This is a genomic window from Sphingobacteriales bacterium, assembly GCA_012517435.1.
Classification (GTDB): domain Bacteria; phylum Bacteroidota; class Bacteroidia; order CAILMK01; family JAAYUY01; genus JAAYUY01.
In genome coordinates this window covers 1-56600 of record JAAYUY010000163.1, presented here as the reverse complement: position 1 = coordinate 56600, position 56600 = coordinate 1, and the positions used below count along the sequence as shown (strand labels likewise).

General features: G+C 39.1%; 39 protein-coding genes and 1 tRNA gene. 26 read left to right on the top strand and 14 right to left on the bottom strand.

All coding sequences use genetic code 11. The features are described 5' to 3' along the window. From GX437_09525 to GX437_09515, 3 genes are all read right to left on the bottom strand, one after another. Positions 1 to 878 (bottom strand): D-glycero-beta-D-manno-heptose-7-phosphate kinase (locus tag GX437_09525; protein NLJ07895.1); only part of this gene is annotated, 878 nt, incomplete at its 3' end. Positions 879 to 893: 15 nt separating this feature from the next. Beyond that, entirely contained in the window at positions 894 to 2033 is a 1140-nt protein-coding gene (locus GX437_09520; GenBank protein NLJ07894.1) for a pyridoxal phosphate-dependent aminotransferase, read from the bottom strand. Between the two features lie 132 nt (positions 2034 to 2165). After that, on the bottom strand, positions 2166 to 2708 hold the full coding sequence (locus GX437_09515) for a carboxymuconolactone decarboxylase family protein (protein ID NLJ07893.1): 543 nt from the start codon (positions 2706 to 2708) through the stop codon (positions 2166 to 2168). 205 nt (positions 2709 to 2913) lie between these two features. Between GX437_09515 and mfd the strand changes: the two genes are divergently transcribed. The 5 genes from mfd to GX437_09490 all read left to right on the top strand — a co-directional run bounded on the left by mfd (position 2914) and on the right by GX437_09490 (position 11473). After that, the gene (gene mfd / locus GX437_09510; protein NLJ07892.1) at positions 2914 to 6234 is read left to right on the top strand and encodes a transcription-repair coupling factor; all 3321 of its coding nucleotides are present in this window, start codon (positions 2914 to 2916) and stop codon (positions 6232 to 6234) included. Between the two features lie 62 nt (positions 6235 to 6296). Further along, positions 6297 to 7094, top strand: a complete 798-nt coding sequence (locus GX437_09505; GenBank protein ID NLJ07891.1) for a rhomboid family intramembrane serine protease — start codon at positions 6297 to 6299, stop codon at positions 7092 to 7094. A gap of 308 nt (positions 7095 to 7402) precedes the next feature. Further along, the gene (locus tag GX437_09500; GenBank protein ID NLJ07890.1) at positions 7403 to 10147 is read left to right on the top strand and encodes a flagellar basal body rod modification protein; all 2745 of its coding nucleotides are present in this window, start codon (positions 7403 to 7405) and stop codon (positions 10145 to 10147) included. A 23-nt stretch (positions 10148 to 10170) separates the two neighbouring features. Next, entirely contained in the window at positions 10171 to 10701 is a 531-nt protein-coding gene (locus GX437_09495; GenBank protein NLJ07889.1) for a 5-formyltetrahydrofolate cyclo-ligase, read from the top strand. Next, on the top strand, positions 10694 to 11473 hold the full coding sequence (locus GX437_09490; GenBank protein ID NLJ07888.1) for a patatin-like phospholipase family protein: 780 nt from the start codon (positions 10694 to 10696) through the stop codon (positions 11471 to 11473). The genes GX437_09495 and GX437_09490 overlap by 8 nt, the downstream gene beginning before the upstream one ends. Positions 11474 to 11494: 21 nt before the next feature. Here the strand turns inward: GX437_09490 and GX437_09485 are convergent, their stop codons facing one another. The 4 genes from GX437_09485 to GX437_09470 all read right to left on the bottom strand — a co-directional run bounded on the left by GX437_09485 (position 11495) and on the right by GX437_09470 (position 19218). Further along, positions 11495 to 12079, bottom strand: a complete 585-nt coding sequence (locus GX437_09485) for a hypothetical protein (GenBank protein ID NLJ07887.1) — start codon at positions 12077 to 12079, stop codon at positions 11495 to 11497. A 7-nt stretch (positions 12080 to 12086) separates the two neighbouring features. Next, the gene (locus GX437_09480) at positions 12087 to 18119 is read right to left on the bottom strand and encodes a hypothetical protein (GenBank protein ID NLJ07886.1); all 6033 of its coding nucleotides are present in this window, start codon (positions 18117 to 18119) and stop codon (positions 12087 to 12089) included. Between the two features lie 66 nt (positions 18120 to 18185). Next, positions 18186 to 19010 (bottom strand): alpha/beta hydrolase, encoded by an 825-nt coding sequence (locus GX437_09475; GenBank protein NLJ07885.1) that lies wholly within the window; start codon positions 19008 to 19010, stop codon positions 18186 to 18188. 132 nt (positions 19011 to 19142) lie between these two features. Further along, positions 19143 to 19218, bottom strand: a tRNA-Met gene (locus GX437_09470). Positions 19219 to 19541: 323 nt separating this feature from the next. Here GX437_09470 and GX437_09465 point away from each other — a divergent pair. From GX437_09465 to GX437_09445, 5 genes are all read left to right on the top strand, one after another. Further along, a complete protein-coding gene (locus GX437_09465) occupies positions 19542 to 20396 on the top strand; it encodes a bifunctional methionine sulfoxide reductase B/A protein (GenBank protein ID NLJ07884.1) in 855 nt (284 codons plus the stop codon). A 90-nt stretch (positions 20397 to 20486) separates the two neighbouring features. Next, positions 20487 to 21929, top strand: a complete 1443-nt coding sequence (sufB, locus tag GX437_09460) for a Fe-S cluster assembly protein SufB (GenBank protein ID NLJ07883.1) — start codon at positions 20487 to 20489, stop codon at positions 21927 to 21929. A gap of 12 nt (positions 21930 to 21941) precedes the next feature. Further along, positions 21942 to 22682, top strand: a complete 741-nt coding sequence (gene sufC / locus GX437_09455) for a Fe-S cluster assembly ATPase SufC (protein NLJ07882.1) — start codon at positions 21942 to 21944, stop codon at positions 22680 to 22682. Positions 22683 to 22691: 9 nt separating this feature from the next. Then, positions 22692 to 24071: a Fe-S cluster assembly protein SufD gene (gene sufD / locus GX437_09450; GenBank protein NLJ07881.1), complete on the top strand. Its 1380-nt coding sequence runs from the start codon at positions 22692 to 22694 to the stop codon at positions 24069 to 24071. A gap of 976 nt (positions 24072 to 25047) precedes the next feature. Then, complete coding sequence (locus GX437_09445) at positions 25048 to 26250, top strand: T9SS type A sorting domain-containing protein (protein ID NLJ07880.1); 1203 nt, start codon at positions 25048 to 25050, stop codon at positions 26248 to 26250. Between the two features lie 31 nt (positions 26251 to 26281). Here the strand turns inward: GX437_09445 and GX437_09440 are convergent, their stop codons facing one another. Both GX437_09440 and GX437_09435 read right to left on the bottom strand, forming a co-directional pair. Continuing rightward, on the bottom strand, positions 26282 to 27295 hold the full coding sequence (locus GX437_09440) for a hypothetical protein (GenBank protein ID NLJ07879.1): 1014 nt from the start codon (positions 27293 to 27295) through the stop codon (positions 26282 to 26284). Positions 27296 to 27323: 28 nt separating this feature from the next. Then, complete coding sequence (locus tag GX437_09435; GenBank protein ID NLJ07878.1) at positions 27324 to 31205, bottom strand: PKD domain-containing protein; 3882 nt, start codon at positions 31203 to 31205, stop codon at positions 27324 to 27326. Positions 31206 to 31218: 13 nt separating this feature from the next. On the opposite strand from GX437_09435, the gene GX437_09430 reads away from it, so the two are divergent. From GX437_09430 to GX437_09420, 3 genes are all read left to right on the top strand, one after another. Continuing rightward, positions 31219 to 32241, top strand: a complete 1023-nt coding sequence (locus tag GX437_09430) for a PorP/SprF family type IX secretion system membrane protein (GenBank protein ID NLJ07877.1) — start codon at positions 31219 to 31221, stop codon at positions 32239 to 32241. Next, on the top strand, positions 32242 to 34347 hold the full coding sequence (locus tag GX437_09425; protein ID NLJ07876.1) for an OmpA family protein: 2106 nt from the start codon (positions 32242 to 32244) through the stop codon (positions 34345 to 34347). 91 nt (positions 34348 to 34438) lie between these two features. Beyond that, positions 34439 to 36610, top strand: a complete 2172-nt coding sequence (locus GX437_09420; protein NLJ07875.1) for a T9SS type B sorting domain-containing protein — start codon at positions 34439 to 34441, stop codon at positions 36608 to 36610. A gap of 54 nt (positions 36611 to 36664) precedes the next feature. Here GX437_09420 and GX437_09415 read toward each other — a convergent pair whose 3' ends face one another. Further along, positions 36665 to 37447 (bottom strand): hypothetical protein, encoded by a 783-nt coding sequence (locus tag GX437_09415; GenBank protein ID NLJ07874.1) that lies wholly within the window; start codon positions 37445 to 37447, stop codon positions 36665 to 36667. Between the two features lie 105 nt (positions 37448 to 37552). Continuing rightward, the gene (locus GX437_09410) at positions 37553 to 37897 is read right to left on the bottom strand and encodes a DoxX family membrane protein (GenBank protein NLJ07873.1); all 345 of its coding nucleotides are present in this window, start codon (positions 37895 to 37897) and stop codon (positions 37553 to 37555) included. A 194-nt stretch (positions 37898 to 38091) separates the two neighbouring features. On the opposite strand from GX437_09410, the gene GX437_09405 reads away from it, so the two are divergent. The 13 genes from GX437_09405 (at position 38092) to gldN (ending at position 52556) form a co-directional block, all read left to right on the top strand. Next, complete coding sequence (locus GX437_09405; GenBank protein ID NLJ07872.1) at positions 38092 to 40065, top strand: N-6 DNA methylase; 1974 nt, start codon at positions 38092 to 38094, stop codon at positions 40063 to 40065. Between the two features lie 75 nt (positions 40066 to 40140). Then, complete coding sequence (locus tag GX437_09400) at positions 40141 to 42252, top strand: hypothetical protein (GenBank protein ID NLJ07871.1); 2112 nt, start codon at positions 40141 to 40143, stop codon at positions 42250 to 42252. 71 nt (positions 42253 to 42323) lie between these two features. Further along, positions 42324 to 42551 carry a hypothetical protein gene (locus GX437_09395; protein NLJ07870.1) on the top strand — a complete coding sequence of 76 codons (228 nt, stop codon included), beginning with the start codon at positions 42324 to 42326 and terminating at the stop codon, positions 42549 to 42551. Positions 42552 to 42592: 41 nt separating this feature from the next. Next, a complete protein-coding gene (locus tag GX437_09390; GenBank protein ID NLJ07869.1) occupies positions 42593 to 43177 on the top strand; it encodes a TIGR00725 family protein in 585 nt (194 codons plus the stop codon). Beyond that, positions 43177 to 43662, top strand: a complete 486-nt coding sequence (locus tag GX437_09385; GenBank protein NLJ07868.1) for a ribonuclease HI — start codon at positions 43177 to 43179, stop codon at positions 43660 to 43662. The genes GX437_09390 and GX437_09385 overlap by 1 nt, the downstream gene beginning before the upstream one ends. Positions 43663 to 43674: 12 nt before the next feature. Next, on the top strand, positions 43675 to 45030 hold the full coding sequence (gene radA, locus GX437_09380; GenBank protein ID NLJ07867.1) for a DNA repair protein RadA: 1356 nt from the start codon (positions 43675 to 43677) through the stop codon (positions 45028 to 45030). After that, complete coding sequence (locus tag GX437_09375; GenBank protein ID NLJ07866.1) at positions 45030 to 45881, top strand: DUF4271 domain-containing protein; 852 nt, start codon at positions 45030 to 45032, stop codon at positions 45879 to 45881. The genes radA and GX437_09375 overlap by 1 nt, the downstream gene beginning before the upstream one ends. Positions 45882 to 45892: 11 nt before the next feature. Further along, entirely contained in the window at positions 45893 to 46636 is a 744-nt protein-coding gene (locus tag GX437_09370) for a uroporphyrinogen-III synthase (GenBank protein NLJ07865.1), read from the top strand. 106 nt (positions 46637 to 46742) lie between these two features. Then, entirely contained in the window at positions 46743 to 47744 is a 1002-nt protein-coding gene (locus GX437_09365; protein ID NLJ07864.1) for a type IX secretion system membrane protein PorP/SprF, read from the top strand. A gap of 128 nt (positions 47745 to 47872) precedes the next feature. After that, positions 47873 to 49189: an SUMF1/EgtB/PvdO family nonheme iron enzyme gene (locus GX437_09360; GenBank protein ID NLJ07863.1), complete on the top strand. Its 1317-nt coding sequence runs from the start codon at positions 47873 to 47875 to the stop codon at positions 49187 to 49189. 41 nt (positions 49190 to 49230) lie between these two features. Continuing rightward, positions 49231 to 50052 carry a gliding motility protein GldL gene (gene gldL / locus GX437_09355; GenBank protein NLJ07862.1) on the top strand — a complete coding sequence of 274 codons (822 nt, stop codon included), beginning with the start codon at positions 49231 to 49233 and terminating at the stop codon, positions 50050 to 50052. Positions 50053 to 50090: 38 nt separating this feature from the next. Beyond that, a complete protein-coding gene (gldM, locus tag GX437_09350) occupies positions 50091 to 51686 on the top strand; it encodes a gliding motility protein GldM (GenBank protein ID NLJ07861.1) in 1596 nt (531 codons plus the stop codon). 9 nt (positions 51687 to 51695) lie between these two features. After that, positions 51696 to 52556, top strand: a complete 861-nt coding sequence (gene gldN, locus GX437_09345) for a gliding motility protein GldN (protein ID NLJ07860.1) — start codon at positions 51696 to 51698, stop codon at positions 52554 to 52556. A gap of 50 nt (positions 52557 to 52606) precedes the next feature. Here gldN and GX437_09340 read toward each other — a convergent pair whose 3' ends face one another. From GX437_09340 to GX437_09330, 3 genes are all read right to left on the bottom strand, one after another. Next, a complete protein-coding gene (locus GX437_09340; GenBank protein NLJ07859.1) occupies positions 52607 to 53869 on the bottom strand; it encodes an adenylosuccinate synthase in 1263 nt (420 codons plus the stop codon). 37 nt (positions 53870 to 53906) lie between these two features. Further along, positions 53907 to 54353 (bottom strand): transcriptional repressor, encoded by a 447-nt coding sequence (locus tag GX437_09335; GenBank protein ID NLJ07858.1) that lies wholly within the window; start codon positions 54351 to 54353, stop codon positions 53907 to 53909. A gap of 61 nt (positions 54354 to 54414) precedes the next feature. Continuing rightward, the gene (locus GX437_09330) at positions 54415 to 56598 is read right to left on the bottom strand and encodes a bifunctional (p)ppGpp synthetase/guanosine-3',5'-bis(diphosphate) 3'-pyrophosphohydrolase (GenBank protein NLJ07857.1); all 2184 of its coding nucleotides are present in this window, start codon (positions 56596 to 56598) and stop codon (positions 54415 to 54417) included. Positions 56599 to 56600: the final 2 nt, after the last annotated feature.

Genomic DNA, 56600 nt, shown 5'->3' with positions numbered 1-56600 from the left:
TCGAGGCCACAGGCCATCGAAAGGGCAGCTACTGCCGACACCGTGTCTCCTGCACCGGAAACGTCATAAATATTTCGTTTATGAGATGGAATAATTTTTCCTGACTCCCTGTTATTCACATAAATGCCTTCATCAGACAAGGTGATGAATGCAATATCAATATTCATCTTTTCAAAAAGCTTGTTTGCTGCGGCATTCAATTCTTCCATAACCACAGGTCTTCTGAAAGTCATCTGAAGTCCTTCCTGAAGCTCTTTCAAATTAGGTTTAAACAGAGTAGCCTGCTGATAACTGAAAAAGTTATCTTTTTTGGGGTCTGCAATGGTGGGAATATGCAAACGCCTGGCTTCACTGATAACAAGCTGAATAATCTTTTGATTCAGAACACCCTTGTCGTAATCGGAAAAAACAACTGCATCGGCAAGGGGTAAAATTTCCATGACTTTATCTGTCAGTAAATTCTGGTCAAACTCGTTTAATGGGCGGCTGTCTTCGTTGTCTATCCTGATCAGCTGTTGCTGATGATTGGCAATAATACGTGTTTTGGTAGTGGTTTTACGCATGGAGGATTTCAGCAAAAATTCCGGGGCTATTTTTTTCTCATTTAGCAAATTAAAGAGAAAGGATGCTTCCTCGTCATCTCCGGTCATGGAAACCAGCAATGGGGCTGCACCAAGGCTTTTAATGTTCAGGGCCACATTCCCGGCACCACCCAGTCGGTATTCCTTTTGATTGACCAGCACAACCGGCACCGGAGCTTCAGGAGAAATGCGGCTGACATTTCCCCAGATATAGGCATCGAGCATGATATCGCCTATTACCAGAATTTTCTTTTTCGAAAACTCAGATAAAATGTCTGTTGGAGTTTGTTTATTCAATGTGAGACAGTTTGATTATGATAAACGTGAAAAAGCTGTTTTCATTTTGTCAATAGCTTTTACGATGTTTTCTTCAGAGGTGGCAAATGAAATACGGATACATTCAGGCACACCGAAAGCGTCACCCGAAACGGTTGAAACATAGGCTTCTTCCAGCAGGTACATTGCCATGTCGTTGCTGTTGAGAATGGTTCTTTTGCCGTCTGATTTTCCGAAAAACCCTGATACATCAATCAGACTGTAAAAGGCACCTTCAGGGTTGTTTGCTTTAATGCCGGGAATTTCTGAAAGTTTCTGACTGACGATTTTTCCCCGCTTTAAAAATTCATTTTTCATCTGAAGAGTCGGGTATATGTCCTGGGTATATGCTGCGAGGGCAGCCATTTGTGATATGGTACAAGCTCCTGATGTCAGTTGTCCCTGAAGTTTATTACATGCCCTGGCAAGTGGCAGGGGAGCAATCATATAGCCGATACGCCAGCCGGTCATGGCAAAACCCTTCGATACTCCGTTGATAATGACCATTCTGTCGAGCAGGTCAGTAATCTGGGCAAATGTACAGCGATTACCGGAAAAATTGATATAATCATAGATTTCATCAGCTATAATGACAATATCAGGATATTTTCTGAAAACCTTTGCCAGATTTTCCAGCTCTTCCAGGCAATAGACACTTCCGGAAGGATTTGAAGGTGAGCTGAATAAAAACATTCTTGTTTTGGGAGTAATGGCACTTTCAAGCTCTTCAGGAGTGATTTTAAAATTATTCTCCATCCTTGCTTTGATGACAACCATTTCAGCACCTGCCAGTTTAATCATTTCGGGATAACTGACCCAGTAAGGAGACGGGACAATGGCTTCATCACCTTCATCGAGCAGGCTGAGGATGGCATTGCTGAGAGATTGTTTGGCTCCGTTGCTGACAATGACCTGGTTGAAGTCGAATTCGATACCGAAATCTTTTTTGTACAATGCAGCTATTGCTTTTCGCAGCTCGGGAAAGCCAGGTACCGGGGGATAATGAGTTATATTTTTATTAATAGCTTCAATAGCAGCTGATTTGATATGATCCGGGGTATTGAAATCAGGTTCTCCAATGCTCAGGTTGATAACATCTTTTCCTTCTGAAATGAGCTGACGGGAAAGCTGGGCCATTTTAAGGGTTTCCGATTCGTTGAGTTTTTCTACTCTTTTTGATATTTTTAACGTCATAGTTGTTTTTTTTATAACAGCGAAAATAGACTATTCAATGAAATTAGATTTTCTGCGAAATTTTTCAGAAAAAAATTATTGCCTTTGCCCGGTGCCGGCATATCCTTTTGAAATGAGCCTGTCGGCAATCATCAGGTAAAATGCTTCATCTGTCGGAACGGGTGCCTGCATCATATCAATGTACCGGTTGAACAGACAGGCCACGGAAGCGGTCAGCACCGCATCATGATAGCCTTGTTCGCTTATTCCTGCTTCTTTTGCTTCTTTTACCAAACGGGCTGATTCTTCAGCATTGATTACCCTTACGGCTTCAGCTATTCTGAGTAATACCGAAATCCTGTTTCCTGACTTTTCCGGAGAACTGAAGATGTTTAAAACATCGTCATATTGAAGATTCATCAGTTTGGCCGCTACCCAGCCATGAGAGCGAAGGCAATATTGACAATTGTTTTTAAATGAAACAAAAGCGGAAATGAGTTCTCTCTCCGCACGGCTCAGATCAGAATTCCCGTTTAAAACTGCCTCAACAAATTGGGCAAGGGGATAACCTGTTTCATTTCGGTAAGCAATCAGAGACCCCATACCGGGAAGATTATTTTTTAAGTCTATGACTGGCATAAAACATCATTTTAGGTTTAAAATCAGGTTTATTTTCTCTTCCAAAGGTAAAATTTTAATTGAATACGGTTTTTGAATTCCTCAGGACATTTTACTTTTGTAGCCAGAAATTTTATTGAATTTCAGCGAAAAAAAATATATTTTTCAGCAGTTGTTTCTTTTGCGTCAGGGGAATAACTGCTGATATTTATTTTTAAATAACATATTGAGCAAGAAAGATTTATTAGCTGCATTTCAGAAACATCCCGGAATTTCGGAGCTGGCAAAACTGCTTGAAACCTATACAGCCATTAAATTGTTTGCAGAAGGCTTAAAAGGTTCATCCAGAGCACTTGCCGGCAGTTTGCTGGCTGAACTAACCGGACGTGACTGCTGTTTTATCCTGAGCGACAGGGAAGAAGCCCTCTATTTTATCAACGACCTTGAAACGTTTTCAGAACGGTTTAAATCTTATTTTTTCCCATCCTCTTTTAAAAATGACGATCCGGAGATTATTTTTAATCCATCTATTCAAAAAAGAACGGAAGTTTTAAACATCATTTCCAGAAAAAGTCAGCAACCACGGCTCATCGTAACTTATCCTGAAGCCCTGACCGAGTTAGTGGTCAGTGTGGGGGTTATTGAATCAAACACATTGACTTTAAAAGCAGGGAAAGAACTCGATATTGATTTTTTAATTGATTTTCTGAACGAATATGGTTTTGAGGCAGGAGAATATGTGTATGAAGCCGGAAGTTATGCCATACGTGGCGGAATCATTGACGTTTTTTCTTTTGGCAACACCTATCCCTATCGCATTGAGCTGAAAGGAGATAATATTGAATCAATTCGTGAATTTGACCCTGAAACCCAACTTTCTCTCAGAAAAATGGATTTTATTTCCATTATTCCCAACCTTGAACAGCCATCCACCTCCGGTATGATGATCCCGTTTACAGGAATTCTGAGCCCTGAATGCGTTATCCTGCTTCAGAGCCCGGACCTTGTTTATGCCCGGATGGATTCGTTCAGGAAAAAAATCCGGAAGGCTGAAAAGCAGGAAGAGAAAGAAAATCAGGTTCAGCTTCTGGATGCAAAGACGTTTTTTACCAATCTGATTCAGTTTTCATGCGTTTCTTTTTCTCATACCGAAAAACTAAACATTGATCAACAGGTAAGTTTCTCACTGACACCTCAGCCTTCTTTCAACCGGAATTTTAACATGCTCGCTGAAACACTTCTTGAAAACCAGAAAAACAACTATACCAATTATATTTTTTCGGAGTCATCACGGCAAATAGAACGTATTTATGCTATTTTTGAAGATATCAATCCGGATGTCAGTTTCAAGGCGGTTTATGAAAGTCTGCAGAGTGGATTTACCGATCATCAGCTTAAAATAGCGGTTTTTACGGAGCATGAAATTTTTGCCCGTTTTCATAAATACAGGCAGGAAAAAACATTTACCAAAAATAAAGCCCTTGGACTTAAGGAACTGTATCAGCTTAAGCCCGGTGACTATGTAACCCATATCAATTATGGCATCGGCCGATTTTCAGGCCTTGAAAAAATAATGGCAGGCGGAAGAAAACAGGAGGCTTTGCGTATTGAATACAAAGACGGGGATTTGTTGTACGTCAGCATTCATTCCTTACATAAAATTTCAAGATATACCGGAAAAGAAGGGACCCAGCCTGTTTTGCACCGTTTAGGCTCAAAAGCTTGGGAAAACCTGAAAAACAAAACCAAGAGCAGGGTTAAAGACATTGCTCGCAACCTGATTAAACTCTATGCCCAGCGAAAGACAAAAGAAGGCTTTGCTTTTTCTCCTGATACCTATATGCAGGTTGAACTCGAGGCTTCTTTTATTTATGAAGATACTCCCGACCAAAGTAAAGCCACCGAAGATGTGAAGCTCGACATGGAAAGAAGCTATCCGATGGACAGGCTGATATGCGGGGATGTCGGTTATGGAAAAACTGAAGTGGCCATTCGAGCTGCTTTTAAAGCCGTGGCCGACAGCAAACAGGTGGCCGTGCTGGTTCCTACTACCATCCTTGCTTTTCAGCATTTTAAAACTTTTTCCGAAAGACTGAAAGATTTTCCCTGCAATATTGAATATTTGTCAAGATTCAAATCGCCCGGGCAGCAGAAAGAAATTCTGAAAAGGCTTGAAAACGGTAAGACTGACATCATCATCGGGACACATAAATTGCTTGGCAAGGAAATTAAATTCAAAGACCTTGGGCTCTTAATCATCGATGAAGAACAAAAATTCGGAGTAGCAGCAAAAGAAAGACTCCGGGCTTTAAAAGTGAATGTGGATACGCTGACACTTACTGCAACGCCAATTCCCCGCACACTTCAGTTTTCGCTGATGGGTGTCCGCGACCTTTCTGTCATTAACACTCCGCCACCCAACCGGCAATCCATTGAAACCTATATCAAAACTTTTGACAAGGATATTATCAGGGAAGCCATTGAAAGGGAACTTGACAGGGGAGGACAAGTGTTTTTCGTCCACAACAGGATAAAAGATCTGAACAGGACGGCCAACATTGTGAAAAACCTTGTTCCTTATGCAAAAGTCGGGGTGGCTCACGGACAAATGGAAGGCTACGACCTCGAAGAAACCATGCTGAATTTTATTGACGGATATTACGACATACTTGTTTCGACCAACATCATTGAATCAGGGCTCGACATTCCCAATGCCAACACCATCATTATTGATGATGCCCAGAATTTCGGCCTCAGCGACCTGTATCAGATGAGAGGACGTGTTGGCAGATCCAATATAAAGGCCTATTGCTATCTGATCATCCCTGATTTTGCCAGCCTTACCATTGATGCCAGACGCAGATTGGCTGCCATTGAGGAATTTTCAGAACTCGGCAGCGGGCTTCATATTGCCCTTCGCGACCTCGACATCAGGGGAGCAGGAAATCTGCTTGGTGCTGAACAAAGCGGTTTTATCAATGAAATCGGAATCGAAACCTATAAAAAAATTCTGGATGAAGCCGTTGCTGAGCTCAAACTCGAAGAATTCAGCGATATATTCGATGAAAAAGATCAGGAAAAACTCTTTCAGGAATGTGTTATCGAAACCGACCTTGAAGTACTTATTCCTGATGAATATGTCAGCAATATAGAAGAGCGTCTGATTTTATATAACAAACTGAATGTCATACAGGAAGAGAAAAAACTCATTGCTTTTGAGCAGGAACTTGCCGACAGGTTCGGGCCCTTGCCTTGGCAGGTAAACGATTTGCTCGACCTGATCAGGCTGAAGTGGCAGGCCACTAAACTTGGAGTTGAAAAAATTACTTTCAAAAACAGTGTGATGAAACTCTTTTTCCCTTATGTTTACTCAAAAAGTGAAAAGTTCGGGAAGCACATTTTTGTTAAAATACTGAATTTCAGTAAGAATCATCCGAATATCTGCCGTTTCAGCGAGAAACCTAACGGCCTTGAGCTGGTCATAAAGCCTGTTGTTTTTATTGATGAAGCCCTCAGGCTGGTCAGCGAAATTCATCAATCCGGTTAATAATGAAAAATAAATATTTGTGGCATAATTTTATCGTGAAAAATATTCCTTAAAGCTTAAATATGAATTATTACCGTCCCGGAAGTTTTCAGATTTTACCCCCTGTTGTTAAAAACCTATTGATTATCAATATACTGTTTTTTGTTGCAACCTTTACGCTTGGACGTTTTGGTATAGACCTGATTGACCTCTTTGGCCTTCATTATTTTGGCTCTGAAAAGTTCAGGCCTTTCCAGTTTTTCACCTATATGTTCATGCATGGAGGGTTTTCTCATATTCTTTTCAACATGTTTGCCTTGTGGATGTTTGGGTATGCCATAGAAAACTTCTGGGGGCCCAAACGTTTCCTCATTTATTATCTCGTTACGGGTATTGGTGCTGCGCTGATACATTATGGCGTTTTTTACCTTGAAATTGCCCATTTGCTCAATCCCATCAACGATTTTCTTAATGAGCCTTCCAATCCTGATTTTCAGCAGAGAGTAGCGGAAGTACTTGCTCCATATTATCATGTTTCAGGCCTTGATATCAGCAGAAGCCTGACCGCAGCAGATGTATCGGTTGATATGGTGGAAAGTTTCAAAACCGAATTGCTGAATACTCCTGTGGTGGTGGGCGCTTCGGGTGCAGTTTTCGGTATTTTGCTTGCCTTCGGTATGATGTTTCCCAATTCCCCAATTTATATCTACTTCCTGTTTCCTATCAAAGCAAAATATTTTGTCATCCTTTACGGAGTCCTCGAATTGTTTACAGGCATTTCACGTATGGGAGAAAGCAACATTGCACACTTTGCCCATATCGGTGGTATGCTTTTCGGTTTTATTTTGCTGAAATACTGGAAAGTGAGGCGGCTGAATTGAAAAGTTTTTATTCCGGCCTGGAAGAATGAATGTCCTGATAAAATTTTAAAACTCCTATTTCTATTGGTATAAATGCAATGTAAAGGGATAATGAAGTTTTTCCCGTTTTTGAAATACATGGTAGATTATTCCCAATTGACTTGACAAATATTCCAATTAAAAGTAGTCCGTACAGATTGGAAAAAAAGCAGAACTGAGAAATTTCGTTATCCGTGAAGATGAACAGAACTTAACTTCCCTGTTTAAGAATACATGAAACGCTCATTCATCAACATCTTCATTATCTTTGCAACGAAAAACAATATCAGATGATTAAATACAAGCTAATACTAATTTTCTTTCCGTTGTTGCTATTTGTTTTCAGTAACAGCAATCATAAGAAAAGCCTGTCTTTGCCAGCGGATGATGGATTATCTTTTAATCTGAAAAGCCGTCAGGAGTGGGAGCTGAACCGTCTTGCTGATCCGGTTACGGGAAAATTACCTGTTAATATTGCTGCGCTTGAACTGGAATATGCCTCTGCCTTGCCGAATGATGAGCAGGTTTTAGGTTACCGTGCAGCCAAATGGATACAACGCGGGCCTTTCAACATTGGCGGACGTACCAGAGCTTTTGCCATGGATGTTGCAGATACCAATATCTTGCTGGCGGGAGGAGTTTCTGCAGGAATGTGGCGCTCAACTGACGGAGGTAAAAGCTGGCAAAAAGTAACCATACCCGATCAGTTGCACAATGTCAGTTGTTTGGTACAGGACAAAAGGAAAGGAAAAACAAATATCTGGTATTATGGTACCGGGGAAGCTTATGGCAATTCAGCCTATGCTTCGGGAGCTTATTATTATGGCAATGGCATTTATAAAAGTACTGACAACGGAATTACATGGACTCAACTTGCTTCAACGAATTCACCCAATCTGACCGATTTTGACCCCTGGGACCTGGTCTGGAATATTGCAACCGATATTTCAAATGACAGTCAGGACGTGGTTTATGCTGCCACCCTGAGAAGGCTTTTCAGAAGCACTGACGGAGGACAAACATGGACAAAACTCCTTGGTGGCGACTATGGTTCTTATTTTACCGATGTAGCTGTTACCTCGTCAGGGGTGGTGTATGCTACGATGAGCAAAGACGGCAATCAGGCTGGGATATGGCGCTCTCCTGACGGTATAAACTTTACCAATATTCTGCCTGCCGATACTTTCCCTGCCGAATACAACCGCATAGTGATAGGCATTGATCCCAATAATGAGAATGTAGTTTATTTTCTCGCACATACTCCGGGATATGGTAAAAAATCCATTCGTTCTCAGGACGAAGAAGACTGGAACAGCCTTTGGAAATACAGATATCTTTCCGGGGATGGAAGTGGTACGGGTGGCAAGTGGGAGAATCTCTCAGCGCATATTCCTTCTGATGGCGGTAAAAGTTTTGATAATTTCAATGCACAGGGGGGATATGATCTGGTGGTAAGTGTGTTGCCTGGCGACAGCAATGTCGTATTTATTTCAGGAACAAATATTTATCGTTCAACTGATGCTTTTCGTTCAGATAGTCTGATCCGGCAGATTGGTGGATATGCTGTTCATACCAAACGGCCTAAATGGGAAGTTTATAAAAATCATCATCCCGACCAGCATGTATTGTTTTTTAATCCGTCAAATCCTAAGATTTTATTCAATGGAAACGATGGAGGTGTTTTTAAAACCTTTAACTGCCTGAAGGATACCGTAAACTGGGTTTCTTTGAACAATGGATACCTGACAACTCAAATGTACACCATTGGCATTGAGGAAGATGGTGTGAGTGATGTCATTATTGCCGGGCTTCAGGATAACGGCAACCTTTTTTCAAACAGCACAAATCCGGAAAGTGATTGGGTGATTCCTTACAATGGTGATGGTTCTTTTTCGGGTATTGCAACAGGAAGAGAATATTACATCATGTCAACCCAACTGGGTAAAATCAGGAAACTAAAACTGGACGACAAAGGCAATGTGATTGACTTCACCAGAATTGATCCCATCGGGGGTAAAAATTATTTATTTATCAATCCCTTATTGCTCGATCCTTCAAACAATAAGCTTTATCTGGCAGAGGGATTGAAGCTTTGGCGAAACGACAGTCTTGCAAGCCTTCCCTGGCTCAATAATTACGACTCGATATCGACAGGATGGGTCAGGTTTTCAGATACCGTAAAATATCCCAACCGTTCTATTTCTGCGCTTGCCATCACCAGGCAAAAGCCGGCCAACCGCTTGTATGTGGGTACCAGTAAAAGCCTGCTTTACAAGGTGGAGAATGCTCATCAGGGAGATCCCGTTCTGGAAAGGATTACTTCCCTGAGCAATGCCGGAAATATCAGCTGCATTGCAGTCGATCCACGGGACGGGAACAAAGTTCTGGTTGTTTTTTCCAACTATAAGGTTTACAGTTTGTTTTATTCGAAAGACGGTGGTTCAAGCTGGGAAAAGGTAGCCGGGAACCTTGAAGAAAAGGATGATGGGAGCGGGAATGGCCCGAGTCTGCGCTGGGCATCGATAATGCCGTTGAAAAATGGAAAAACAATGTATTTTGTCGCTGCAAGCACCGGCCTCTACGCAACGGATAGCCTGATGGGTATTGCTACGCGCTGGGTCAACATCGGGCATAACATGATCGGAAATGTCGTGGTCGATATGGTGAAAACAAGAAGTGAAGATGGCCTGGTGGTAGTTGCCACGCATGGAAACGGCATTTTTACCACCCATATATCAAGCCCTGAAGATTTGCTCGGAACTCCTGAAGACAAGCTTTTCATGCAGGAAAATGTGAAAATTTTCCCTTCTTTAGCCAATGAAAAGATTACGCTTGCCATCAGGGAGGCAAAGGGAAATTATCTTTTTTCAGTTTATGACCTGAACGGAAAGCGTATCTGCAGTAAACAACTGAATACCGGCACTGAAAAGAATTTCTTTTATGAATATGAGACAGCATCATTAAAGCCCGGTTATTATCTGGTCTTTCTGGAATCAGAAACTCAGCGACATACGTTAAGTTTTATTAAACGCTGATAATGAGCATCGAACAGATAGATATTGAGAAAAAGAAATGGCGGAAATTTATCCGTGACGAAAAACAAAAATATCCTGTCAGTATTTTGAAAGAAAAATCAGCCGTCATATTTGAACAGCTTGAAAAAACGGAAGTATTTCAGAAAGTATCAGTTTTGGCGGCATACTGGTCGTTAGATGATGAGGTTTCTACCCATGATTTTATCAAAAAGTGGTACAGAGAAAAGGAAATTCTGCTGCCATGCATCAAAGGTGATGATATAGTTTTTAAGAAATTCAGGGGAACAGAGCATCTGGTTATTGAAGAAAAATACCGGATTCCGGAGCCGGATGGGGAGGTATTTACAGAGCTTCATAAAATCGGGTTAATCATTGTGCCGGGACTTGCTTTTGATAAAAATAACAACCGGATGGGGAGAGGAAAGGCTTTTTACGACAGGTTATTGCCTCAGCTTCAGGCTTACAGGATAGGCGTATGTTTTGATTTTCAATATTTTGATGAAATACCTGCTACAGCGTCAGATATAAAAATGAACCTGATTATTTATGGCTAAACAAAAAAAACATGAATGGGGCATAGCACTGAGCGGAGGTGCTGCCCGTGGATTTGCCCATCTTGGGGTGTTAAAATTCATTGAAGAACAAAATATCTTTCCCGGTATTGTTGCCGGAACCAGTGCAGGCTCTATTGCGGGTGCTTTTTATGCGGATGGCTACAGCCCCGATGAAACCTTTGAAATTTTTTCCCATACCAAAATCATGGATTTTCTCGACATTTCACTGCCTAAAAAAGGCTTGCTTAAAAAAGACGGGCTGAAAAAAATACTGGAAGGTCATTTAAGGGCAAAAACATTTGAAGAACTTAAAAAACCGCTTTATGTCTGTGTTACCGACTTAAACAATGCCCGTGCTGAATACCTGAATCAGGGAAATCTTATCGAAGCAGTGCTGGCTTCCTGTGCTATTCCTGTCATTTTTGAACCCCTCATCCGAAATGATATAATCTATGTTGATGGCGGGGTGGTAAACAATCTTCCTGTCGAACCCATCAGACCTTTGTGTAACAGACTGATTGCAGTAAATGTGAATCCTTTAACTTTTCAAAAGGAAATATCAGGAGTAGTGAGCATTCTGGTCAGGAGTTTTCTGATGGCGGCTTCGAAGGATATTGCCTCAAAAAAAAGCCAGGCTGATATTTATATCGAAACCACCAAAATTTCCAAATTCGCCTATTATGAAATCAAAAAAGGGAAGGAGATGTTTGAAATTGGCTATAAAGCAGCAAAAGATGTCTTTGATACTCTGAAAACCGATATATCAGATTAAATATTCCGATTCAATTTTTCATCAGTTTTCCCAGTATTCTGGCGTTAATATTTCCCCGATTTCGATGTTAAAATCAAGCACCATTTTCAGAATAATCGGATTTTCAGGATTGTCCAGTATCCAGTATTTTGAGCCGAGATCGGTTTCACAATAAAAGGTAGGGACGATCATGCTTTTCCCATCAATGACAATAGTATAGGGATAATCGCAGACATATTTTAAAACTTCCTCATCATCAACGGGTTGAATGGTAATGCTTCCCTTATCTTTCATCGCTTTCCAGACGGGATATGAAACAAAGCCGGTCGTACGGTCGTTTTGCTCTTCATAACCTCCCCTGAAATAATTCTGTTGTTTGGTGGCATTCTGCATGGCATATTCAGTAGTCAGGCAGGTGCCTTTCCGGTTGACCGGCCATGTCATCCACCAGTTGAATTTTTTTGCTTTGCCATTATCCAGTAATTCCACAACAAATTCGTAGTTAGAGGAATATTCATGCAGGTAATACCGTATTTTTAAGCCTGGTTTAATCCATGAAAAATCAGTCTGAGCATGACTGAACATGGCCATGAAAATCAATGCTGAGCTTATAGTTATCTTTTTCATTTTCAGATTATTTTGCAATTTCAAGTGCTTTTTCGACAATAGTTTTGACAATATTTTCAGGATTATCTTTTTTACCTGAAACGGTAAAGCTTCCTGCTTTTTCTTTTCCTTTAAACAGGTTAATTTTAATCTCCACCTGATCCCCATTGACAGCATATTGTCCGCGCATCCGGTATGCTTCCGGAAACTCTTTTGCCTGGACAAAAATAACTGGTGATATTCCTTTTGAAGATATTAGCCTGAATTCGTCATCAACCAGCTTTTCGAGACCGAGAATATCATCCATGCTTTCTTCTTCGAGAAAAACAGACATGAGAAACATAGGTTTGGGCTGAGCAAGGCTGATTTTTTCTTTATCCTGCTCGGTAAGTTCGCCAATATCAAAGCTTTGAGAACCATAAGGACTGAAAATCTGGGGCTTCTGAATGCCGCCAATGTCAGCGGCAAGTTCCGGCACCCGTTCCTGTGCACGTGTAAAGAGCATGGCAATGTCGATAAATCTGTCTTCACGGAGGGAAAGGCCTTTTATTCCTTCCAGCAGGCTATAGGTCAGCAGACCTTGTCCGAATTTACTGGCTTCATAGCTGACTGCATCAGCTGCACAACCTGTGATAATGTACATTCCTACGCGGTCTTTCATCCTGTCGAGTGCACGCAGAGTACTTGCGGAGATATCGCGCTTGGCCATCAGGTTTTCAACTGCTTTTCCGGAGGCACAGGCGTCTATCATCATCACTTGTTTTAAAGCGGGGATTTTTTTGAACAAATCGGTCAGTTCAGCACTCGAGATGGTGGTGGCAGTTCTGATTTTGGGGTCTCCGTAAGCTTCTGGCGAAGCAGTGTATGCGTCTTTTGTCAGATAATAAAAATCACCGTCCTGTCCTCCCCAGTTGATACCATGACCGGAAAGGTACAGCACAAAAACATCATCTGAAGTAGCATTTTTTGAAATTTCATCGAATACCCTCAGAATATTGGCTTTTGTCGGTTGCATCTTTTCATCCCCGGCATTAGTGGTCATCAGGTAGAGATGGGTTTTGTCAGTACCAAAAAGCCTTTCTCCGCCAATTTTCAGGGCATTTCCTACATCTTCTGCATCTTTGGCTGCATATTTCAGGTCGATCTGTTCTCCTGTATAATCTGAAACACCGCAGGCAATGACATATAAATGCGGAGGTTTGCTGATCTTTCCGGCTCCGGGATTATAGCTGATGCTCGAACCCCTGCTGACCAGATAGCCCTCGGCATTGTATGCCTTGACTTCAATGATATTTTCCTTTCCGCTTTGTAAATATGGATGATTTTTCAGGTCAAGATTGATTTTAAGCTTGTCGGCTTTGGGATCGGGTTTCGGCCCTCTGGCGTCAGAAGCCACTTCTTTTCCGTTGACAAGAACCACCACTTTTCCGATACCGCCACCACGGTTGGTCAGATCAATCATCAGATTGCTGTTGCTGATGTTGACATCCACCTCCGGATAGAGGTTTACTTCTTCCAGCGCTTTTACATCCCTGATTTTTTCTTTATTGAATCCCAGTAATTTAGGTAAGAGATTGGGCTCATAATAGCGTTCTTTCATCTGATCCAATTCGATGACTTCAAGCCCTGATATATAATATAACAGTTTCATGGCCTGAGATGAGGCATCGAATAAACCGTCTTCATTGCTGACCACCCAGTCGTTTTCCCCGAACAGGACAAGTTTTGCAATTGTCTTGAAGTTTTCTGTTTCGATGATGCCAATGGTGTTATCTGTGGCACTGTAAACAAGATATTTCCCATCGGGTGAAAAACCAGCTGAAGAGATTATTTTGTCACAGGGTGTGAAAACCTTTACATCGGTAAGATTATTCAGGTTGACCAGCATAATGATTTTCTCATGGAAAGCCAGCAGGAAGTTTCCGTCAGGAGAAACCGGTGAATTCCGGTCATCAATTTCATATTTGTTGATTTTATAAAGAATATTCCCGTTTTCGGCATCAAGAACAATGATTTTATTATCTGTTTCTTCAAAGACAATGATTTTTTTCCCATCGGGGGTAAAGCTAACTCTTTGATGAGAACCTTCAAATTCAAGACGTTTCTGAAACTCAAATGTAACGGCATCAAAAAAATGAATTTCTGAATAATCAGTTTTACCTGAAGTGTAAGAAAAGCCGCAAACGATTGATTTTCCATCAGGTGTGTTATTGATGAACCGTATGGCAGGACTTTTAACATTTTTGTCTTTGTCAGGAGTCAATGTAATCTTTTTAATTAACCTGCCTGTAGAAACTTCCCAGAACAATAATGTTGGAGCAATCGTAACCACAGTATCTCCTGTAATAAAGTATTTTGAGTCGGGAGTAAAACCAAACATTCCTGAAGGATACTGGTTGGGAATAATCATATGTGCCTGATTGACAAGATATTTCTGTGTTAATTTCAGGATCATTTTTCCGGTATTGACTTCCCATAATATTACTTTATTGTCATTGCTGTAAGAAAAGCAATATTTTCCGTCAGGGGAAAATCCGGCTCCTAAAACGGCATCATCGTGTGTTCTGAAAGTGGCTGTTCTTTTTCCTGTTGAGAAATTCCACATTCTTGGCACACGGTCTTCTCCGAAGGTCAATACATTGGTGGAATCGGGTGAAAAGGCAAATCCAAAAAGTACGCCCTTGTGTCCAACCAGATGATTTACGGAGGTTGATTTGTGTAAGTCCCAGATGTTCACCGAATAATCATTGCCCGTACAAACAAGGTATTTGCTGTCAGGGCTGAAAGCAACATGGGTCGGTCTCCATGAATTGCTGCCAAACACTCTGAATTTTTTACCGGTTGTTACATCCCATTGGATAATGGTCTGGTCGCGGCTGGACGAAAAGAGATATTTCCCGTCAGGAGAAAATTTTAATCCTGAGATATAATGATCGTGCCCGAATAATTCCCTGATTTTTTCACCGGTTTCAGCATTCCATAAAATCACCAGTTGGTCGTGCCCTCCGCTGGCAATAATTTTCCCGTCAGGGGAAAAGCAGACAACCGCACCCGGATGTTTAATGGTTTCAATAAGATGCCTGCCACTGTCAAGATCAATCAGCTCAATATTTCTTCCGTCATCTGAATAAACCAGTTTTTTTTCATCAGGGGAAAAACTGAAGGAACGCAAAGTGCCGGTTTCAAAAACCTTAATTATTGAAAAATCTGAAGTATTACAGAGTATCGTTTTCCCTTGATCCTGATAAATAAAATATTTGCCGGAGGGACTGAAAGCAGCAACTCCTTCTGAAAAGTTTTCACTTTTATAAAGTATTTCACCTGACTGTGCATCAAACAGTATGGCTTTCTGTTTATTTTTATCCTCATTATAACCAGTGGTCAGAATGTATTTCCCATCCGGAGAATAAGCGGCATATCCTGCTTCATTAAATTCCCTGAGTTTTTCTCCGCTTTGAACATCATATTCTTCTATCTTTTTTTTGTTAAATACCAGGAATCGGTTACCATCCGGAGAAAACCTGATAACATTTTTGTGAAAGTTTGTTTTCTCAAAGGCAAAATTCGGATATATCTCATTGAAAACCTTGATTTCTTTTCCTGATGATATTTCCCACAACCTGACGGTTTTGTCTCTGCCATGAGAAATCAAATATTTCCCATCTGCTGAGATGTCAAATGCAGCCACACCGGCAGTGTGCCCGACAGGGACAAATAGATCAGGCCTGACTGACACATTTTTGCGAACTTTAGCTCCTTTGGTCGTCAGAAACTGAGCTAAATCTGTGTATCCATGCGAAATAGCCAGTTCAAGTGCATTTTCTCCCTTTGAACATGGCTTATTGATGTCGATATTTAAACCACCAAGATAATAAGCCATTTCTTTATTCCCAAGCAGAATGGCATAATAAAGGGCTGTTCTTCCCATGGAATCTGTAATATTGAGGTTTATTCCGTACCCTGCAATTTTTTGAATGATATCTTTTGCATTAACCTTAACCAGACGGTGGAGCAAGGGAAAACCATTGCTGTCTTTTTCATTGGCCAGTTCAGGATGTTTTTTTATCAGAGGAATAATACTCCATTCAAGTTGGTTATCAATGAGTTCAATAAGACTTAATTCTTCTACGAAAAGCAATTCCATCATTTTTTTATCAGCCTTTTGTGCTTCTGCAAACTGATAGGCATTTTCCCCCTTTGAATTTGTCTGGTTAACCTGTGCTCCGGCTGCCAGAAGTGCCTTTACGGTCAGTAAATCATTTTTCAGGATAGCTGCCTGTAATACGGTGAGACCTTCCTTGTTCAGTTTTGTCAAATCAACACCATGCTTAATCAGTAAATTCAGAATCTCATAATTCTGATAATCAATAGCACGGAAAACAGGATAATCTCCGTCAATGGTTTTTGCATTGATGTCAACACCTTTGTCAATCAGAAGTCTGGCTATTTCTGTATTTGTTTCAATGGCTTTACAGAGGGGATTTTCACTGGTTGAATAATTTATTATGGCTTTGTTGTTTAAAAGCAACTTAACTTCCTGCAGGTTTCCGCTTCTGACCGCATAGACCAAACCATTGTTCCCGTATTTATCGGGTTGATTGGGGTCAAAGCCATATTTCAGCATAAGTTCAGCAGTATCAGGCTTTTGTGTAAGCAAAGCCTGATACAATAATGAGGAAGGATATCTGACTTTTTTTTCGTTAAAAAGTTTTTTCCAGTCAAACAAATCAGCCAGCTTGTCGTCATCGCTTTTCAATGCATAATAATACGGCCCGTAACCGTCAATGTCGGTAAAGGTAGGGTCGGCACCCTTTTCGAGTAGATATTTTGCTATGTCAGTATAACCATCACGGGTGGCAATAATTAAAGGGGTATAACCCGATTTCGAATTATTGAAGTTAATATCGGCTCCTTTTTCAACAAGGAATCTGGTCAGTTCAAAATTGTTTCTGAATACTGCGTAAATCAGAGCTGTCAGTTTATTGACGTATTCCAGCTGATCAACAGGGCTCCCCTGTTCAATCAGAAATTCAGCTGTTTCAGTCTGGTCGGATAAAACTGCAGCATGTAAGGGTGATAAAACATGAATGACACTATCGTTAAGGGTAAACAAATCTGTTGTCAGGTCGTAATGAAAACTATCCCTGAGGTATTTGAGCAATTCAATATTTCCCCTTGCAGCAGCCATGGCTGGCAGAGAATAGACATATATTTTCTGATCACCCAGATAAAGTGCATTCCCTGATTTGACTTCCGCTCCATTCCAGACAAGGAACCTGAAGATATCAGTAAAATTCATGTATGCAGCCAGCATCAGAATACCGGCACCGTTAATCTGAGGATAGTTAATATTGGCCTTGTAGCTTAAAAGTAGTCGAATAAGTGAAAGATTGTTGTTGATTACAGCATAGCCAAGTGGTGTAATATCATATTCATCGGCAAGATCAGGGTCAGCTTTTTGATCCAGCAAATACTTAATGAGCTCTAAATCTTTGGTGCGGATGGCACAAATTAAAGGAGTTGGAGTAAGCGGTTTAAAATTTTCTTTTACCTGCGAATTGATATCAGCCCCTTTTTCGAGCAAATATTTAACGATTTCGGTATGCCCCGAAGCACAGGCTTCATGAAGCGCAGTCCATCCTGTTTCGCCCTTATCTTTTACCAGTTGCTTGTCTTTGGGCAAAACACCCAGTTTTTCTACCAGATACTGTACAATGTCCAGTTTTCCTGTCCCTGCAGCTATTGAAAGAGGAGCGCCATAATAGCTTTCTTTTTCTTCATCAAGATAAATAAAGCCTTTCTTTTTTACATCTGCCCCATATTTTACAAGCAGTTTGACCATCTTAAGGTCTGATTTATAAATTGCCCACATGAGGGCTGTGGCCTGATTTTCATCCTGAGCATTGACATTGGCTCCAATGTCGATAAGTTTTTTAACCTGCTTGTAATCTGAAGCCTGAATGGCTTTTATCAGTGATTTATCGATCGGACGCTTCTGAGCCTGCACACCTGAACTGAAAAGTAGCATAACAATAGCTACACACCAAATTGTGTTTTTCATCGTTTTTTATTTTTGTAATTAACTAAATACCCTTATTACAGGGTATGTAAACACCATTAAATAATTTTATTGACCAAGAAATTTTTTAATTTCGGCAAAATAAGCCTGTTTGCTGGTCGTATAGGTGGTTTTTGAGGTGGCTCCGGCAACCGTGTAAATGGAAGTGATGCTTTTTTTCAGCTTGTAAAGCTCTTTCATGTCGGTCGGGGTAAAAATTTTATCATCTGCCCCGCAGATCAGCAAAATCCCCTGAAGGCCAGAACCTTTTTCACTCATTGCGTAATAGGGTTCAAGGAAGGTCTTATCATACCCAAGCGGCATCATTACCTTCTGCCCGTAAACATCCATATATCGTTTTTCTGTAAGTTCAAAGGTGGAATAAGGTGAATCAGCAATAATACGACTGATTTCAGCCCTGTTACAACCAATACCTATTGATAAACCTCCCCCAATTCCCAAACCAAATAAATGAATGGTTTTCAGAGAAGGATAATCGCGTTTTACCCAGTCGAGCACGCCTTCCAGATCTTTTTGAAACTGGCTGTACATGAAAAAATTATTGTTTATGGGGAAATCATCGCTTTTCCCGTATCCACGGTAATCATAGGTTACTACGTTGTAGCCCAGCGACAGGAAATTACTGGCATATTCAATAAGGTCGGCCATATTCCCGTCTCCGTCATCGCTTAAAATGATTACTTTTCTCGACAGTTTGTCGGTTGCCTTGAAAAACCATACCTGCAGCATCATATTATCTGAAGTCTTCACTCTGATGTTGTTGTAATCCATGCCATAGTCGGCCGGGGTAACCGGATATTCTCTTACAGGATTTAATGCAAACACTGAATTAATGACCAGAAATGAAATTAAAGTGATAAAAAAAGCCTTCATTTTTCAATATTTTAACTTTCTGATGATGGGGTAAAATTAAGGAAATTCATCAAACACTGAATGAACCTCAGTAATTTTAATCATGGGAATAAATGAGTGGAAATAAAAAACCCTGCAAAAAGCAGGGTTACGTGGTAGCGGGGAGAGGATTCGAACCTCTGACCTTTGGGTTATGAGCCCAACGAGCTACCAGCTGCTCCACCCCGCAATAAAATTCAGGTGCAAATATACATTATTTTTGATTATCAGCTTACTCTGAGAAAAATTTTTTTAAATCCTGATCAGTATCCTGCATTAATGATGAGTGCAGAGTTTTGCTTCAGCTGAATCCCGATATGCAGAATTTCTTCCCGACATGCTGCCGGCAACAAATCTCATTTTAAAACGAACCAAGGGGGCATAAAACTTGTTAATTGAGTAGCTCATTAAATAATGATTAAACCGTATCTGACATATTTTTTATTAGCCTTTATTTTAATTTCCTGCTCGAAGGGGCAAAATACAAATATTCAATATTTTAAATCCAAAGAGATGAAATACAATGTTTTAACTGAGGAAGAAAAAAAAGTAATACTTTATAAAGCAACTGAAAGACCTTTTACAGGGGAGTATGACAATTTTTTTGAAAAGGGATTGTACGCCTGCAAGCAGTGCAATGCTCCCTTGTTTCATTCATCCGCCAAGTTTCACTCTGGTTGCGGATGGCCCAGCTTCGATGAAGAAATACAGGGAGCGGTGCTCAGAATCCCGGACAGGGATGGTATGCGGACAGAGATCATTTGTTCCAATTGTGGCGGTCATCTTGGCCATGTGTTTGAAGGAGAGGGATTTACCCCAAAAAATACCCGGCATTGCGTCAATTCTTTGTCTCTCAGATTCATTCCGGAGACGGAAGTCTCCAGGCATTACGACACGGCTGTTTTTGCTTCCGGTTGTTTCTGGGGAACGGAATTTTATTTTCAAAAGGCAAAGGGGGTTATTTCAACCCAGGTAGGTTTTACAGGTGGTCATACCCAAAATCCTACCTATAAACAGGTTTGTCAGGGTAATACCGGCCATGCAGAAGCTGTTATGGTCGTTTTTAATCCTGCTGAAACAAGCTATGAGGAATTGGCAAAATTGTTTTTTGAAACACATAACCCTGAGCAGCGGGACGGACAAGGTCCTGACATCGGCCATCAGTATCGTTCTGCCATTTTTTATAAAGATGAACAACAAAAAAAGATAGCTGAATCCCTGATGGAAATACTGCGGCAGAAAGGATATAAAATAGCTACGGAGCTTAATAAATTTGAGAAATTCTGGATAGCGGAAGACTATCATCAGGATTATTATCAGAAAACAGGGGGCACTCCTTACTGCCACCACTATACAAAGCGATTTTAAACCTAAAAGTATGAGGCAGTCGTGTTTTCCCCTTTGTTTATTTTATATTGAATATCATTTTGTAAACTTTGCAATTGAAATTTATTTATGATGAACGACAGTCAACAGGTAATTAACTCGATAACCGAGGAAAAATATAAATATGGCTTTTATACCCCCCTGGAACAGGAATTTGCACCAAAGGGGCTGAATGAAGAGATTATCCGGTTTATTTCTGCTAAAAAAAATGAGCCTGATTTTATGCTTGAGTTCAGGCTGAAAGCTTTCAGAAACTGGCAGAAAATGAAAGAACCGGCTTGGGCACATCTGACTTATCCTCCTGTTGATTTTCAGGATATTACTTACTTTGCTGCACCCAAAAAGAAGAATCTCAAAAGCCTTGATGAAGCCGATCCGGAGCTGCTGGAAACATTCAACAAACTGGGCATTCCGCTGGAAGAACAAAAAGTGCTGGCTGGAGTTGCTGTTGATGTGGTGATGGACAGCAGTTCGGTAATTACTACCTATAAAGAAAAACTTAATGAACTCGGGATTATTTTCACTTCGATAGGAGAAGCGCTGCAAACCCATCCTGATCTGGTCAGGAAATACCTGGGGTCTGTCGTACCACCAACTGATAATTACTATGCTGCATTGAATTCCGCAGTTTTCAGTGACGGTTCTTTTGTCTTTATTCCCAAAGGTGTTCGTTGCCCGATAGAGTTATCGACTTATTTCAGAATAAATGCTGCAGAAACAGGGCAGTTTGAAAGAACTCTTATCGTTGCCGAAGAAGGCAGTTATGTCAGCTATCTTGAAGGTTGTACAGCTCCCATGCGTGATGAAAACCAGTTGCATGCAGCCGTAGTGGAAATTGTTGCACTCGACCATGCTGAGGTGAAATACAGCACAGTTCAGAACTGGTACCCTGGCGATAGTGAAGGAAAAGGTGGCATTTATAACTTTGTGACCAAAAGAGGTATTTGCAAGGGCAAAAACAGCCATATATCATGGACACAGGTAGAAACCGGTTCAGCCATCACCTGGAAATATCCGAGTGTTATCCTGCTTGGCGACAACAGCACAGGGGAGTTTTATTCAGTAGCGGTAACCAACCATTTTCAGCAGGCAGATACAGGAACCAAAATGATTCACATCGGCAAAAACACACGTAGCCGCATTGTGAGCAAAGGTATCTCCGCAGGAAAAAGTAACAACAGCTACAGGGGACTAGTGAAGATCATGAAAAGTGCCATCAATGCCCGCAATCATACCCAATGCGATTCATTATTGCTTGGCGACAAATGCGGGGCACATACCTTTCCCTATGTGGATGTAGCTAACCGGACTGCCATCGTTGAACATGAGGCTACTACCTCCAAAATTGCTGATGATCAGTTGTTTTACTGCAATCAACGGGGAATAAGTAATGAAAATGCAGTAGCTTTGATTGTCAATGGATATGCCAGAGAAGTTTTAAACAAACTACCCATGGAATTTGCCGTTGAAGCACAAAAATTATTGTCAATTACGCTTGAAAACAGCGTGGGTTAAAATCGAAATAATATGTTGGAAATCAGAAATTTAAATGCATCCATTAATGGAAATGAGATATTAAAGGGGCTGAATTTAAGCATCAAACCCGGTGAAATTCACGCCATCATGGGGCCGAATGGTTCGGGGAAAAGTACACTTGCCTCTGTTTTGGCCGGGAAAGAGCTTGTGGAAGTTACACAAGGCGAGGTCTTATATAAAGGCAAAAATCTGCTTGACATGAGTCCCGAACACCGTTCATGGGAAGGTATTTTCCTTGCTTTTCAATATCCGGTTGAAATTCCGGGAGTCAGTATCACCAATTTTATGCGCACAGCCATCAATGAAAAGAGGAAATATTTTGGACAGGAACCTATCTCAGGAGCTGAATTCGTTAAACTCATGAACGAAAAAAAGAAAGTTGTCGATATTACCACCCAACTGACAAACCGCTCTGTCAATGAGGGCTTTTCAGGTGGTGAAAAAAAACGTAACGAAATATTTCAGATGGCCATGCTCGAACCCGAACTGGCTATCCTTGATGAAACCGATTCAGGCCTTGACATTGATGCCCTCAGAGTGGTGGCAAATGGAGTTAACTTGCTGAAAAACAAAACCAATTCTTTCCTTGTGATTACACATTACCAGCGACTGCTTGATTATATTGTCCCGGATTTTGTTCATGTTCTGTATCAGGGAAAAATTGTGAAATCAGGAACCAGGGAACTGGCTCTCGAACTGGAAGAAAAAGGTTATGACTGGTTGAAAGAATAAATGAAGATTATGCAGGAAACTGTTTCATTAGATAAAATTTTTGTCAGCGACTTTTTGACAAATGAGAAAATCATTAATGCAGAAAGTCCTGAATTTTTACGTCAGAGCAGGAAACAAGCCATTGACTTTCTGAATCAGAATGGCTTACCTGACCTCAGGCAGGAGCTTTGGCGATTTACTGATATTCAAAAAGTTATGGCAGAAATCGGGAGGCTTGTTCATCCCTTTATCCCTCCTGAGGATGTCAATACACCTATTAAAGATATTTTCAGGTGCGACATCAACGAACTCGATACCTACGATTTTGCGACTATCAACGGCTGGTATCCTCACTCTTTGCCATTGATTCAGAAATTCGACCATCAGGGCATTGTCGGAAGCCTTGCTGCAGCTTTTCAGCTTTATCCTGATCTTGTTGCAGAATATTACGGAAAGCTTGCATTAAATGAGGAAGCATTTGTGGCGCTGAATACTGCTTTTTCAATGGATGGTATTTTTGCCTTTTTCCCGGATAATTCAAAGATACAAAAACCTCTTCAGTTTGTCAATCTTTTATCTCAAAAGGAAAATGCATTATTAAGACCCATCATTCAGCCGAGAAACCTGATAATAGTCGGCAAAAATTCTGACCTCAGCATTGTTTTATGCGACCATACATTAAGCGGACAGCCCTCCTTCACCAATTCTCTTACCGAAATTTATGTCGGTGAAAATGCTACCGTTAAGATACTGAGACTACAGAACCAGAGTAACAAAAGTGCCATGGTGTCTTCACTGTTTGTTCATCAGGAGGCCAATTCGATGGTGCAAACCAATACCATCACGCTCAACGGAGGTTTTACCCGTAATAATCAATCCATCAGCTTAGATGGCAGACATGCACGGGCAGAAGTTTATGGACTCTACCTGATGGATCGCCAGCAACACGTTGACAACAATACATTTATTGAACACAATATTGCCGAAACCTCAAGCTCCGAGCTGTTTAAAGGCATTCTCGATGGTAAGGCCAGTGGTGTTTTCCGGGGAAGAATACTGGTCAGAAAAGATGCACAAAAAATCGACTCTTACCAGAAAAACAATACATTATTGCTGACGGATGATGCGAGAATAAACACCATGCCTCAGCTTGAAATTTATGCAGACGATGTTAAATGCAGCCATGGAGCTACTGTTGGGTACCTTGGAAGCGATGAACTTTTCTATCTTCGTTCGAGAGGGATTTGTGAATACGAAGCACGTATCATGCTGATGAAATCATTTACCAGTGAAATCACTGATAAAATTGAAATTCCCGCCCTTCATGACCGTATTTCCATGCTTGTTTCAAAACGACTGAGAGGAGAACTTTCACACTGTGCAACCTGTGTGTTAAATTGTTATGATTGATCTTTTCCCCGGAACATTCGGACCGGATTAGTGATTTAAAACATTAATTTAATCAAATCCACCACAGAGAACACAGAGATTCACGGAGAAAAAAACTCTGTGCTCCTCCGTGACCTCGGTGGTTAAAATACATCTCACCACAGAGATATGCTGAGAAAAAAGGCAATTCTGAGAGAAATTGAGGGGTTCGTAATTAGCCTTAGAAAAACAAATAAAACAGGGAGTGATCTAGCCCCCTAAACATTAGGACTAAATTAGTGAATTAAAAACACTAATTTAATCATATCTCACCACAGAGAACACAGAGATTCACGGAGAAAAAAACGCTATGCTCCTCCATGACCTCTGTGGTTAAAAATACATCTCACCACGCAGAACACTGAGAAAAAGGCAATTCTGAGAGATATTGAGGGGTTCGTAATTAGCCTTGGCAAAGCAAATAAAACAGGGAGTGATCTAGCCCCCTAAACATTAGGACTAAATAAGTGATTTAAAAACACTAATTTAATCAAATCTCACCACAGAGAACACAGAGACTCACGGAGATAAACAAAAACTCTGTGCTCCTCCGTGACCTCTGTGGTTAAAATGATATAGCCCCCTAAACATTATGACTAAATAAGTGAATTTAAAACACTATTTTAATCATATCTCACCACAGAGAACACGGAGATTCACGGAGAAAAAAACGCTATGCTCCTCCGTGACCTCTGTGGTTAAAATACCTCTCACCACGCAGAACACTGAGAAAAAGGCAATTCTGAGAGATATTGAGGGGTTTATAATTAGCCTTGGCAGAGCAAATAAAACAGGGAGTAAATGGGTGAAATTGTCAGGAATAATATTGTGTAACAAAAGTCTAACATTGAAAGACGTTATTTTTTGATATTGCCTTATGTTTCAATTCCCCATTTTAATAGATTGCATTTTGCCATTTAATCCTTATATTTGATACCAACATTTAACCTTTCTGCGGATGAAAAATTATATTATTTCAGGGATTTTTATATTTATCCCTTTGCTGGTGTTTAACCAGGTTCCTCAGTGGAAGATTTATAATCCTTCAAATTCACAAATCCCATGGAACAAGATAAAATCCATGGATTTTGATAAAAACGGCCATTTGTGGGCAGGTTACGACAACAGCGGAAATGTCCCTCACTTAACTGAATTTGACGGTGATACTTTCAAAAACTATATTTATGATGCATGGGTCAATGCCGTTGCAGCTGACAATGACGGTGATATCTGGTTCACGACCAGCAACATGGAATTATACAAATACAACGGGAATTTTCAGATTTATACCAATGCCCTGATCAGCTCTCCGTGGATGGAACCTTTGTTTGTTGACAAGACCAAGAATGTCTGGATTGCCGACAAAACCAACTATTTCATTCTGAAATTCAATGGCTCGGCATGGTCAAAATATGATTATACCAATTCAGTTGTAAAAAATACTATTTTTCTTTGTTTGTCCGGGTTCAGATATGACTTAATGATCGGTACAAAAGACAGCGGAATGATTCAGTTGTCGGCCAATCAAAGCAAGGTTTATGACAAAAGCAATTCTCCGCTACCTTCCAATTCCGTTTATGCCATGAAAGAGGGGAATGGCGACACCCTCTGGTTTGTTTGTCCCGGCAATCTGGGTTATTTTACTGGTACAAACTGGAATTTTTATCCAAAATCCAACCTGGCAAGTGCCAATTCCATTCAATTGGATTCAAAGGGAAATATCTGGATCAGCAATCCCGATTTTACCAATGGCGGTGTTTTTATGTTTGACCGTAAAAACTGGACGGTTTACAATAAATCGAATTCTCCTTTGCCTACCAATCAGCTTCTTGACCTCAAAATAGACAAAAACGACAATATCTGGGTTGCTACCTGGGGAAGCGGTCTGGCTAAGCTCAGTCCCTATACAAGCTCTGTTTCTGAGGTTAAACCCCTTACCCTTAAATGTACAACCACTGAAAAGAATCTGAACCTGTTTCTGCCTGAAATAGATGTTTATCATATTGAAATCATCAGTGTTTCAGGAAAAACTCTTTATCTGAATCCGGAAGCTTTTGGCGATTATATCAGTATTGACATTTCCGGATTTCCCTCAGGTGTTTACATCGTCAGGGTAGCGAATGACCAGTCAGCAGCATATTCTAAGATTTTAAAACCCTGAATATCAGATAATAAATAATCTACTGAGAAAATTATTTAATGGGAAAGACCACCTGTGTCTGCCAGTGAGCCGTATCTTTATCCACATTCGGATCGGTGAGGTAAACTTCAAAGGGAGCTCCGTTAACTTCAAGGTTTTTATCCTTAATGTATTTTTCAAGAGCATTCCATGCAGATGCGAGACCTTCATAGGCACCGATATGAATAACCATTACTGAGTTTCCGGGAGCTATATCATGATATTGCATACCATCAGGCAATCTGACATTGGTTTCGAGAGGCACGGGAACTGCAGGCATGGCTTCCATCGTTTTCATGTTTTCATCATAACTGAAATAGAAACTTGCCAAAGGCCCCGTACACTGAATATTATTCTTTTGAATAAACGTCATGATAGCCTGATAGGATTCGGCCATAAATGCATGTATTTCAGAAGGATTAAAGCCAATCGTTTTCTTGATCCCAATGTATTTCTGAGGCATGAGTGGTTGTTCAATAACACTGACCTCAGGCGTTTCAGGTAACGATTCTGCGAGGGTTTTCAGGTTGTCAAGACCATCTTTAAAGACCTTGTTCATTTTTCCTTTGGTAAAGGCAAACATATATTTAACGATGGGATTGAATCCGGTTTCCACTTCTATTTTCCAGGTAACTTTAGTCCCTTCAGGCGTTTCATCAAACTGCCAGTTGTCCCATGCGGGTTTCCCCGAATCCTGAAACATTAGTTTAGCTTTTATCCTTTTGTTTGTTTCAGCTTCCACAATTTCCATTGAGCCATTTCCCTGTTTTTTGCTTTCCCATGTTCTTTTATGGCCGATTCCCGGAACACCTGTATAAGTATTTTTCATATCCTTATCGGCTTTAACCCAGGGATCCCATTTCTCCCAGTTTTGATAATTCAGCACTAAAGGATAAACAGTTGAGTTTTTCGCAGAAATGTTGACTGAATTTTCAAAAACCAACTTAGAAGGTAAAAACAAAGAAATGATAAAAAGCAATAAAATGATTGCTACGATTACATAAAGTACTGTTTTAAGAATTCTCATAGTTTTTCAGTTTTACTGGTTAAAAAAATTATAATATTAAAGCAATAAAGCCTTTTAAAGTAACAACCTGTCCGTCAAACAATCTCACTGATACAATATATTGATAGGTATCGATGTTTTGCAGTTTTCCCTTGTAATAGCCATCCCATCCGTCCTGAGGATTAGTAGTATGGAAAACTCTTTCGCCATATCTGTTGTAAATGCTGAAGTCAAGCAGTGTTTCATAACGTATGCCGGCTCCCATCACATAAACCTTGTCGTTCTGTCCATCTCCGTTTGGTGTAAAGGCTTTCGGCATATCGACAATGGGTGGCAGGGGCTCCACAATGATCATTTTTGTAAAGGTATCTTTACAGCCAAGTGTATTGGTAACAACCAGTTTTACAAAGAATGTATCGGGACGTTTGAAGGTATGTTCCGGATTTTTCAAAACGGAAGTAATACTATCGGCAAAATCATACCACCACGAGATAATTCCTGGATCACCGTATCCGGTAAACTGAACAGTCAGAGGAATGATACCCACCGAATCACTTACCGTAAAATAGCCGTTTACTGACGAAACAAACAAAGTGTCTTCCGCATATTTTACACAGGTTTTGGAAGAATCCATATACAGGAGTTTCGGGAAAAACATTCCTGCATGTTTATACTGATGCCTGATCGAGTCGGGGGCATTTTTTGCAATGACACCATCGCCAAAATCCCACTCGAACTGATAAACATCTTTTTTTGAAGTAATAAACAGACTGGTAAACTGGTTTTTGCAGATAGTATCAGGGGAAATGCCAATATCGGCTACAGGCCCTTTGATGACGATATATTGTTTTTTTATCATGGTATCTGTGCAGCCAAAATTGGTTACCATGAAAAGCGAAACATCATATTTACCGGGTTTTGTATAGCTGTGTGCAGGAGATTTCAGGTACGATTTAGGTGTTTTGTCGCCAAAATCCCATTCATACAGCAGGATGTCCTGAATGTTTGAACTGTCATAGAATTTGACCAGAAGCGGATAACAATTGGCATAAATGGTATCAGCATAAAAATTAGTTTTCAGCTTTTCCTGAACTTCGATGTAGTTGACAGCCGTAAGGGTATCTTTACAGCCGTTCTGATCGGTAACCATCAGAGTAATTGTAAATTTTCCTGAAGTAGAATAATGGTGGACCGGTTCACGTATTGAAGAAGTATTGCCATCCCCGAAATTCCATAAAAATTTTAATCCTGTTCCAAGAGAAGTGTTGGAAAATTTTACGGAATCCTGCCAGCAAAGCTGTTTGTCATAAGCATAAAAGCCTGCTGCAGGCCTTTCAATGATGACTTTGTCGGTCAGGGTAAGGGTATCATTGCAGTTGGCAAGATTTTCAACAATCAGGGTTGGTGAATAAAATTTTTTGTTTTTATAGGTATGCACAGGATTGGGCAATGAGGAAGTCTGCCCGTCATCAAATAAATACCGCCAGAGATAAATGGCTGTATCCGACACTGATTTGTCGAAAAAGCGAATGGCTGACGGAGCACATCCAAAAGTATCACAGCTGAAATCGGAGGTAATCCCGTAAACCCTGACTGTTTTTTCAATACTGTCTGCACATCCGCCAAATTCTTTTGAAAGGAGTTTAACCTTGTAATAGCCGGGTTTTCGGTAAGCGTGTTTGGGGGAAGATTCATACGAAACCGTTCCGTCTCCGAAATGCCAGGTATGAATACTTCCGCCTGTTCCGGTATAAAGAAACATAAAAGAATCTTCAGCACAAATGTGTTTAACAGATGGCTTGAAATCGGCAAGCACTTCCTGAACACTGACATAAACGGTGTTCGGCCATTTACATCCGGTTGAGTCGTTATAGGCAACAGTATTGACAGTATACATGCCTTTTCCGGTATATTTGTGATAGACACTGTCCACGGTCAGGTGCGTAAGTTTCTGGCCGTCTCCGAAATCAATTTCCCAGTGATGCATGCCTTTGTGATGATTGACGAAGGTTACATCATACGGCTTTTTACAATCCTGCTGGAAGGAAATAACCGAAATAGGACCGTTGATATAGGTAACACTATCTTTTTTGATGGTATCGTAACAGCCGAGATAGCCCACCACCAGTTGAGTACTCATAAATCCGGTATCTACATGCTGATGTCCGCAACTGTCTCCAGAGCCACTGCCCCCGTCTCCAAAAGTCCATTGCCAGAAATCAATCGGCTTTCCTGAAGGCGTATAAGACGTACTGTAAAACCAGACGGAATCGACAGCACAGGAGGTGTCGGGCTTGACATAAAATCCTGCTATGGGTTTGATTCCTACAGTGATATGAAGTTTGCTGATGCCAACACATCCCGCTGAATTTGTAATTTTAAGCGTTACTTCATAAGTAGTATCTTTAACGAAAACATGAGCCGGGTTTTGCAGGTCAGAGGTATCACCATCATCAAAATCCCAGTGCCATGAAGTTATAGGCTCTTTTGAATTCGAACGGTCAGTAAAGGTAACATGCAGAGGGGCACATCCCGACATGGAATCGGCCATAAAAGCTGCCTGTGGCGGGATAATTTCAACATTTTTATCAGAAATAACCGTTTTAACGCAACCTCCCGCGCCTATCACGGTCAGGCTGGGGGTAAAAACCCCGGGCGTGGTATAAACATGCACAGGATTTTTATCTGTCGAGCTGTCGCCATCTCCGAAATCCCAGATATATTTTACCGCATTGACGGACTGATTTACAAAACTTACGGTTAACGGAGGTTTACAACTGTATAAGGGCAGCGAGGTCAGAAAGCCTGCTGTAAGCTGTTCGACAGTAATATACCTTGCCATACTGTCAACACAGGAGGATCCATTGGTAACCTTCAGAGACACCAGGTATTTCCCGGGATTGAGGTATAAATAACTCGGATTGGGGACATTGGTCGTGTTTCCATCTCCAAAATTCCAGAAATAGTTTTTTGCACCCTGCGACTGATTGTTCAACCTGAAAAAAGTAGCAGTACAGACGGTATCCTTATCGGGCTGGAAATATGCCTTCACATTATCAATTTCTATCTGATTGTTTTTTATAATTGAATCTTTACACCCGTTTCCATCGGTAACAACCAGTTTAACGGAAAATGTTCCCGGATACAGGTAACTATGGACGGGATCTTTCACGGTGGAGGTGGTAGTATCTCCAAAATCCCATAAATAGCTTAATGTGGGATTGCCTGTTGAGGAATTTGTAAAACTGACCAGAGCAGGTGTCTTGCAATATTTCTGCTGACTGTTTGAAAATATCGCTTTCGGAGTACTATTGACCTTTATATAATTTGTAATAAATCTTGTATCCGAACATCCGTAGATGTCAATCACATGAAGGGATACAGAATAGCTGCCGGGAGAAGAATAAGTATGTGTCGGATTTTTCTGAGTACCGATATTTCCATCTCCGAAATCCCATATCCATTGCGAGATGATGGCATCTCCCTGATTCGACTGGTCGATAAAACTGACGGTAAAGGGTGCACAACCTACCGTGGCAGCGGAAACTGAAAATCCGGCTGTCGGATTTTTTAAAACTACGATATAATCTGTTTTGGTTACCGTATGATTGTTTGTCCCGTCTGAAACCGTAAGTTTTACCGTATATTTTCCGGGAGAGGTGTATGTGGTTTGCGGATTTTGGAGGGTGGAAGTGTTGCTGTTTCCGAAATCCCAATACCATGATTTGACATTGCCGGTGGACTTATCGGTAAAAGATACTACCAGCGGACTGCACCCGATAGTAATATTGGCTGTAAAATCCGCAACAGGTTGAGCTTTTGTCAGATAAGGGAGAATAAAGATAAATAAGACATGCAGAACACTTTTACCTGAAAATGTTAATATAATATTTGATTTCCTAAGCAAGTATCTGTTTATCTTTGCATACAAAGATAATACGATTTTGAGCATTGATACAAAAACGTTTCACACATTTTTCATCATTATAGTATTTACCAGATTGAATGTTTTTGCTCAGGACATTCATTTTTCCCAATTTTTTTTGTCTCCTGTTTCCCTTAACCCTGCTCTTTCGGGGAATCATTCCGGGGAATGGAGACTGGCAGATGTCTATCGAAATCAATGGTTTACGTTGAAATACCCCTTTAAAAGCCATTATTTTTCATTTGATAAACAATTGTTCCTCAGAAAAAATAAGTTAAGCTATGGCTTGAGTCTGGTTGATGACAACAGTGGTGATGATGTTTATCACCTGTCAAAGTATTTTCTCAACCTCTCATGGCATCCTGATCTGGGGAAAAACCATTTTCATCTGGGCGTTCAGACAGGATATGTCATAAGAAAGTATGATTTAACCAAACTGACTTTTCCTGACCAGTATGATAAAATTTCAGGTTATTATGACCCGACTTTCCCGACAGCTGATGCGGGTTTAAGCCAAAAGATTGATTATTATGATCTTAATGCTGGTATTTCCTGGAATAAGTCGTTCCACAATATCAGGCCTGAAGCAGGAATTGCCTTTTTCCATATCAACAGGCCTGAGGAATCATTTAATAACAGGCAGAATTTTTTACCTCTCAGAAAAACAGCTTTCTTCAGACTTTCTTTCCCTTTATCAGAAAAATGGATTGTAACTCCTTCGTGGATGTTTTCTGAAATGAATAAAGCTTCTGAGATGCTTTCGGGATTTTATTTTAATTTCAAAACCAATCAATTGAAAAACAGTTTAAAATCCATCAATACCGGGGTATTTCTCAGAAATGGCTTTGACAGAAATGTAGATGCCCTGATATTTATGACCGGATTGAGTTACAGGAAATTTGACCTTGGACTTGGCTATGACATCAATATCTCAGGTCTTGGAAAATATACTACTTATCAGGGAGCTGTTGAGATTACGCTGATTTACACGGCAATTAATAAGGTTTTTGATCAATACAAAATTCCTTGTGAAAGATTCTGAATGAAAATTTATATTTCATATAGTTTTTCCGTTCTGTTTGTCTTTTTTCTGATATTTTCAGCATTCAGCCAGACAGCAGATGAACTTTCTGCTGCCAGAAATAAAAAACTGGGATTACGATATGAAATGATGGGTGATAAATATTCAGCTATTGAACAATATTCAGCATTTCTTAAAAAGAAGCCTGAAAACAGGTATTATCTCAACAAAGTAGCTCATCTTTACCTTGAAACCAGAAATTACTTGCTGGCTGAGATTTATTTCGAAAAAGCCCTGAAACTTTCTCCCCATCCTAAGCCTGAACTGATGTTCTCCTATGCCAGAGTATTGAAGATGAACGGAAAATATGAGGAAGCAAGGAAGGTTTTTACTTCCTACAGGAAAAAGGTCAGGCCGGGTGGCAGAAATGAAGTTTTCAGAAAACAGGCTAAAATAGAAATTGAAGGTTGTGATTTGATTTTGAATAACTTATTGAACGATACAACCCGTCTCACAGAAATCAGAATCCTTGATACAACAGTCAATAAATTACATACTGATTTTGCTCCCTTCCCGATTGATGAAAAAAGTTTTATTTACTCTTCTGTCAGAACCGACCGTGCGGTTTATTTCAGCTCAGTCAGCGAAAGTTTTTCTGAATACAGCAGCTTTTACAAGGCAATTGCAGAAAACGGAAACTGGAAAGGTGGAATGAAGCTCAGTGATTCTTTTAATCTGATGAAGAAGAATGTGGGTAACCCCTATATCTGCCCGCATGGGAACCGTATTTATTTTACTGTTTGCGAAAGTGATGAAAATCATCAGATAATATGTTCCATCTGGTATTCTGAGAAAAACGGAAATAATTGGACAGCTCCGGTAAAGCTCCCGAAAACGATTAATAAGCCCGGGACAACTAATACACAGCCGGCAGCAGGTTTTGAACCCAGGCAGAACAGAGAAGTACTTTACTTTGTCAGCAACAGAAAAGGCGGAAAAGGTGGCCTCGATATCTGGTACAGTATTCTTGATCCCAAAACCAATGAATATACTGAGCCAAAAAACTGCGGGAGTAAAATCAACACGCCCATGAACGAGGCTACTCCCTTTATCGATCTGAATACCAATAAGTTTTATTTCAGTTCCGATGGCCTTGCCGGAATTGGAGGCTATGATGTTTTTAGTACAGTGGGTGCCCTGCGGAAATGGGAAGAGCCTAAAAATGCTGGTATTCCCATCAACAGCAGCGCTGATGACCTCTGGTACAGAACTTTTCCACATAACCCCGATAAAGGCTTTATCGTTTCAAACAGAGGAGGGGGAACTTCCATGGCAGGTATTACCTGCTGTGATGATATCTATGAATTTACAGTAAAACAATCAATATTTCTCAAAATATCGGGAAGGGTGATTTCTTTTGAAAACCTGAACAAAGAACTGTACATTGAAGAATTTATTGATAAACCTTTTAAAAAACTTCCCTCCGAAGGGAAACTGCTCGATAGTGCCACAGTATCATTGTTTGTCGTTTCAGGAAATGAGGAAATTCTGGTTAAACCATTCATCACCAATGCAGAAGGGATGTATCTGTTCAGGCTCGAACCCGGCTATTCCTACAAAATGACTGCCTCCAAAAATGGGTACTTTTCGTCAAATTATTCATTATCAACAAAGAACATTAACCATTCTGATTCATTTTTCCATGATTTCGTTCTGAGAAAAATACCGGTTAAACCATTGATTGTCAAAAACATTTATTATCTTTTCGACAAATATACGTTGACAGATTCTGCAAAAGCTGTCATTGATTCCACTATTTATCAGTTAATGATTGAGAATCCTGAAATTACTGTTGAAATTAGCTCTCACACCGACAGTAAGGGAAGTGACAGCTACAACATGACGCTTTCTCAAAAAAGAGCCCAAAGTGTGGTTAATTACCTGATTAAGAAAGGGATAAGTCCGGATAGGCTGATTGCCAGAGGATATGGGGAAAGTCAGCCGGTTGCTCCGAATGAATTTGAAGATGGTAGCGATAATCCCGAAGGCAGGGCAAAAAACAGAAGAACTGAATTCAAAGTAACGGGAATCAAACAGGATTATCAGTCGTTCATGTATGAAGATTAACCTGACTGTTAATGTTCATTTTTTTTGAAAATGATGTAACATTTTTCATTTTCAGATACTAATGAATAATTTTCACTGAATCGACAAATACATGCCTCTCATTAAAGCAAAAAAGGTATTTATTTCAATTCTGTTGCTGACAGGGGCTTTGTTCATTGCAAATGCATCTTCTATTCCGGAGGAAAAAATACATCCTGAAAATTATAGTCGGCAAACTTTTTCTGAGTCTCAGTCCCCTCCTCCTTGCGAAGCGGTTTTTGACAGTATTTTTGCCAGTTCGTGCGGAAATTATATTTTTAATAACTCAACATACTCTTTATCAGGAATTTATTACGATACACTTCAGAAGTATGACGGCTGTGATAGTATTATTGTATTAATTGTGAGCATTTTTCCCATGCCTGTGGCAGATTTCAGCATCAATCAATATTCTCAATGCTATGATGAACAGAATTTTGTATTCACTGATAATTCTTCACTTTCGGGTGATGTTTTCCTGAATAAGTACTGGGTATTTAATAATGACACCTTCTTTAACAAGAAAACATATTCACCGAAATTACCTGAACCTGGCATTTATGAAATTGATTTATATGTCATCACATCACATCATTGCCGCGACAGCATTAAAAAATATTTTTCGGTAAGGCCTTCGCCTGATGCTTATTTTACTGTTAACGATACCATTCAATGCGAAAATGACAATCTTTTCATTTTTAAAGTCAGGCAGAAAAATCTGCAGTATTACTGGCATTTCGGGGATGATAAGGTCTGCTATACCAAAGACAGTGTCGTAATGCATCATTATGATAATGATGGAGTTAAGGTTGTCATGTTGATAGCGGTGAATGATTCCGGATGTACTAACATTGTATCCCGGACGATAAAAATTCATCCCGCTCCCAGAGCAAAATTCAAAATAACAAGTGATACTGCCCAATGCCTGAGCGGTAATTATTTTTCATTTTCCAACGAAACAACCATTTCGGATGGGATCATTTATTACAACTGGAATTGGGGCGACTATACCACCTGCCCCGATCCCCTGCCGACACACACTTATTATTTCGATTCAGTATTTACCATAAGGCTTATTGCTATTTCAGATAAAAAATGCAGTGATTCAACGGAGAAAAAAGTAATAGTTTATCCTGACCCTGTTATGGATTTCACCTACTCTACGCTATGCCCCGAAAAAGAAATACGTTTTTACTCAAAATGCACCATAAAGCCGGGCTATCAGATTGTTTCCTGGTTTTGGGATTTCGGTTACGGTAATGTTACTTCTCAGAACAAGGACCCTAATTTCCTGTATCTGAGTCCGGGAGAATATCCTGTCATTCATCAGGCAACCTCTGACAAGGGTTGTACAGCAGAAATCATTAAAACTCTGAAAATTCCGGGCAAAACTCATCAGAATGAAATTGTCAGGGCTACCATCATCGATCAGAAACCGCTTATTGAGTGGCTACCTCCGGATAGCGGATTGGTAAAATCATTTACACTTGAGAAATCAGTAAACGGAAACGATTTTAAACCTTTTAAAATTCTGAATGCCAATGTATTTTCTGCTTATGACGATTCATGCGATGTAAATAAAACAAGCTATTACTACAGAATCAGTTTAACTGACAGTTGTAATAATATCGTTTTGTCAAAAAATGTCGGGAAACCTGTTTTATTGCAGCCAGATACAAATGAAGCACTAAACTTATTAAAATGGACAGCTTATCAGAGCTGGCCATGGGGAGTTTCATCCTATCAGGTTGAAGCAGCACCATGCTTAAGTCCTGCTTGTGTTTCCTACATCAGTGAGAATGAGTTCATTCCCATCGGCTTTGTCAGTCCTGCTGCCAATCCCGGCATCGACTATAGTTTCAGAGATAATCATTCACAATTCGATGCTGACTATTATTGTTACCGTATCATTGCAATGAGAAATCCTGATCAGCTTGAATCGGCTTCTAATATTGTCTGTACACCTACATCATTCCGTTTATTCATTCCCAATTCATTTACCCCAAACGGAGATAATCTGAATGAGGTCTTTTTGTCTGTTGGTGCATTTATTACTGAATTTCAATTGATTATCTTTAACTCATGGGGAGAAAAAGTATTTGAAAGCAATAGGTTAAATGAAGGATGGGATGGTACCCTGAGTGGAAATCCTTGTCAGGATGGAATCTATTATTATCATTTAACAGCAAAAGGTACCAATGGAATAGCCAAATATTATTACGGTACCATTTCACTTCTGAGGTAAAAAAAAAAGGCTGCCTCATCAAAGAAACAGCCTTTTTAAGTTGTTATGGATTTATTATTTGATTACCTTAAATTTAAAGGTAGTATTGCCATTGTTATTAACTACGATAGCAGTTACAATGATAATTCCCTGGGTGCCTGAATCAGTAATATATCCAAGTTTATCCCCAACAACGAGATTTCTGACTGAAGTTCCGGTAACACCACTGACTGCGGATAAAGATTCTTCTGAAATACGGGCAATTTTGGTGGTATGTTTGGTGGTCCAGTTAGCCAGGACAAATGCATTGTCGGCAGGGGCACCGATAATGGCTCCTTCTGTATCACTCCAGGTATAAACGAGGTCAACCTGATCCTGATTGGCAAATGCCTGAGTAGCAGTATAGGTTTGAAGGGTAGTTCCATTTATGAAACTTGGCAGCGGACTTGCGGAAGCACCAAGTGTAACTTCAATAGCGGAAACTACTTTCACTTTCAATGTTTTCACAACGGGAGTGGCATTTTCCTGACTCGAAACTGTAACAGTAAATTCCAGATCACCATCTGCATCATTTACAATGTATTCTGCAACACCGGTGTAGTTTTTATTGTCAGTGATGGCAGGTACATTCAATGCAGTTCCACCGGTTTTAACGGCTGTAATGTTGGTAATCTTATCATTGGTCGTTACTGCCTCAATAGTGATTTTTAAAGTGTCACCATTCATCAGAATTGTTTTATTAGCTGTAACGGTTACATCAAGGTCTGAAACAACAGGTTCATCAACACAGCTGCTGATAACAAAGGTCAGACCGGCTAATAATGACAAAAAGAATAATAAATTTTTAACTTTTTTCATAGTGAAAATTTTTAAGGGTTAAATTTTGATTCGCTTTAATGCGATTTTCATGCCAGTTAAAGTTTTTTCAAACAATTAAAAAATTCATATAAAACAAAAAAACAATCAGCTTTTTGAATTGGCAGCCACAAACAGAGCGGCTCCAATAAAAGCACCATAATTAACAATTGCCATTTTTGACGACATCATGTCGGGCAGATAGAGAATGACAATAAAAAGGAAAATCATAGCTGCAAGGGCAATGGCTGCAATTTTTGACTTATAATGAATGGCAATGCTGATTCCGGCAAGAATAAATGCAATACCTGTAAAATATACCCAGAACGTATGCCAGGGAATGTAATCGGGAATATATCCTGCAATTTTTTCTGTTTTCCTGAAATGATTAATTCCGAACCCCATAAATGCCAGTCCAAAAATAATTCTTCCAATCCAGCCTAAAATTTTCATAATCTTGTAATTTTGCTTATTACTGTATAGAAATTGACATATTATTGGGTTGCTAAAATACAGCTTTTTTAAATTATACAAAATTTTTTCTCTGTGGAAAACAGGGGATTTAAAACGCAGTCATACTTATGACTTGTTGATAAATTCTGAATATTTGTATTAAATTACCATAGATATTTGTCAGTCGGTTTAAGATGAAAAAGAATCTGACTTTAATTGAATCAGCCCGTCAGCTGGGGGTTTCTTCAGCAACGATTTTAAACTGGGAAAAACAAGGTTATTTGAATGGCATCCGTGCCGATAAAGGAGTTTTCTTCAGTTTTTCTGAAATAGTAAACCTTCAGAAAAAAATTGAAAGCGGACTGATCGGGCGTCTTAATTCCAGAGCCAATAAAAAAAATTCGAACAAAACTTTTATTCCTGATGAACATTTCGACCATCCTGAAGATACGCATAAAATAAAACTTATTTACGAATACATCATTGAAAATCAGTTAAATATCAATGAAAGCATTTTCTGTCTTTGTTTAAATCACCTTATTTCATCCGGTTTATTACTGAAGCTTCCTTTCAGGGAATTGCTTAAACTATACAACAAGAAAAGTAATAATATCAACGTCATTCAGGAGCTTAATCTCTGGCAGACACACCTTGATTTTGAGAAAAAGACTGACCTGTATCAACAATTGCTTGATTTTCAGCTCCCAGAGATAAGCGATCCCATCGGTGTTATTTATCAGTCGCTGACATCTTCGGGTGAAAAGTCAAAAAACGGGTCATTTTATACGCCAAAACAAATATGCGATGAAATGGCTGGAGAATACCTCAACAAAATCAAGGGTAATGCTAAAATACTGGATTTGTGCTGCGGAAGCGGTCAGTTTTTACTGGCTGCTGGCGAAAGAATTAAAAAACTGGGACGCCTGCTGAAGCCAACCTGCCTTTGGGGTTATGATATTGATCCGGTTGCTGTTCAGATAGCACGCATTAATCTGATGATACTTTTCAGCGATTTTGACTTTAATCCGAATATTTATCAAAGAAATTTCATTTACAATTATTCGCTTGACGATCATAGCAGAAAATACAGAAAATTTGACCTGATTTTGGGCAATCCGCCATGGGGGGCTGAATTCCGCCACGAACAGCTGACTTTTCTGAAAGAATATTACCCGGAAATACTCAGCATGGAATCATATTCCTATTTTATCTTTATCGGACTTAACCTTCTTCAGGAAGGAGGTTATCTTTCCTATTTGCTTCCTGAATCCATTCTGAATATCAAAACCCATAAAGACATCAGGGCATTTATCTTAAAAAATGCAGAAATCAGGAAAATTAAAAATTATAACCGCGTATTTTCAGGTGTTTTCAGTCCGGTTGTCAGGATTGATCTGGAGAAAAAAAATCCGGAGAAAGCCTATCTTGCTTCTGTCGAAAACGGGAGACAGTACTTTATTTCCCCTATTCGCTTTTTACGGAACGACCAGTTTATCTTTGATATTCATAACACAGAGGAAGATGTCAGATTACTGGAAAAAATCTGGGCTTTTCCCCATATTACCCTAACAGGAAATGCTGACTGGGTATTGGGAATTGTAACAGGAGACAACTCGAAGTTTTTAGCTAAAATCAAAAAGAAAGGCTATCAGAAAATTCTTAAAGGTGTTGATATTCAGCCCTTCAGAATAAAAACTGCTTCAAATTTCATCTTTTACGACCCGAGTCAACTGCAACAGGCTTCTCCTTTATATAAATTCAAGGCAAAAGAAAAACTCATTTACCGTTTTATTTCTAACAGGCTTGTGTTTGCCTATGATACGGGAAAACACCTGACGCTTAACAGTGCCAATGCTGTGATCCCCAAACTAAAAGATTATCCGATGAAAGTCATTGCCTGTTTATTTAATTCCGAGCTCTATCAGTTTATTTTCAGACAAAAATATTTTACCCATAAAGTGTTGCGGAGCCACCTTGAAAGCCTGCCACTGCCCGTTTTACCTCAGGAAACCTTGAAGCAAATAGAAAAGCTGCATGACAGAATCGTACTTTCAACGATGGATGAAAAATTGTTTGAAATCAGATATAATGAACTCAACCAACTGGTTTACAATATTTTTCAGCTAAATGAAAATGAGATTCAGCTTGTCAGAAAGCGGCTGAAGTAATTTCTCTTGAGCCAACTATAACAATCCCGTATTTTTGCACTCCTTTTGATAATTGTATTCAAATTTTTATTTGGCGTGATTCATACTCTTTATCCATACTGGCTAATTATTTTTTGCATTATCCTTGGTGTTACTCTTACCTGGCTGATGTACGGGAAAAAAAGTTTTTTCAGGAATGAAAAACTTCTCTCTTTCCCTAAAAGCCTTCTGATTCTCCTAAGGTTTTTAACCATCACCCTGATTAGCTTTTTCCTTTTATCTCCCTTTATCAAAAAATTTTACAAAAAGATAGAAAAGCCATTTATCGTAATGGCGTTTGACAATTCAGAATCCATAGTTTTAAACGAAGACAGCCAGTATTACAGAAAAGATTTCTTTAATGAATATACTGATCTGAAAGAAAAACTGTCAGAAAAATACGAAGTCATCAGCTACAGCTTTGGGAGCGAGGTTAAAAAGAATGCTAAGGCCGACTTCAAAGAAAAACGGACGGATATTTCTGCGATGATTAATTCCTTATATGAGCAGACCTATAACCGGAATGCAGGAGCTATCATTATCATGTCTGATGGCATTTACAATCAGGGGAGCGATCCTTTACTGGCTTCACCTGTTTTTTCCTGTCCGGTCTATACCGTTGCACTTGGAGACACATCTCCACGCAGAGATCTGAAAATTAAAAATGTGGTTTTTAATGATATTTCCTTTAAAGGGAATCAGTTTCCTGTCAAGATGTTCATTGAAGCCCGGAAATGCAGAGGGGAAAGTGCAGTTTTAAAAATAATCCATAACGGTAAAACGGTTTTTAATACAACTATTCCAATAAAAGACAATATTTTTTTCTATGAAACAGATGCTTTGATAGATGCAGAAGAATCAGGTATTCAAAAATATACGGTAACCCTCAACTTTCTGAAAAATGAAATTACATGGAAAAATAATATCAGGGATTTCTATGTTGAAGTCCTTGAAAACAAAAATAAGATTTTACTGATTGGCAACAGCCCGCACCCCGATATTTCAGCCATAAAATCAGCCTTCAGGGAATCCAATAATTTTGAAGTAGAGGATTATCTGGCTGCTGAAATTGAAGCAAATCCGGCATTATTAGACAAAAATATTTCAAACCGGACAGTTGTCATTCTTCATCAATTGCCTTCTGAAAATCAACCTGCCGTAAAAATATTGGATTATCTGAACAAACAAAAAATACCGGTACTTTATATCCTCGGAAGTCAAAGTTCAGCCGGAAATTTCAACAGATTGAATACAGGCCTGCAGATATTGCAAAACAAGCGATCATTCGAAAATGCACAACCTGTTTTATCCGAACATTTCAGCTATTTTGAACTCGAAAATTCTCCTTCCGGAATGATAAATGAATTACCTCCCCTGACTACTTTTTATGGCAATTATAAAATCTCCGGTGAAAATCAGACATTGTTTTATCAGAAAATCGGAAATGTCAAATCTGAAAGACCATTGATTGTTTTTTTCCGAAACGAAGAAAAAAGGGCTGCAGTGATTTGTGGTGAAGGAATCTGGCGATGGAAAATGACCGAGTTTAAGCTTTCAGGAAAAACGGAGTTTTTTAATGAATTTTTATCCAAAACCATCCGCTTTTTATCCCTGAAGGAAGACAGAAGGCTGTTCCGGTTTAGCCAGCCAACGTATGTTTTCGATGAAGATGAACAGATTGAAATTTTTGTTGAATTGCTTAATAAAAGTTATGAAAAGCAGAAGAATGCACAAATCATGCTTTCTGTCATTAATTCTGAAAACAAATCGACAAACTTTCAGTTTCAGGAAATCAGTGAAGGTTATCGGGTGAATGCCGGTTATTTTCCCGAGGGGCAATATTTATTAGTCGCTGAAACAATTATTGACGGGAAAAAAACGCAGATCAAAGCAATTTTGATCGTTAAAAAAACAGAGCTGGAACATTTGGAATTAACGGCCGATCATCATCTGATGTACCAATTGGCCATCAACAATAACGGAAAAATGTTTTATCCTGAAACGATGAATCAGTTAACAAAAGAGATTTTCAACAGCAAAGAAATTAAACCCGTTACTTTTTTCAGCTATGAGACAAGGGATTTGATTGACAATAAAGTTATATTCTTTCTTATTGTTTTCCTGCTTGCCGCAGAATGGTTTTTAAGAAAATATTTTGGGAGTTATTAAAAAAATCGCCCCATTACAATAATATTTCAGAAAGTACGTTTCTAAGTTAAAATCATCAAAATGAAATGCCTATGCAACATAGTGACACATGGAAAGATCTTGCAATATTGTCATTTTACAACGAACTTGATAAGGAAAGCGAGTTAACAATCAATCAGCTGAAAGAAACCCGCCAGGATTTTGAGGCTGAATATGCAGAAACAACACGTTTGCTGAAGTTGCTTGATATAGGATACATCAGACCTTCAGCGAAATGTTTGAAAAAGATCGAAAACTATTCGCATCTGCTTGAAGATTAAGTCTTCTCGTTACCTTTGCATGAAAATTAATTTGGTATTTCATGCGAAAAATTACCGTAGGTATCATCGGAGATGCCGGAATTGACAGAGATTCATCCATTTATAAATTATCGGAACAATTAGGAAAAGCCCTGATTGACAATGGTTTCAGAATAGTTTCAGGTGGAATGACCGGCATCATGGAAGCAGTTGCAAAAGGGGCAAAGCAATCGGAAAAATATTATGATGGTCTTTGTATTGGTATTTTGCCAACCTTTGATCCCGAAATTTCAAATAAATATCTTGATGTGGTAATTGCAACAGGATTAGATACTTATCGCAATGCAATCGTTGCAAATTCTGATGTGGTGGTGGCTATCGGTGGCAGAGCAGGAACACTTTCAGAAATGGCATTTGCATGGACTTTCAAACGTATGCTTATTGCTTACAATGTTGAAGGATGGAGCGGAAAACTGGCAGGTACACGCCTTGACGACAGAAAAAGAGTCGAATGGGAGGGCGATATCATTTTCAAAGTGAATAATGAAGAAGAGGTTATCTCAATCATTAATGCCCATTATCATCATTATCAAAACAGATACAAGGGGTTATATTCTGCCATGCTCGAAAACAAATATTCCCTGTAATGAAAAACCCACCGGAATTAATAATTTATACAGATGGTTCGGCTCTCGGAAATCCGGGGCCAGGTGGATGTGCCGCTGTACTGAAATATGGTTCAAACAGGAAAGAAATCTCAAAAGGTTTTAGAAAAACTACCAATAACCGGATGGAACTGATGGGGGTTATTTTAGCACTGGAAGCACTGAACAAAGAAGGACTGAATTTTACTGTTTATTCAGACTCAAGATATGTGGTCGATGCCATAGAAAAAAAATGGGTTTATTCATGGCACAGCAAAGGATTTAAAGGGAAAAAAAATCCTGATTTATGGCTGAAAATTTTAAAACTGATTAAAAAGCAAAATGTTAAATTCAAATGGGTTGAATCGCATGTAGGTATTCCCGAAAATGAGAGATGTGATTATCTGGCAAAAAAAGCTGCCGAGATGCCTTCTGAAATTGATGAATGGTATGAAAATAACATGGATAAGCAGGATTTGTTTGATTAATACTTCAAGAGTATGTCAAAAATAAAGACAACCTATATTTGTCAGAACTGTGGCGCCAGTTCATTGAAGTGGCAGGGAAAATGTCCTTCATGTGGAGAATGGAATACCTTTGCAGAAGAAATTGTCCCTGAAAAATCAAAACAGGAATTAGCCGGGTCATCAAAGCCTATAAATATTGATAACTTTGGGAATCTGGAGATTTCTGAGAAAGACAGGTTGATGCTGCCGGATGGTGAACTGAACAGGATTACAGGAGGTGGACTTATCCCCGGATCTGTTACACTTATCGGAGGCGAACCCGGAATAGGTAAATCGACACTTCTTTTACAACTTGCTTTACGTCTGAAAAACTTTTCAAGCCTTTATATTTCAGGTGAAGAAAGTGCTTCACAAATCAAAATGAGAGCAAAAAGACTTGGATTGGCCAATCCCGACTGCTACCTGCTGACAGAAACAAATCTTGAGTTAATTATCCAATATCTCCAGCACCTGAATCCAAAACTTATCATCATTGACTCGGTTCAAACTTTATCATCCTCCAATATCGAAAGCCCTGCAGGCAGCCTGTCGCAAATCAGGGATTGCACAGCGAGGTTAAGTGAGATTGCTAAAAACCAGCATATTACATTAATATTAATTGGTCATATCACCAAAGATGGTTATCTGGCAGGGCCTAAGCTACTCGAACACATGGTTGATACAGTGCTGTATTTTGAGGGTGACAGAAATTATGACTACAGAATTCTCCGTACAATCAAAAACCGGTTTGGTTCAGTGTCTGATTTAGGTATTTATGAAATGTCGGAAAAAGGATTAATTGAAGTATCCAATCCCTCAGATATCTTACTCACTCACCGCCAGAGCCATTTAAGCGGTATTGCCGTTTCAGCCATGCTGGAAGGGCTAAGACCTATGTTAATTGAACTTCAGGCACTTGTAACTCCTACTTATTATGGAACTCCCCAGCGAAACAGTACGGGTTACGATAACAGAAGACTTTCCATGTTGCTGGCAGTTCTGGAAAAAAGGTGCGGACTAAAAATTATTTCGCAGGATGTTTTCTTTAATGTGGCCGGTGGGCTGAAAATCACCGACACAGCTACTGATCTCGGCATTGTTTCGGCCTTAACTTCTTCTTTTTTCGATAGCCCTATTCAGGCTGATACCTGTTTTACTGGCGAAATTGGGCTTTCAGGAGAAATCAGGCCTGTCAGGCAACTGGAAAGAAGAATTTTTGAGGCTGAAAAATTGGGTTTTTCGCAGATTTTTATTTCTTCTTACAATAAGTTTCAGCATAAATCCTTTAAAAACATAAAAATTACTCCGGTTGAACATTTGAATCAGTTTATTAAACTCTTGTATAAATAATGAAACTCAAAGCAGGAATATTGTTATGCTTTAGTCTGACCTTCTTTTCATTAACATATTCACAAAAATATCATCCTTCATCAGATACCACTTTACCTGTTCCATTTACTGTCTATCATTTTCAATATCATCAGGATAGCAATCTTTGGAAAACGCACAGCCAAATAATAAAGATGCATCTTTTGTATCCTGAAAAACCCCGGGAAAAGTACAACTTATTTAGTACCTATTTATTTTTTGCGCTGATATTTATGTTGTTAATCGTTCTGTTAATCAGGATATTAAATCCGGATTATTTCCTGAATATTTTCAGAAATACTTATTCGACCACTTCTTTTCTTGATAACTTGTCGAAAAAGGAAGCTCAGTCCTTCCTATTAATTAATAATATTATTCTTGATATCATTTTTATTTTCTCCCTATCCCTGTTTTTTCTTAAATTGTCAGAAATCAGATCAGTAATGGGTTATTGGCAGATTTTCAGGATAATTACATTGTTATACCTTGTTCAAATCATGATCATCAGGATTTTTTATCGTGTCTTTTTTAAAAGAGGAACTGAAAATGTACATTTGAGTCAGATTCTCACTTTTAACAGAATGGCAGGAGTCTTATTAATTCCTTTTCTGATTTTAATTTACTTTGCAAGCCCGCCAATTAATAAGTTTGCCTTTGAAATAATAAAAGTTTTCCTGATTGTCATGATTCTGTTCAGGCTAATTAAAAATTATTTCATCATAAAAAAAATTAATCTGTCAAATTTGTTTTATGTTTTGTTATACCTTTGCGTCTTTGAAATATCGCTTTATTTTGCGATAATTAAAGAATTTATCGGGTTGAATCACAATTAAAATTTAAGGCATTGAAAATAAAGCATCTTTTAATTTCACAACCTGAGCCAAAGGATGAGACATCCCCCTTTCAGGATTTAGCCAATAAATATAATGTTAAAATTACCTATAGAAAATTTATAAAGGTTGAGCCTGTTCAATCAATGGATTTTTTAAAGGAAAGAGTAAGAATTCTTGATCATTCCGCTGTGATAATGACCAGCAGAACGGCCATTGAAAACTTTTTCAGAATATGTAAAGAGACCAAGATTGACATACCGAACGAAATGAAATTCTTCTGTCTCAGTGAACCTTATGCCTTATATCTGCAGAAATTTACTTCTTACAGAAAAAGAAGAATTTTTTTCCCAAAAACAAAAGACCGCACACTTGAAGAGCTTTTACTGAAAAATCCTCACGAATATTATTTTATTCCCTGTTCCAATATTTCCAGTAATGAGTTATTTGAGTTTCTGGATGCCAATGGAATTCGATATTCAAGCAGTGTTCTTTACAATACCGTGTCAGCAGATTTGAGTGATATTGATATCTATAGTTACGATATTATTGCATTTTTCAGCCCTGCCGGAATTAACTCTTTGCGTGAAAATTTTCCCGGATTTGTTCAAAATGACATCAGAATTGCCGCTTTTGGTGAAAGTACCTGCAAGGCCGTTGTCGATGCAGGACTGCGACTGGATATTCCCGCTCCGACTCCACAAACACCTTCCATGAAAATGGCTATCGAGCAATATATTAAAAATGTCAACAAATAGTGAAGATTTTTTTGGAAAAGCTTGCATATATTACAATTTTATTATCTTGCAGGCGTTTTCAATTCAGTTATTTCAGTCGTTATGTACATTTTTAAGATAAATGACTATGAGAATTAATCAGTTACACCTTTATTTCAGTCTGCTGGCAGGCTATTTTTTCTTCTCTGCAAATATTGCTCATGCCCAACAAGATCCTATGTACACCAACTTTATGTTTAACAAACTTGTTTATAATCCCGCATTTACAGGTTCAAATCCGGAATTTATCTGTATGACCTTTTTGTATCACAATCAATGGCTTGGGTTTGGTGGAGACAATGAGTATCAGGGTATTGCCCCTCAAACGCAAACTTTCAGCATTCATGCTCCCATACCCGGCTCAAATTTTCTTGGAGGAGCCGGCTTTTATGTTATCAATGATAAACATGGTTTTGAATCAAGAACGACTGCAAATTTTACACTTTCCCTCAAAAAATACTTTTCTTTCGGTACGATTCAGGTAGGTGCCAATGTTGGAGGAATTCAAAGTGCCTTTGACGGTGTCTGGAAACCACCTGACAATCCCAACGACCCCGGCATTCCTGTGAATGCTTCGGATATTAAACCGGATTTGGGGCTGGGGATGTATGTTTTCACCGCAAATAAGTTTTATGTTGGTATTTCCTCACAGCATCTTTTAGGAGGAGAATTTAATTATGGCGGACCCACCAATAAACTGGTCAGGCAATCCTATGTTGTGGCCGGATATAATCTTTTATTACCTGCCAATCCCGATATTGAAATTCAACCATCGATACTTTACAAAATCGATAAAGCAAAACAACAATTTGATGTCAACTGTAATGTTACTTACAAAAACAAATTTTATGGCGGCCTGAATTACAGACAGGGTTCACCTGCAGCAGATATTTCTTTATTGCTGGGAATGCGACTTACCCCTCAGCTTACTTTTGGCTATTCCTACGACCTGACCACTACCAGGATTCTTAACTACAGTACTGGTTCTCATGAAGTTGTATTCAATTACTGTTTCAAAATTGTTACCAAAACAAAGGTGGTTATTCCCAACATTATCTGGTCCCCAAGGTATTTAAAACCCTATAATTAGGCTAAAATGACAACTTTAATTTTGACAAAATATTTATGGATATAATAACTTGAAATTAATTGCGTTAAAAAATTTGCAGGATAAAAATAAAAAAGTATAAATTTGCCGATTGATTAATTATCAACATCATGAGATATCTAAAGGACTTCAGGCTAATTACACTTGCGTTCGTTTCGCTGACTTTCCTTTTTCAGAGTTGTGGACTTAGGAATACTAAGGGTCAACTTGTTGGAGTTAGTGGAAGAATGATCTGGAATCACCCCCAGCCCTATGGTACTGTCAACATACCTACGGGAACATTTCACATGGGGCAAAGTGATGAAGACATTATCTATGCGCTTACTTCAAGGCCTATGCAGGTAACCATCCAGTCATTTTTTATGGATGATACAGAAATTACCAACAACGAATACCGTCAGTTTGTTTACTGGGTTCGTGACTCAATTGCCCGAAAAACCCTTGGAGATGCATGGGTAATGGAAAATGCCAATGGTGATGAATACATTAACTGGCGTACCAAACTTGATTATGAATTACCGGAAATCAGGGAAAACCTTGCAGAAATGTTTTATCAGGGCAATGAAGTTTTTGAAGGTGATTTATATGAGTTTGATGTCAGAAAATATATTTATGAATATCAATGGTTTGACTTAAATGAAGCAGCCAAAAGAGAATATTACGAACTTAACCGTAAAGGAACCCCTGTTTCAAGGGAAAAATTTATCCGCAATGAAAAAGTAAGAATTTATCCAGATACACTTTGCTGGATAAGAGACTTTACTTATGCTTTCAATGAGCCGCTTACGCAATTATATTTCTTTCATCCTGCTTATGACGAATATCCTGTCGTTGGTGTTTCATGGATTCAGGCCAGAGCATTCTGCCACTGGAGGACAAAATATCTCAATGATTATTACAAATCGATTGGAATGCCAAAAGTAAACGATTTCAGGCTGCCTACCGAAGCTGAATGGGAATATGCATCCCGTGGCGGCAGAGATTTCAGTCCATATCCATGGGGAGGTCCTTATCTGAGAAACAGCAAAGGTTGTTTTCTGGCTAACTTTAAGCCTCTTCGTGGTAATTATTCAGAGGATGGTGGGTATTATCCTGTCAGGGTTACCAGTTATTTTCCGAATGACTATGGTTTGTATTGCATGGCAGGAAATGTGGCCGAATGGTGTGATAATGCCTATGATGAAGGAATTAACAGTGTAATTCATGATATGAATCCGTACTATTTCAGAAATGTCGGAGATGAAGAATCACGGGCAAGCATCAAACGGAAAGCCATTCGCGGAGGTTCTTTCAAAGATGTCGGATACTGGCTTCAAAATGGAACACGCTCCTATGAATATCAGGATACAGCCAAAGCCTACATCGGTTTTCGTTGTGTCATGACTTATATGGGTCGTTCCATTAAAGATAAAAATTCTAATTACTAATTTTTTAAATTCTTAAACAACTAACTAAAATTCAGAAAAAGATGGCAAAGGCAAAATCAAAACCTTCAAAGAAAAAAGGAAGTTTTTTACAAAGCCATGCTTTTAAAGCATTTATGGCAAAACTTTATGGATGGGGTGCATCAGTCGTTATTTTAGGTGCGCTGTTTAAAATTCAGCACTGGAAGGGCGCTGGTATTATGCTTACACTGGGTCTTTCAACAGAAGCACTGATATTCTTCCTGTCAGCTTTTGATATCCAGAAAGAATATGACTGGACGAAAGTTTATCCTGAGCTTGCTGTAACTGATGAGCATGAAGAAGGTGAATCAACTGCTAAAAAGTCAATTTCAGGAGAAATTGAAAAAATGCTGGAAGAAGCCAAAATTGAAACCACTCTGGTAAGACGACTTGGTGAAGGCATGAACAAACTTGCCAATACCGTTGATGGCTTGAAAGAAGTTGGAAATGCTGCAGTGTTGACCAGTGAATATGCAGGTAAATTACAGGTCGCATCAGCCAGTCTGGATAAGATTAATGAATCTTACGGAAAAGCTGCTGAAGCCATGACATTGCTCTCCGAAGCATCAGCTTCTTCAAAAGAATATTTCGACCAGATTAAGCTGGCAACAAGTAATCTGACAGCTTTGAATTCCGTTTATGAGCTTGAGCTGAATGAACAATCGAAACATAAAGAAATCATGAGTCAGTATCAGGATAAGTTGGGTGAAGTTTTGTCCAACCTGTCGGATGTTGGTTCTATTTCGGTTCAGATTAAAGATGGATTTTCAAAATTGAATGAAAATCTTACCGGACTGAACAATATTTACGGGAATATGCTTAGTGCAATGACCTACCGTGGTTAAACGAAAAAATCTTTGTGTAACGATTAAAAATTAAAAATATGTCAGTAGGAAAAACCAATCCGTTACGCCAGATGATGATCAACATGATGTATCTGGTTTTAACGGCAATGCTTGCACTCAACGTATCTGCGGAAATCCTCCTGGCTTTCAAAACAGTGAACGATGGTATGTTAAAAACCATTGCATTGATTGATAATCAGGAAAAAGCAGTGATGGATAACTTTGAAAAGCTCAAAGAAACCACAAAAGAAGCCGCTCTGTATCAGGCAAAAGCTGTTGAAGTTAATAAAGCTTGTGATGAACTTTATGCCTATGTCGAGAATTTAAAGCACCTGATTATTGAAGAAAGCGGGGGTATGGAGTGGAATGCCAAAGAAAACGACAGTGCATATAAAAACATGAAAGACCTTGAAAGTGTTACCCGTATTATGGTAAACAACAAAAGAGGTGATGCACTGCAGGAGGAAATTGGCAAAACACGGGAAAAACTTGAGGAAGTAGCCAAATCAGTTGATAACATCAAGAAAAACTGGGAAACTTTCGAACCGAAAATAATTATCAAGAAAGAAGAAGCAATGACTCCCGGTAAAACATGGGCAGCTGAACGTTTTCACATGGTTCCGGTTATTGCCTGTGTAACGCTTTTAACCAAAATCCAATCAGATGTGCGCACAACACAACAGAATATAAATACTGAATTACTGAGTCAGATTGGAAAATTAGACTTCAAATTCAATACGCTTATTCCCGTTGTTCGTGTTACTACGGGAAAGAGTGCAGTTGCTGTGGGTGAAAAGTACGAAGCAGAAATATTACTTGCTGCTTATGACTCTAATCAACAACCTGAAATTTTTCTGAGTGGAAAACCTCTTGAGGTAAAAAATGGTAAAGCCACCTATGTGGGAAGCACTGCATCACAGGGATCATTCAAGTTCAGCGGAGAAATTGTTGTAACCAATAAATCAACAGGTGAAAAGACCAAGTATCCTTATGAATTGGCTTATGACGTTTTCAATGCACCGGCAATTATTTCACCCACCAAAATGAATGTTATTTACATGGGTCTTGAAAATCCGTTTTCTATTTCTGTTCCTGGTTTCAGGCCTACCGATGTGAAAGCTTCCATATCATCCACTGCCGGTGGATCTATTACTCCGGTAGCTGGAAAACCCGGTGATTTTATTGTTGTTGTTCCTGAGCCAAAAGGACAATTTAAACTTGAAAATGCAAAAATAAATGTTACGGTAAATCTTCCCGGAGGAGGTATCAAGAATGCAGGTTCTGGCGAATTTCGTTTGAAAAAGGTTCCTGCTCCTGTTCCTTATCTGGGGTCAAAATCAGGAGGGGAAATCAGTGCTGCTGAATTACGTACGATTAATATGGTAGCTGCCCGACTGGAAAACTTTGCATTTGATCTGACTTACAGAGTAACCAAGTTTAAAATGGTTTATCAACCCAAAAGAGGAAATGCTCAGTTTGCTGATGGGAATGGTGCACAGCTGACAAATGAAATGAAAGGCTGGATGACCGCTCCCGGTGCAGGTGATATGCTTATTGTAACTAATATCTGGGCCGAAGCACCCGGATTAGGCAATAAACAGATTCCCGGTGCCGTTGTGTTAACTGTTAAATAAATTATTGCCATGATTAATAAAAATTTCTTTTGGCTGGTTAAATTTGTAGCAACTGTTATTGTGGTAACAGTCTTTATACAACTTGCCTCTGCTCAAACGGAATATGGTGACTTTACTTATGAGAAAAAAGCCATTAAGGAGCGTTCCATTATTCCTTATCCACCATTGCGTGAAGCTGATGTGATGATGATGTGGAGAATTCAGAGAATCATTGATTCGCGTGAAAAAATGAACGTCATCATGAAATGGCCACGTAGCCCACTCTATCGTATTATTTATGAGGCAGTTACACAGGGATATGGCAGTGCACCCATTACTGCTTATAAAAATGACTCCTTAATTTCATTTTATACAGCGGAAGAAATTTTAAAACTAGGCGGGGAAGAAGAAGTTATTCAGATTTATCCTGACCCGGAAAATTATCCTGACTATTACATTGATTCCACCGTCATTAACCCATTCCGCCCTGAAAAGATCATCAAATACCGCCTGATGGAAGATTATATCTTTGATAAACAAAGGTCAATGTTTTTCTGGCGCATTATTGCAATTGCCCCTATGTACAAACCAAGAGTAGGTGGGGTTGAATTGAATGAGCAGGAAATGTATTGGGTAAAATGGGAAGATTTCAAGAAAATCCTTGTCAGTCAGGAAATATTTAACAGACACAATGATGCCATGAGGATGAATTACCTCGACTGGTTCGAACACAGAATGTTTACAAGTTACATTACCAAAGAATCAAATGCATTCGACTATGCCATTACACAGTTTGAAGAGTTTAAATCAAGTACGCTGGATGCTTTTCTGGAATCAGAAAAAATCAAGGAAAAACTTTTCAATTGGGAACATGACCTTTGGGAATGGTAATCATGATGTTTGAAATAAATTAAAAAGGGGACATTTTTGTCCCCTTTTTTTTATCGCTGAATCATTTGATTTCTGTCGGGCCCGGTTGAAATCAACCTGATTTTCAGCCTTGTTTCATTTTCAATATATTTCAGATAATGTTTAAATGCTGAAGGCAACTCATCATATTCTTTTATCTGTGAAATATCGGTTTTCCAGCTTTTAAACGTTTGATATTCAGGATGAATATTTCCACCGAAATAAAGCTCTGAAAATTCAACACGCTTCATGCTGTCGTCTGAATATTGCGAACAAACCTTTATTTCATCCAGGAAAGAAAGAACATCGGATTTTGTAATTATAAGGGAAGTTACACCATTTATCATAATGGCGTATTTAAGCGCAACAAGGTCAAGCCATCCACATCTGCGTTTTCTTCCGGTAGTAGAGCCGTATTCACATCCCTTTTCAGTTAAAAATTCACCAATTTCATTTACCTGTTCAGTTGGAAAAGGTCCCTCACCCACACGTGTGGTGTATGCTTTAAAGACACCGAGAACCTCATTAACGTATTTTGGGCTAATCCCCAATCCGGTGCAGGCTCCTGCCGCAATTGTTGAGGAAGAAGTTACATACGGATAGGTGCCATAATCAATGTCAAGCAAAGTGCCTTGTGCTCCCTCTGCCAGAACTTTTCTATTGTCTTTTAATGATTCATTTAAGTAATTCTCCGTATTGACTATAGGATAATTTTTAAGAAATTCAATGGCTTCTGACCATTTTCCCTCTTCACTCTCCGACAAGTCTTTACCTGCATCGTCAAGCAATGCAAAATGTCGTTGTTTAAGAATTTGATAGAGTTCATGAAAATGATTGGATTTGACATGTCCCATCCGTAAGCCTACTCTTGAAATTTTGTCCTGATAAGCCGGGCCTATTCCCTTCAGGGTAGAACCGATCTTATTTTCACCCATCTTTTTTTCAAAAAATGCATCCAGGTATTTATGAGAAGGAAGTATTAAGTGAGCCTTTTCAGAAATTAAAATGCTGTTTTTAACATTAATCCCCTCATTTTCAACCATTTCTATTTCTTTTCTCACCGTAACAGGATCGATAACCATGCCTGTACCTAAAATATTTTTAGTATGGGTATGAATCACTCCTGAAGGAAGCGTATGAAAAATAAATTTTTTACCATTTATTAATAAGGTGTGTCCGGCATTAGGGCCTCCCTGAAACCGGGCAACAATTTCATACCGGGGACTTAATGTATCAATGATTTTTCCTTTACCCTCATCTCCCCATTGCAGACCTAACAAAACATCAACAGGCATAAAATAAATAAAAGATTTTCAATGTATTATAAATTACCTACTTTTCTTGTGGCTTTCCATAAATAGTGAAAGCATAGTGCGAAACCGAGAAATTATACTGGCGGGCAATATCTTCAACAAGTTCGTTAATACGGTCATCGTGAAACTCAATGACATCCTGATTCTCAATATTTATTAAATGATCATGCTGATGATGGCCATAAGCTTTTTCATAGGTGCCGGCTTTTTTTCCAAAGCTATGTTTGACTATCAGGCCACATTCAAGCAATAAATCTACGGTATTGTAGATGGTTGCCCTGCTGATATGATAATTCTTGTTTTTTAATGAAATGTAAAGAGTTTCAACTTCAAAATGCTCGTTAAATGAATAAATTTCATACAAAATATCATATCGACCCTGAGTTTTACGATAATTTTTAGCAGCAAGGTAATTTGTAAATATCTCCCTTACTTCGCTGTAGATGTCTTTTTTAGATTTTTTCATTTACTAAATTTTGAAGGTTCAAAGTTAATTAAAAGAATTATTCTGATTAAAATTAATTTAATTACTTTGCTGCATCTTCCACATGGAATCGTTTTACTGATTCCATTCCTTCAATACTTTTGAGCTTATCAATTAATGCATCGAGGTGTTTGGTGTCATAAATATTGACGACAATTCTGCCTTCAAATGCTCCCGCATTTGAATTGACAGATATGGATTTCATATTGATTTCAAACTGACGGGAAATAATATCGGATATTTTACTCAGCATTCCTATATTATCAATGCCTCTGAAAAAAATACCAACAGAAAAATATTCCGTATTGATAGATCTTTTCTCAGGCCAATCCACATTGACTATTCGAAAGCCATAATTTGCCATTAACTTAATACCTGCCGGACAATTGGTACGGTGTATAATAATTCCTTCACCAACAGTTAAAAATCCAAAGATTTTGTCTCCGGGTATCGGGTTGCAACAACTGGCAAACTTATAAGGTACATCCACCTGATCATCAAGAATGATAATTTCCTGATTTTTATTAACCTGATTTTTGTTTTCCTTTTTCTCCACAAAACTTAATGCCCTGAAGGCATTGTGCAAATCGGAATGGTCAATTTTATTGGTACCTATAAAGTAATAAAGTTCTTCATCAGATCCAAGATTAAAATAGTCGGTGAGGAGCTCGATGCTTTTTTCATTTTCGAGATTTTCCAACTGAAGTTTTTTGTGTAAGATTGCCTCACCTTTTGCAGCAAACTCTTTTCTTTCTTCTTTTAATGCCTGTTTGATTTTCGAAATAGCCTTTGCTGTTTTGACAAAATTTAACCATTCATGCTTAACCTGAGGTTTGCTGGAAGTCAATATTTCTACCTGATCGCCATTATTGAGTGGATAGTTTAGCGATACCAACCTTGAATTGACCTTTGCCCCTATGCAATGCAAGCCAATATCTGAGTGGATATAAAATGCGAAATCGAGCACTGTTGATTGAGATGGCAATACTTTCATTTCCCCTTTGGGAGTAAAAACATAAACCTCTCCGGAAAAAAGATTTAACTTAAACTGGTCGAAAAACTCAATAGCAGAACCATCCTGGTTTAACAAAATTTCACTAACCTGTTTGATCCATTCATCCAGAGTGGAATCCTGCATGTTTGCATTTTCCTTGTATTTCCAATGTGCAGCAAAACCTTTTTCTGCAATATCATCCATCCTGCGGGAACGTATCTGAATTTCAACCCATCTGCCGGTCGGACCCATGACGGTAATATGCAAGGCCTCGTAACCATTTAATTTTGGTGTTGAAAGCCAATCTCTCATTCTGTCAGAGTTAGGCTTATAAAAATCTGTGATGATTGAATAAACCCTCCAGCAATCTGTTTTTTCATCAACAGAGTTATCAATAATGATTCTGATGGCAAATAAGTCATAGATTTGACTGAAATCTATGTTTCGCGTCTGCATCTTTTTGTAAATGCTGTATCTGGATTTAAACCTTGCCTTGTATTCATATTTGAAATTTTGCTGGTCAAGAATTTTTTGCACTGGTTTCATGAAGGTTTTAACAAACCTGTTCATTTGTGCACTATAAGCACTTATTTTGGCGTCAATTTCCTGATACAACTGAGGCTCAGTATATTTAAATGCCAGGTCTTCCAGCTCGCTTTTAATAGCAAAAAGTCCAAGACGGTGAGCTAAGGGAGCAAAAAGTTCAAGCGTTTCAGAGGATATTTTAAGCTGGGTTTGTTTTGGGACAGCATCCAGTGTCCGCATGTTGTGCAACCTGTCGGCTATCTTGATTAAAATAACCCTGAGGTCTTCCGACATGGTCAGTAATATTTTTTTAAAATTCTCAGCCTGCATGGAAGGAGTATGTCCGATAAAATCACTGATTTTAGTCAGGCCGGAAATAATTTTAGCCACCTTAGGCCCAAAAATGCCTTCTATTTCCTCTAAGGTTACGTCTGTATCTTCAACTACATCATGCAGCAAACAGCACACAATGGAAGTACAGCCCAGTCCGATTTCTCTGGTCGCAATGATGGCGACAGAAAGCGGGTGAAATATATATAATTCTCCTGATTTTCGTCTCATTCCTCTATGTGCATTCAAAGCGAAGTTGAATGCTTTACGGATAATCTTTTTTTCAGCATTGCTGACATAGGGTCGGGCAGCACGCAATAAAGTCCGGTAGGTATTCCTGAGTTGGATATTCTCCTTTTGTAAGTCAACATTTTCCATAG

Excerpts from the sequence above, each read along its gene's own strand:
- GX437_09410 (NLJ07873.1), bottom strand. The coding sequence starts at position 37,897 with ATGAAAATTTTAGGCTGGATTGGAAGAATTATTTTTGGACTGGCATTT.
- GX437_09485 (NLJ07887.1), bottom strand. The coding sequence starts at position 12,079 with ATGAAAAAGATAACTATAAGCTCAGCATTGATTTTCATGGCCATGTTC.
- GX437_09395 (NLJ07870.1), top strand. The coding sequence starts at position 42,324 with ATGCAACATAGTGACACATGGAAAGATCTTGCAATATTGTCATTTTAC.
- GX437_09360 (NLJ07863.1), top strand. The coding sequence starts at position 47,873 with ATGAGATATCTAAAGGACTTCAGGCTAATTACACTTGCGTTCGTTTCG.
- GX437_09440 (NLJ07879.1), bottom strand. The coding sequence starts at position 27,295 with ATGAGAATTCTTAAAACAGTACTTTATGTAATCGTAGCAATCATTTTA.
- sufC (NLJ07882.1), top strand. The coding sequence starts at position 21,942 with ATGTTGGAAATCAGAAATTTAAATGCATCCATTAATGGAAATGAGATA.
- GX437_09465 (NLJ07884.1), top strand. The coding sequence starts at position 19,542 with ATGAAATACAATGTTTTAACTGAGGAAGAAAAAAAAGTAATACTTTAT.
- GX437_09520 (NLJ07894.1), bottom strand. The coding sequence starts at position 2,033 with ATGGCCCAGCTTTCCCGTCAGCTCATTTCAGAAGGAAAAGATGTTATC.
- gldN (NLJ07860.1), top strand. The coding sequence starts at position 51,696 with ATGATTAATAAAAATTTCTTTTGGCTGGTTAAATTTGTAGCAACTGTT.
- GX437_09340 (NLJ07859.1), bottom strand. The coding sequence starts at position 53,869 with ATGCCTGTTGATGTTTTGTTAGGTCTGCAATGGGGAGATGAGGGTAAA.
- GX437_09515 (NLJ07893.1), bottom strand. The coding sequence starts at position 2,708 with ATGCCAGTCATAGACTTAAAAAATAATCTTCCCGGTATGGGGTCTCTG.
- GX437_09490 (NLJ07888.1), top strand. The coding sequence starts at position 10,694 with ATGGCTAAACAAAAAAAACATGAATGGGGCATAGCACTGAGCGGAGGT.
- GX437_09405 (NLJ07872.1), top strand. The coding sequence starts at position 38,092 with ATGAAAAAGAATCTGACTTTAATTGAATCAGCCCGTCAGCTGGGGGTT.
- gldL (NLJ07862.1), top strand. The coding sequence starts at position 49,231 with ATGGCAAAGGCAAAATCAAAACCTTCAAAGAAAAAAGGAAGTTTTTTA.
- gldM (NLJ07861.1), top strand. The coding sequence starts at position 50,091 with ATGTCAGTAGGAAAAACCAATCCGTTACGCCAGATGATGATCAACATG.
- GX437_09375 (NLJ07866.1), top strand. The coding sequence starts at position 45,030 with ATGAAACTCAAAGCAGGAATATTGTTATGCTTTAGTCTGACCTTCTTT.
- GX437_09505 (NLJ07891.1), top strand. The coding sequence starts at position 6,297 with ATGAATTATTACCGTCCCGGAAGTTTTCAGATTTTACCCCCTGTTGTT.
- GX437_09330 (NLJ07857.1), bottom strand. The coding sequence starts at position 56,598 with ATGGAAAATGTTGACTTACAAAAGGAGAATATCCAACTCAGGAATACC.
- GX437_09480 (NLJ07886.1), bottom strand. The coding sequence starts at position 18,119 with ATGAAAAACACAATTTGGTGTGTAGCTATTGTTATGCTACTTTTCAGT.
- GX437_09390 (NLJ07869.1), top strand. The coding sequence starts at position 42,593 with ATGCGAAAAATTACCGTAGGTATCATCGGAGATGCCGGAATTGACAGA.
- GX437_09445 (NLJ07880.1), top strand. The coding sequence starts at position 25,048 with ATGAAAAATTATATTATTTCAGGGATTTTTATATTTATCCCTTTGCTG.
- sufB (NLJ07883.1), top strand. The coding sequence starts at position 20,487 with ATGAACGACAGTCAACAGGTAATTAACTCGATAACCGAGGAAAAATAT.
- GX437_09425 (NLJ07876.1), top strand. The coding sequence starts at position 32,242 with ATGAAAATTTATATTTCATATAGTTTTTCCGTTCTGTTTGTCTTTTTT.
- GX437_09420 (NLJ07875.1), top strand. The coding sequence starts at position 34,439 with ATGCCTCTCATTAAAGCAAAAAAGGTATTTATTTCAATTCTGTTGCTG.
- GX437_09365 (NLJ07864.1), top strand. The coding sequence starts at position 46,743 with ATGAGAATTAATCAGTTACACCTTTATTTCAGTCTGCTGGCAGGCTAT.
- GX437_09415 (NLJ07874.1), bottom strand. The coding sequence starts at position 37,447 with ATGAAAAAAGTTAAAAATTTATTATTCTTTTTGTCATTATTAGCCGGT.
- GX437_09335 (NLJ07858.1), bottom strand. The coding sequence starts at position 54,353 with ATGAAAAAATCTAAAAAAGACATCTACAGCGAAGTAAGGGAGATATTT.
- GX437_09500 (NLJ07890.1), top strand. The coding sequence starts at position 7,403 with ATGATTAAATACAAGCTAATACTAATTTTCTTTCCGTTGTTGCTATTT.
- radA (NLJ07867.1), top strand. The coding sequence starts at position 43,675 with ATGTCAAAAATAAAGACAACCTATATTTGTCAGAACTGTGGCGCCAGT.
- GX437_09385 (NLJ07868.1), top strand. The coding sequence starts at position 43,177 with ATGAAAAACCCACCGGAATTAATAATTTATACAGATGGTTCGGCTCTC.
- GX437_09475 (NLJ07885.1), bottom strand. The coding sequence starts at position 19,010 with ATGAAGGCTTTTTTTATCACTTTAATTTCATTTCTGGTCATTAATTCA.
- sufD (NLJ07881.1), top strand. The coding sequence starts at position 22,692 with ATGCAGGAAACTGTTTCATTAGATAAAATTTTTGTCAGCGACTTTTTG.